This window comes from Vibrio sp. (genome assembly GCF_047973365.1).
Taxonomy (GTDB): domain Bacteria; phylum Pseudomonadota; class Gammaproteobacteria; order Enterobacterales; family Vibrionaceae; genus Vibrio.
This window is the reverse complement of record NZ_JBKEBW010000078.1, coordinates 1-57,671: the sequence shown is the minus strand read 5'-3', so window position 1 is coordinate 57,671 and position 57,671 is coordinate 1. Positions and strand designations below refer to the sequence as shown.

General features: G+C 42.7%; 52 protein-coding genes (1 of these 52 running past the window's edge). 15 read left to right on the top strand and 37 right to left on the bottom strand.

Going from position 1 to position 57,671, the window contains the following annotated elements; genetic code table 11:
• From brnA to ACK5MF_RS10235, 6 genes are all read right to left on the bottom strand, one after another.
• Positions 1–21, bottom strand: partial view of a type II toxin-antitoxin system BrnA family antitoxin gene (gene brnA / locus ACK5MF_RS10260; RefSeq protein WP_416921879.1) — the 5' end (the start) only. It extends 222 nt beyond the left edge of the window; only the first 21 of its 243 coding nucleotides appear in the window; it begins with the start codon at positions 19–21; the stop codon falls past the left edge of the window.
• A complete protein-coding gene (locus tag ACK5MF_RS10255) occupies positions 8–274 on the bottom strand; it encodes a BrnT family toxin (protein ID WP_416921876.1) in 267 nt (88 codons plus the stop codon). The genes brnA and ACK5MF_RS10255 overlap by 14 nt, the downstream gene beginning before the upstream one ends.
• Positions 275–481: 207 nt before the next feature.
• Entirely contained in the window at positions 482–751 is a 270-nt protein-coding gene (locus ACK5MF_RS10250; protein ID WP_416921874.1) for a Txe/YoeB family addiction module toxin, read from the bottom strand.
• Positions 744–998 carry a type II toxin-antitoxin system Phd/YefM family antitoxin gene (locus tag ACK5MF_RS10245; protein ID WP_416921872.1) on the bottom strand — a complete coding sequence of 85 codons (255 nt, stop codon included), beginning with the start codon at positions 996–998 and terminating at the stop codon, positions 744–746. The genes ACK5MF_RS10250 and ACK5MF_RS10245 overlap by 8 nt, the downstream gene beginning before the upstream one ends.
• Positions 999–1,218: 220 nt before the next feature.
• Entirely contained in the window at positions 1,219–1,506 is a 288-nt protein-coding gene (locus tag ACK5MF_RS10240; RefSeq protein ID WP_416921870.1) for a type II toxin-antitoxin system RelE/ParE family toxin, read from the bottom strand.
• Complete coding sequence (locus ACK5MF_RS10235) at positions 1,503–1,784, bottom strand: type II toxin-antitoxin system Phd/YefM family antitoxin (RefSeq protein WP_416921867.1); 282 nt, start codon at positions 1,782–1,784, stop codon at positions 1,503–1,505. Before ACK5MF_RS10235 ends, ACK5MF_RS10240 begins: the two co-directional genes overlap by 4 nt.
• Positions 1,785–2,073: 289 nt before the next feature.
• Between ACK5MF_RS10235 and ACK5MF_RS10230 the strand changes: the two genes are divergently transcribed.
• A complete protein-coding gene (locus tag ACK5MF_RS10230; protein WP_416921865.1) occupies positions 2,074–3,042 on the top strand; it encodes an integron integrase in 969 nt (322 codons plus the stop codon).
• Between the two features lie 57 nt (positions 3,043–3,099).
• On the opposite strand, the gene ACK5MF_RS10225 is transcribed toward ACK5MF_RS10230, so the two are convergent.
• The 7 genes from ACK5MF_RS10225 to cobU form a co-directional block, all read right to left on the bottom strand.
• The gene (locus tag ACK5MF_RS10225; RefSeq protein ID WP_416921863.1) at positions 3,100–4,185 is read right to left on the bottom strand and encodes an ABC transporter ATP-binding protein; all 1,086 of its coding nucleotides are present in this window, start codon (positions 4,183–4,185) and stop codon (positions 3,100–3,102) included.
• Between the two features lie 96 nt (positions 4,186–4,281).
• On the bottom strand, positions 4,282–7,371 hold the full coding sequence (locus ACK5MF_RS10220; protein ID WP_416921861.1) for a beta-galactosidase: 3,090 nt from the start codon (positions 7,369–7,371) through the stop codon (positions 4,282–4,284).
• A gap of 16 nt (positions 7,372–7,387) precedes the next feature.
• Complete coding sequence (locus tag ACK5MF_RS10215; RefSeq protein WP_416921859.1) at positions 7,388–8,200, bottom strand: carbohydrate ABC transporter permease; 813 nt, start codon at positions 8,198–8,200, stop codon at positions 7,388–7,390.
• Positions 8,201–8,202: 2 nt separating this feature from the next.
• Positions 8,203–9,117, bottom strand: a complete 915-nt coding sequence (locus ACK5MF_RS10210) for a carbohydrate ABC transporter permease (protein WP_416921857.1) — start codon at positions 9,115–9,117, stop codon at positions 8,203–8,205.
• A 69-nt stretch (positions 9,118–9,186) separates the two neighbouring features.
• Positions 9,187–10,437: an extracellular solute-binding protein gene (locus ACK5MF_RS10205; RefSeq protein ID WP_416921855.1), complete on the bottom strand. Its 1,251-nt coding sequence runs from the start codon at positions 10,435–10,437 to the stop codon at positions 9,187–9,189.
• A 465-nt stretch (positions 10,438–10,902) separates the two neighbouring features.
• Entirely contained in the window at positions 10,903–11,505 is a 603-nt protein-coding gene (cobC, locus tag ACK5MF_RS10200) for an alpha-ribazole phosphatase family protein (protein WP_416921853.1), read from the bottom strand.
• A gap of 18 nt (positions 11,506–11,523) precedes the next feature.
• Positions 11,524–12,081, bottom strand: a complete 558-nt coding sequence (gene cobU, locus ACK5MF_RS10195; protein WP_416921851.1) for a bifunctional adenosylcobinamide kinase/adenosylcobinamide-phosphate guanylyltransferase — start codon at positions 12,079–12,081, stop codon at positions 11,524–11,526.
• Positions 12,082–12,260: 179 nt separating this feature from the next.
• Here cobU and ACK5MF_RS10190 point away from each other — a divergent pair, with 179 nt between their 5' ends.
• Positions 12,261–12,617, top strand: a complete 357-nt coding sequence (locus tag ACK5MF_RS10190; RefSeq protein WP_416921849.1) for a diacylglycerol kinase — start codon at positions 12,261–12,263, stop codon at positions 12,615–12,617.
• Between the two features lie 4 nt (positions 12,618–12,621).
• The gene (locus ACK5MF_RS10185) at positions 12,622–14,259 is read left to right on the top strand and encodes a phosphoethanolamine transferase (protein WP_416921847.1); all 1,638 of its coding nucleotides are present in this window, start codon (positions 12,622–12,624) and stop codon (positions 14,257–14,259) included.
• 114 nt (positions 14,260–14,373) lie between these two features.
• Here the strand turns inward: ACK5MF_RS10185 and mglC are convergent, their stop codons facing one another.
• The 15 genes from mglC to ACK5MF_RS10110 form a co-directional block, all read right to left on the bottom strand.
• Positions 14,374–15,381, bottom strand: a complete 1,008-nt coding sequence (gene mglC, locus ACK5MF_RS10180; RefSeq protein WP_416921845.1) for a galactose/methyl galactoside ABC transporter permease MglC — start codon at positions 15,379–15,381, stop codon at positions 14,374–14,376.
• 10 nt (positions 15,382–15,391) lie between these two features.
• Entirely contained in the window at positions 15,392–16,900 is a 1,509-nt protein-coding gene (gene mglA / locus ACK5MF_RS10175; RefSeq protein WP_416921843.1) for a galactose/methyl galactoside ABC transporter ATP-binding protein MglA, read from the bottom strand.
• A gap of 139 nt (positions 16,901–17,039) precedes the next feature.
• Entirely contained in the window at positions 17,040–18,014 is a 975-nt protein-coding gene (gene mglB, locus ACK5MF_RS10170; RefSeq protein ID WP_416921842.1) for a galactose/glucose ABC transporter substrate-binding protein MglB, read from the bottom strand.
• Positions 18,015–18,460: 446 nt separating this feature from the next.
• Positions 18,461–20,899: an ATP-binding protein gene (locus ACK5MF_RS10165; protein WP_416921840.1), complete on the bottom strand. Its 2,439-nt coding sequence runs from the start codon at positions 20,897–20,899 to the stop codon at positions 18,461–18,463.
• Positions 20,900–20,905: 6 nt separating this feature from the next.
• Positions 20,906–22,015 (bottom strand): response regulator, encoded by a 1,110-nt coding sequence (locus ACK5MF_RS10160; protein ID WP_416921838.1) that lies wholly within the window; start codon positions 22,013–22,015, stop codon positions 20,906–20,908.
• 317 nt (positions 22,016–22,332) lie between these two features.
• Positions 22,333–22,806 carry a response regulator gene (locus ACK5MF_RS10155; protein ID WP_416921836.1) on the bottom strand — a complete coding sequence of 158 codons (474 nt, stop codon included), beginning with the start codon at positions 22,804–22,806 and terminating at the stop codon, positions 22,333–22,335.
• The gene (locus ACK5MF_RS10150) at positions 22,793–24,127 is read right to left on the bottom strand and encodes an ATP-binding protein (RefSeq protein ID WP_416921834.1); all 1,335 of its coding nucleotides are present in this window, start codon (positions 24,125–24,127) and stop codon (positions 22,793–22,795) included. The genes ACK5MF_RS10155 and ACK5MF_RS10150 overlap by 14 nt, the downstream gene beginning before the upstream one ends.
• Before the next feature lie 63 nt (positions 24,128–24,190).
• The gene (locus tag ACK5MF_RS10145) at positions 24,191–25,609 is read right to left on the bottom strand and encodes an SLC13 family permease (protein WP_416922021.1); all 1,419 of its coding nucleotides are present in this window, start codon (positions 25,607–25,609) and stop codon (positions 24,191–24,193) included.
• Between the two features lie 264 nt (positions 25,610–25,873).
• Entirely contained in the window at positions 25,874–26,347 is a 474-nt protein-coding gene (locus ACK5MF_RS10140) for a DUF2947 domain-containing protein (RefSeq protein WP_416921832.1), read from the bottom strand.
• A 1-nt stretch (position 26,348) separates the two neighbouring features.
• Positions 26,349–26,927, bottom strand: coding sequence for a GNAT family N-acetyltransferase (locus ACK5MF_RS10135; RefSeq protein WP_416922020.1), 579 nt, complete (start codon positions 26,925–26,927; stop codon positions 26,349–26,351).
• Positions 26,927–28,471 (bottom strand): transcriptional regulator TyrR, encoded by a 1,545-nt coding sequence (gene tyrR / locus ACK5MF_RS10130; protein ID WP_416921830.1) that lies wholly within the window; start codon positions 28,469–28,471, stop codon positions 26,927–26,929. The genes ACK5MF_RS10135 and tyrR overlap by 1 nt, the downstream gene beginning before the upstream one ends.
• A 102-nt stretch (positions 28,472–28,573) precedes the next feature.
• Complete coding sequence (locus ACK5MF_RS10125) at positions 28,574–29,596, bottom strand: YcjF family protein (RefSeq protein WP_416921828.1); 1,023 nt, start codon at positions 29,594–29,596, stop codon at positions 28,574–28,576.
• The gene (locus ACK5MF_RS10120) at positions 29,593–30,972 is read right to left on the bottom strand and encodes a YcjX family protein (RefSeq protein WP_416921827.1); all 1,380 of its coding nucleotides are present in this window, start codon (positions 30,970–30,972) and stop codon (positions 29,593–29,595) included. The genes ACK5MF_RS10125 and ACK5MF_RS10120 overlap by 4 nt, the downstream gene beginning before the upstream one ends.
• 111 nt (positions 30,973–31,083) lie before the next feature.
• Positions 31,084–31,269, bottom strand: coding sequence for a hypothetical protein (locus ACK5MF_RS10115; protein WP_042487601.1), 186 nt, complete (start codon positions 31,267–31,269; stop codon positions 31,084–31,086).
• A gap of 147 nt (positions 31,270–31,416) precedes the next feature.
• Entirely contained in the window at positions 31,417–32,934 is a 1,518-nt protein-coding gene (locus ACK5MF_RS10110; RefSeq protein WP_416921825.1) for a fumarate hydratase, read from the bottom strand.
• Positions 32,935–33,127: 193 nt separating this feature from the next.
• Here ACK5MF_RS10110 and pabB point away from each other — a divergent pair, with 193 nt between their 5' ends.
• The 6 genes from pabB (at position 33,128) to ACK5MF_RS10080 (ending at position 41,575) form a co-directional block, all read left to right on the top strand.
• Entirely contained in the window at positions 33,128–34,501 is a 1,374-nt protein-coding gene (pabB, locus tag ACK5MF_RS10105) for an aminodeoxychorismate synthase component 1 (protein WP_416921823.1), read from the top strand.
• A gap of 87 nt (positions 34,502–34,588) precedes the next feature.
• The gene (locus ACK5MF_RS10100; protein WP_416921821.1) at positions 34,589–35,203 is read left to right on the top strand and encodes a CoA pyrophosphatase; all 615 of its coding nucleotides are present in this window, start codon (positions 34,589–34,591) and stop codon (positions 35,201–35,203) included.
• A gap of 239 nt (positions 35,204–35,442) precedes the next feature.
• The gene (locus ACK5MF_RS10095; RefSeq protein WP_416921819.1) at positions 35,443–36,804 is read left to right on the top strand and encodes an L-serine ammonia-lyase; all 1,362 of its coding nucleotides are present in this window, start codon (positions 35,443–35,445) and stop codon (positions 36,802–36,804) included.
• Positions 36,805–36,974: 170 nt separating this feature from the next.
• On the top strand, positions 36,975–38,156 hold the full coding sequence (locus tag ACK5MF_RS10090) for an efflux RND transporter periplasmic adaptor subunit (RefSeq protein ID WP_416921817.1): 1,182 nt from the start codon (positions 36,975–36,977) through the stop codon (positions 38,154–38,156).
• Positions 38,156–40,114, top strand: a complete 1,959-nt coding sequence (locus ACK5MF_RS10085; RefSeq protein ID WP_416921815.1) for a MacB family efflux pump subunit — start codon at positions 38,156–38,158, stop codon at positions 40,112–40,114. The genes ACK5MF_RS10090 and ACK5MF_RS10085 overlap by 1 nt, the downstream gene beginning before the upstream one ends.
• 3 nt (positions 40,115–40,117) lie before the next feature.
• Positions 40,118–41,575 carry an efflux transporter outer membrane subunit gene (locus ACK5MF_RS10080; RefSeq protein ID WP_416921813.1) on the top strand — a complete coding sequence of 486 codons (1,458 nt, stop codon included), beginning with the start codon at positions 40,118–40,120 and terminating at the stop codon, positions 41,573–41,575.
• Positions 41,576–41,699: 124 nt separating this feature from the next.
• On the opposite strand, the gene queD is transcribed toward ACK5MF_RS10080, so the two are convergent.
• The gene (queD, locus tag ACK5MF_RS10075; RefSeq protein ID WP_416921811.1) at positions 41,700–42,065 is read right to left on the bottom strand and encodes a 6-carboxytetrahydropterin synthase QueD; all 366 of its coding nucleotides are present in this window, start codon (positions 42,063–42,065) and stop codon (positions 41,700–41,702) included.
• Positions 42,066–42,437: 372 nt separating this feature from the next.
• Between queD and asnS the strand changes: the two genes are divergently transcribed.
• The 3 genes from asnS to ACK5MF_RS10060 all read left to right on the top strand — a co-directional run bounded on the left by asnS (position 42,438) and on the right by ACK5MF_RS10060 (position 45,913).
• Positions 42,438–43,838: an asparagine--tRNA ligase gene (gene asnS / locus ACK5MF_RS10070; RefSeq protein ID WP_416921809.1), complete on the top strand. Its 1,401-nt coding sequence runs from the start codon at positions 42,438–42,440 to the stop codon at positions 43,836–43,838.
• A 220-nt stretch (positions 43,839–44,058) separates the two neighbouring features.
• Positions 44,059–44,430 (top strand): hypothetical protein, encoded by a 372-nt coding sequence (locus tag ACK5MF_RS10065; RefSeq protein ID WP_416921807.1) that lies wholly within the window; start codon positions 44,059–44,061, stop codon positions 44,428–44,430.
• Between the two features lie 283 nt (positions 44,431–44,713).
• Positions 44,714–45,913 (top strand): amino acid aminotransferase, encoded by a 1,200-nt coding sequence (locus ACK5MF_RS10060; RefSeq protein ID WP_416921805.1) that lies wholly within the window; start codon positions 44,714–44,716, stop codon positions 45,911–45,913.
• A gap of 65 nt (positions 45,914–45,978) precedes the next feature.
• On the opposite strand, the gene ACK5MF_RS10055 is transcribed toward ACK5MF_RS10060, so the two are convergent.
• On the bottom strand, positions 45,979–46,587 hold the full coding sequence (locus ACK5MF_RS10055) for an Ail and OmpX (RefSeq protein WP_416921804.1): 609 nt from the start codon (positions 46,585–46,587) through the stop codon (positions 45,979–45,981).
• 180 nt (positions 46,588–46,767) lie between these two features.
• Here ACK5MF_RS10055 and ACK5MF_RS10050 point away from each other — a divergent pair, with 180 nt between their 5' ends.
• Both ACK5MF_RS10050 and ACK5MF_RS10045 read left to right on the top strand, forming a co-directional pair.
• Entirely contained in the window at positions 46,768–48,657 is a 1,890-nt protein-coding gene (locus ACK5MF_RS10050) for a DUF294 nucleotidyltransferase-like domain-containing protein (RefSeq protein WP_416921802.1), read from the top strand.
• Positions 48,658–48,665: 8 nt separating this feature from the next.
• A complete protein-coding gene (locus ACK5MF_RS10045; protein ID WP_416921800.1) occupies positions 48,666–49,382 on the top strand; it encodes a 3'-5' exonuclease in 717 nt (238 codons plus the stop codon).
• 66 nt (positions 49,383–49,448) lie between these two features.
• Here the strand turns inward: ACK5MF_RS10045 and ACK5MF_RS10040 are convergent, their stop codons facing one another.
• Positions 49,449–51,026, bottom strand: coding sequence for a BCCT family transporter (locus ACK5MF_RS10040; RefSeq protein WP_416921798.1), 1,578 nt, complete (start codon positions 51,024–51,026; stop codon positions 49,449–49,451).
• A gap of 383 nt (positions 51,027–51,409) precedes the next feature.
• Here ACK5MF_RS10040 and ACK5MF_RS10035 point away from each other — a divergent pair, with 383 nt between their 5' ends.
• A complete protein-coding gene (locus ACK5MF_RS10035) occupies positions 51,410–51,889 on the top strand; it encodes a MarR family winged helix-turn-helix transcriptional regulator (RefSeq protein WP_416921796.1) in 480 nt (159 codons plus the stop codon).
• Positions 51,890–51,959: 70 nt separating this feature from the next.
• Here the strand turns inward: ACK5MF_RS10035 and ACK5MF_RS10030 are convergent, their stop codons facing one another.
• From ACK5MF_RS10030 to ACK5MF_RS10005, 6 genes are all read right to left on the bottom strand, one after another.
• Complete coding sequence (locus ACK5MF_RS10030) at positions 51,960–52,598, bottom strand: response regulator (RefSeq protein ID WP_416921794.1); 639 nt, start codon at positions 52,596–52,598, stop codon at positions 51,960–51,962.
• Positions 52,599–52,747: 149 nt separating this feature from the next.
• The gene (locus tag ACK5MF_RS10025; RefSeq protein WP_416921792.1) at positions 52,748–53,143 is read right to left on the bottom strand and encodes a MarR family transcriptional regulator; all 396 of its coding nucleotides are present in this window, start codon (positions 53,141–53,143) and stop codon (positions 52,748–52,750) included.
• A gap of 205 nt (positions 53,144–53,348) precedes the next feature.
• Positions 53,349–54,005 carry an MBL fold metallo-hydrolase gene (locus ACK5MF_RS10020; protein WP_416921790.1) on the bottom strand — a complete coding sequence of 219 codons (657 nt, stop codon included), beginning with the start codon at positions 54,003–54,005 and terminating at the stop codon, positions 53,349–53,351.
• Between the two features lie 65 nt (positions 54,006–54,070).
• Positions 54,071–54,622, bottom strand: a complete 552-nt coding sequence (locus tag ACK5MF_RS10015) for a DUF882 domain-containing protein (RefSeq protein WP_416921788.1) — start codon at positions 54,620–54,622, stop codon at positions 54,071–54,073.
• 211 nt (positions 54,623–54,833) lie between these two features.
• The gene (locus ACK5MF_RS10010; RefSeq protein ID WP_416921786.1) at positions 54,834–56,390 is read right to left on the bottom strand and encodes a L,D-transpeptidase family protein; all 1,557 of its coding nucleotides are present in this window, start codon (positions 56,388–56,390) and stop codon (positions 54,834–54,836) included.
• 335 nt (positions 56,391–56,725) lie between these two features.
• Complete coding sequence (locus ACK5MF_RS10005; protein ID WP_416921784.1) at positions 56,726–57,478, bottom strand: LexA family transcriptional regulator; 753 nt, start codon at positions 57,476–57,478, stop codon at positions 56,726–56,728.
• Positions 57,479–57,671: the final 193 nt, after the last annotated feature.

The following is a 57,671-nucleotide window of genomic DNA, read 5'->3' as shown; positions in this document are numbered from 1 at the left end:
ATCAAACTCATGCGCTTTCATATAAGTTCACCTCCGATTTTCGTGAACGTCTGACCGAAATGATCCTAATGTTTAACCCACGATATGTAATAACGCCAGACCAGTGCTTGCCATTTAACATACCGATGACTAAATACCTAGGTTCATCAGTTGTATTTGCAGGGATCTCGATAAGATCAGAATCATTCCACAAACCTTGAGCTGTATAGAAATCGATTCCATGTTTTTCAAAGTTTGACCTGCTTTTGTTTTCATCAAATTCAAATTTCAACATGAGTAAAACCTATACCCTTTTTACTCACTTTGCAACTTTAACGTTGGCTAGTGGTTGTGGAGACGGCTAACGCTAAACTAAAGGGCAAAAACCAAACCTATTCACCCAACCGAACCAGCCGGAACCTCAGAACCAAACCGAACCCAAAATGCCGCGTGTTTTTGTCCCGTTGAGTTGTTTGTTAGCTGCCGGTCGCTGAAGTTAAAGTTAGTAGTGATAACGGCATGAAATTATCGTGATAGCTTGATTATCGACTGCATAAACTAAGCGATTTGTGTCATCAATACGACGTGACCAAAAGCCCGCTAAGTTCTCTTTTAATGGCTCTGGTTTACCAATTCCTTCAAATGGTGAACGTTTTACATCATTGATGAGTTTATTAATACGTTTTAGCGTTTTTTTATCTTGGGTTTGCCAATATAGGTAATCGCCCCATGCTTCATCAGTCCAAGATAATAAACGTTGGCTACTACTCATCTATTAGCTCTCGGGCTGTTGTTTGACCAGCACGATACTGTGCAATTGAACGATTAAGGTGCTCCGCATTTTCAGGAGAGCGAAGTAGATGCACTGTTTCCATTAGGCTATTGTAATAGTCCAATGACATAACAACTGCATCTTCTGAATCTCTGCGCGTAATAACTGTTGTATCGGCATCATTAACAACACCGTCTAATACTGCTTTTAAGCTATTTCTAGCTTCTGTAAAAGATACGATTCTCATAGAACCTCCACATGTACATTTTATAGAACAAGTATAGTTCCCACAATTACACTTGTACAGTTAATTGAACGTATAGGTCACTAGAGCAGCTAACGCCCGCTTAAGTGGTGAGCAACACTACCACAAAACTTAATTATTACACCGTAAACACAAAAGCCGAATCAAACCAAAACCGCCGAGCGTTGCGAATCCGTCTTAAAACGCTTGTTATAACAAATATTTACACGTCATCTTCTGTCAACATCTGACGACAATTACGAACAGTTAAAACCCTAATTTCGACTGATAAGCTATAAATAATGCGATAGTGACCAAAAATGATTTCACGATAATTAGTATTTGGTAATTCAGGAACAAAGCGTCCCATTTCTGGCATACTTCCAAGTAAGTGGGTTTTATCGAAAACTTCATTTACCCATTTCTCAGCCGCTACAGAATTGTCCAAAGAAATAAACTCTGCTGCATCACCAAGCTTTTGAAGAGCTAAAGGAGACCAAACTACTTTCATTTCTTTATGCGCCCTATTACTCGAGCACGAGCATCTTCATTAGAAACACCAAGACCTGAAGCTAATTGAGCTTCAGCTGTACGCATTTCTTCCAATAGTTCGATTTTTTCCTGCATTGCTTCATACTCAGCAACATCAAGAACAACAGCTACACCTTTGCCACGCTGCGTAATAACCAATGGACGACGAGTCTCGTTAATCTGTTTGATGTAAGAAGCGACACCTGCGCGAAACTCAGATAAAGGCTGGATATCTTGATCGAAATGAATACGGCTCATATTGAACTCCAATTAGTACAAAATTACGTACAAATAATAGTTCAATTAAGTGTTTTGAGCAAGGTGCTGATTCTGTGTTATAACAGTTCTTATACGGAACTATTCCACAAACCATGTTCCATATAACTTTCTATGCGTCATAACATATAATCAATTAACTTAATCAAAAACAATGAGTTTTGCATTATTTTAATCACATCACATCGCAAAATGAGGTGTTACTCCTGTTAATTTCCCCGCATGCTAGTTTACATATCAAATAATACTGCTCAACTTCTAAGGCACCAGAATGAAGTCACCATTTTTAAATGAGTTAACTCAATTTATGCTTGCTCGCCATTATGCAAAAACCACTGTACAAACATACCGTTACTGGGTTGTTCAATTTATTCGCTTTAATAGTAACCAGCACCCAAATTTGCTAGGTAAAGATGACGTTGAAGCATTCTTAACTCATCTGGTTGTCCAACTTAATGTTTCCGTCGCTACACAAGCTCTTGCATTAAACGCACTTGTCTTTCTATATCGAGATTTTCTGGCAAAACCACTTGATTTGGACATGCGATTTCAAAAATCGACGAAAAACAAAAAACTACCGGTTGTATTAACGCAACGAGAAGTAGTACAACTGTTGAGACTGATCCCCGTACAATCACGCCTACCTTTTCAATTAATGTATGGATCAGGGTTACGTTTAATGGAGACAGTCCGCCTTAGAGTCAAAGATATAGATTTCGATTATGGTGCCATACGCATTTGGCAAAGCAAAGGAGGGAAAAATAGAGTCGTCACCCTGGCTGAAGAACTTCATAGCTCTTTATATAACCAAATAGCTAAAGTACGCTTGATTCATCAACAAGACTCAAATACACCGGAGTATTCAGGTACGAGCCTCCCCTTCCGTCTTGCAGAAAAATACCCAAACGCCCCCAAAAGCCTAGATTGGCAGTTTTTATTTCCTTCGTTACACCTTAGCCAATTTGGTGCAGATAATAACTGGTATCGACACCATCTTCATGAGAGTTCATTACAAAAAATCATTAGGCAGGCATCCAGAAAAATGGATACTCATAAGACAATAACTTGCCATACATTAAGACACTCATTTGCAACTCACTTGCTTGAGTCTGGTAGTGATATTCGCACGGTACAAGAACAACTTGGGCACTCTGACGTAAAAACAACCCAAATATACACTCACGTCATTAATCGTGGTGCTGGCGGGGTCAAAAGCCCTTTATCCAATCTCGGGCTATGAAAATGGCGGAACGTTTAACCGCATCCGCCACTGAATTTAGCGATTGAAGGTTAACGACTAAAGATTAGAGATACACACTGTATCTTTGAACACGTGACAATTTGCTTTGTTAAAAGTGAGTTCGATTTCTTCACCACGTTTTACTGCTACATCGCCTGACAAGTGAACCTTGTAGTTTTCGTAACCACCAACCACGCCGAACAAATAAGTACTGTTGCCAAGTCGCTCTACTGCGTCTGTTTTGAAATGAAGGTTATAGTCACCTTCCCCACCGACAGATAAATGCTCAGGACGAAGACCGAATGTCAGTTTATCGCCTAGTGTTATTTTAGATAGGTCGATATTAAGAGTGATCGATTGACCGTCAGGCAGTTTAAGTATTGCACCTGCTTCACCAATATGCGTCACTTTTGCAGGTAGCATATTCATTTTTGGTGAACCTATAAAGCCCGCCACAAACTCGTTTGCTGGGCGGTTATAAAGCTCAAGCGGAGAGCCGACTTGTTCGATACGTCCATCTCTTAACACTACGATTTTGTCTGCCAACGTCATCGCTTCAACCTGATCGTGAGTGACATAAATCATAGTTGTTGCAAGTTCGCGGTGAAGACTGGAGATCTGCAAACGCATGTCTACACGCAGTTCTGCATCAAGGTTGGATAATGGTTCATCAAACAGAAACACTTTAGGGTTACGTACAATCGCCCGACCAATCGCAACACGTTGGCGTTGCCCACCGGACATGTCTTTCGGTTTACGATCCATCAAATGGTCAAGTTGCAACGCCTTTGCGGCTGCATTCACTCGTTGTTTAATTTCCGCTTTGGGAAAGCCGTTCATTTTCATGCCAAAGCCCATGTTTTCTTCCACCGTTAGGTGTGGATAAAGCGCATACGACTGAAACACCATCGCAATGCCACGCTCTGCTGGGTCGACATGGTTCACCACTTCATCATCTATACATAACACACCGTCGGTGATATCTTCCAAGCCTGCAATTAGGCGTAATAATGTCGATTTGCCACAGCCAGATGGACCAACAAACACAACGAATTCACCGTGTTTAATCTCAAGATCAACACCATGAATCACCGTATGTTCGCCATAGCGTTTAACAACATTGGAAAGATTAATATTTGCCATCTTTACATCCTTAAATCTGCTTCTCTAGAGAGCGATGAAATCGCTCTCTACCGATAATGTGCTGGCGACCCAATTGCCAGCACAGACGGCATCTGATTAAAACTTCAATTCAACTTGGTAACGGTAACGTTCGCGGTCGAGTTTAAACTCGTCGTGTACGCTTGGTGTCCATGAATCATCACCACCAACACCCATGTGGAATCCATCAATTCGCACAAACAGGTTGCCACTGTCTTTCAGTTCGTTGGTGTGTCTCGCTTGAGCTACATTCTCTTGAGCAAAACGGCTAACGGATAAATGGAAGTCACCTTGTACACTAAGCTCTCCAATTTGCGCATCTTTCACATCGCAACGTAATCCGCTGTCTGATGGGAAGATGTATCCTGTGTGCATCTCATCTTGGTTAGCAGTGTAGCGACCAATATGTGCTGAATCCAAACGGTCTGGGTAGTTCTCATGTGGACCGCGGCCAAACCACTCTACCGATTGTTGTTTCTGCGGTAATGTCAGTTCCATCCCTACACGAGCCAACGGTGGTGCGCTTTTCGCGACGCGAGCGTCGACATCAATCGATACCATTCCGTCGGCGTATATGTGGTAATTCCAAGCCGTTGCCATCAATACACCTTGCGCATTTTTGTGCACAAACTGAGTGACGACTTCGACTGTATTCGGTTTATCAAACAGTTGTAACTCAACACATTCCACATCAAGCTGATGAATGCCTGCTGCATCCCAACGCGCAGACCAAGCATTAGGGTCAACACGGTCAATTTCACTGACACCGATATCGTTATCCAACGGTGCGCGATAAAAGTTATCTTTTGGTCCAGAAACTAACTTCTCTTCACCACCCACAATCCAGCTATCAATCACACCAGTTTCTTTGTTGAAACGTATAGAAAAGTTTTCACCGCTTATCATTCCGTTATCCGCAAACATTGATGAAGTCAAAACACCTCTTGGTTTTGCTTTCTTTAATGCCAGTGATGATGCAGACGGCAATTCAAATTGATGAGTAGCCGTAGTATGACCCGCCTGTGCCCACGCTGTATCACCGATCAAACTAACCTGTAGATTCAAATGGTATAACTTATCGATCTTAGCTTCTGGTAACGCCTTAGTAAGTTGCAACTGAATAGACTGCTCAGCATCAACAACCAGCGGCATTTCACCACTTTCAATGACTACGCCGTTTTCTGTGATCGTCCACGATAGCTGTTCATTCTCAGAACAGGTAAAGAGGTTTTCGCTGGTCACTTTAATGATTAATGGCTCAGTACCTAGCAGTTTAAATTGGTAGAACTGTTGTGCGTGTTTCGCTTCTAAAACAGTTGGATGCACAGTGCGGTCAGGAAAAATCAAACCATTAATACAGAATTGACGGTCGTTGATCTCATCGCCAAAATCGCCACCGTATGCCCAGTATTTAGTGCCGTTTTCATCGGTTTTCGTAATGCCTTGGTCAACCCAGTCCCAAATGAAACCACCTTGCAGACGCGGATAATCACGGAAAGCTTGCCAGTATTTGTTGAAACTACCCAAGCTGTTACCCATAGCATGTGCATATTCACACAGGATCAGTGGGCGATGTTCACCCGGTAAGCCTAACCATTTTTTCAATGCGTATTTCGGTGTTACCGTTGGGTCGATGCGATGTAATTGGTCCTTATCGACACGAGAATACATAGGCACAATGATATCGGTCGCTGCTGTATTTGAACCGCCACCTTCGTACTGAATCGGCCGTGAAGGATCACGAAGTTTTGTCCACTGATACATAGCATGGTGGTTGCCACCAATACCCGATTCGTTTCCTAGTGACCAAATGATCACCGACGGATGGTTTTTATCACGTTCAACCAAGCGGGTAATACGGCGCATGTACGCATTTAGCCAAGTGGTGTCATCAGAAAGGCGACACATCGGGAACTGACCGTGTGTTTCAATATTCGCTTCATCAACCAGGTACAAACCGTATTCGTCACATAGCTCATGCCATAACGGATCATTCGGATAATGAGCGGTACGAACTGCGTTAAAATTATGCTGCTTAAGCAATTTGATATCTTGCAGCATAGTTTCGCGGCTCATGGTATGACCGGTTTCTGGATGATGTTCATGGCGGTTAGCACCTCGAACCAGAATCGCTTTTCCGTTCACTTTAAGTAGACCATCGGTAATTTCTACACTGCGGAAACCCACATTATAAGCTTCGCAATCAAGTTGCTCGTCACCATTAAATAAAGTGACAACGCAGCGATATAAGTACGGTGACTCAGCGCTCCACTTATGGGGATTCTCAACGTAGATATTGTGCTCTGCTCGCTCTAGCCAAGGCCCTTTTTCGTCAATGATGCGTTGCCCACAGTTTGCAGATTTCACGCCAAACACTGAGTTGCCTTGTGCATCAAAAAGCTCAACTTCAACACGGTTCGCTGCATTTTTCTCGCTAATGCTGGTTGTTACATTCAGCCAACCATCGCGATAACACGCATCTAGCGGAGTTAAAATTTGCACATCTTGAATGGAGATCTGCGGTTTAGCTAATAGCGTGACATTACGGAAAATACCGCTTAACCACCACATGTCTTGGTCTTCTAAATAAGAACCGTCAGACCAACGAATCACCATTGCTGAAAGTTGGTTCTCACCTTCCACTAAGAAATCCGTCAAATCGAATTCAGCAGCAAGGCGGCTATCTTGCGAGAACCCTACCCACTTGCCGTTACACCAAAGATGGAATGCAGAGTTAACACCATCAAACGTAATGGTTTGACGCTTACCTGCGAAGTGTTTTGGCACGTTAAAGTTTAGGCGATACAAACCCGTTGGGTTTTCCTCTGGTACATAAGGAGGTGTATCAGCAAACGGATACTTCACATTGGTGTAAATGGGTTTATCGTAACCTTGTAGCTGCCAGTTGCTTGGAACAGTAATGTTGTCCCAGCTTGAATCATCAAACTCAGCTTCAACCGACATGGCTAAAACGTTTTCAGGGCGGTCAAAAAGCTTGAATTTCCACTCACCGTTCAGTGATAGCTGATTCTCAGAATCTTGTTTTGTTAATGCGGCTTCTTTATTTGCGTAAGCTTTAAGCGGCGCATGAGCAGCAAGCACATTGTGATGTGTTACATGCTGATTTTCCCATTCGCGAGCACTAATAATTTGTTCAAATGTTCTCATTTTTATTATTCCAGACTTATTTCACCGAACCTGTCATACCTGCAACGAATTGCTTCTGCATTGCGAAAAACACAGCCAAAGTCGGAAGCGTCGCAATAACGGTTCCTACCATGATGATTCCGAAATCAGGGAAATAGGCAGACGATAAAGATGATAAAACGAGGTTAATTGTTTTTAATTCGGCAGATTGCAGCACGATCAACGGCCACAAGAACGCATTCCAAGATGCCATGAATACGATAATAAACGCTGCGGCATAAGTGGTTTTCATCACTGGGATATAAACAAACAGGTAGATTTTCCAATCTTTTACGCCGTCGACTCGGGCTGCATCAATCAGCTCATGCGGAAAGGCTTTTGTACATTGACGGAAGTAGAAAACGATGAAGACCGATGCAATCGTTGGCAACATCACGGCAGCATGGGTATCCAACAGTTGTGCTTTCGCCATGAGTGTAAATAGCGGAATCATTAACGCTGCAAACGGGATCATCATGGTCAGCAACAATGCGCCGTAAACACGGTCACGCAACTTACTTTTGTACACTTCAAAACCATACCCTGCCATTGAAGAGATCAGTAAGGTAACAATAGTACTGATAATGGCAATTTTGCTGGTGTTCCAGAAAATAAGCCCCAGATCTACCTGTTCACTTAAGCGCGTAATATTGGCAAGCAACTGATCACCAAAGGTAAATTTGCCCTTATTGATCTCGGTTGTGGTGTTTGTGCTCGATACCACCATCCAATAAAAAGGAAACAGTGAAATAAACGAAAATGCCGTGAGAAACAGGTACATGAAAGCGCGGTTAATTTGACTCTTACTCATCGTTATTTATCCTTAGCAATCTTGAATTGCATAATCGCAAGTACTGCTGCAAAGAATACGATGACGTATGACACCGTCGCCGCATAGCCGAAGTTTGGTACGAACTTGAACGACAAGTTATAGATGTACATAGAAAGCGTCATGGTTTCGTTTGCTGGACCACCCGCAGTGATGTTGACCACTTCATCGAACAGTTGCAGCGTACCGATTGTCGACATCACGGTAGTAAACAAAATCACTGGTTTCAGCAAAGGCACGGTAATAAAGAAGAATTGTTTGGCTGGGCTAACCCCTTCCATGCGCGCAGCTTCGTAAATCGACTTATCAATGTTTTGCATTGCAGACAAAAAGAAAATCATGTTGTATCCCGTCCAGCGCCAAGTGATCGCAATGATGATGGTCACTTTTGCCCAGAACGGATCGGATAACCATGGAATCGGTTCACCAATTATGTGTGCCCACATCAAAAAGGAGTTAATGATCCCTTCGTACGCAAACATACTCTTAAACAAGATTGAATACGCAACAAGTGATGTGACACAAGGTAAGAAAATAGCGAGTCGGAATAAGCTGCGGAATTTCAAATTCGGTGCATTAAGACATGAAGAGAGGATTAGCGAGAGCAAAATCATCACTGGCACCTGAATAACGAGGAAAATGAAGGTGTTTTTCAGTGATTTTAAGAAGAATGAGTCGTTAAATAGACGTAATACGTTATCAAAACCAACGAACTGCATCATGACGCCTCGCCCAGAGTGCATCGACATCCAGAGCGAGTTCACAATGGGATAAATCATAAAAAGGCTGACGAGAACGACAGCAGGAAGAACAAATGACCAACCGTTAATATCATAAAAGCGGTGAAAGCTTTTTTTGCTCTTTTTCTGTTTTTTACTGATGGCAGTAGAAGTATCCATAAGACAAACCAAGAAAGCAATGTAAAACAAGGCACTTAAGCACCCTTGAGGGCGCCTAAGGAAGACAAATTAACGTAGTTGGAACTCAAGCTGTTGTTGAACATCGCCCAACACTTGCTCGATTGGAGCACCTTGAACAATCGCAGGTAACATTGAGCTTAAGGCTGCATCGACTTCATAGGTGTAGATGCCATAGTTCACTTCTGGGATCTTACCTAACCAATCTGAAAAGTTAGCGTAGATTTTTTGACCGCCGAAGAATTCATTGCTGAATTGGTAAGCGGCTGATTGACCTGAGGGCATGTAAGAGCCTACTGCACCACGCTCTTTAAGAATGGTTTCGTAAAATGAAACGTTTGAACCAAAGGTTTCATTCAGGAACTTGATCGCCTCTTGCTTCTCTTTTGAAGAGTCAAGCACGTACCAACTTGAACCACCAAGGTTAGAGCTGTTTACTGCCCCTGCTTTTTGTAGGCGTGGTGTTGCGGCTACTGCCCACTTACCCGCTTGGTCTTTGCCTGCTTCAACAGACGGTGTAATCCAAACACCGGTAACGATAGAAGCAACTTGACCACGGTTTAATGTACCTACCCACTCAGACCAACCGATAGTTGGGCGCGACACATCAGGGCTCATCAAATCTTTAAATACTTTTAGAGCTTCTTTTAGTGATTCGTTGGTAGTGATATTGAGCGAACCATCTTTGTTGAAGTACCACTCACCGCCAGATTGCATCATGATACGCACTAAGCCTAGGTCATCTGGATTCATGCCCAACATGGCTACGCCTGTTTTCGCTTTTACTTGTTTACCAATGTCAATGAAACGGTCCCAGGTAATGTTTTCTAGGTCTTTCGCTGTAAAACCTGCTTTTTCCAGCAAGTCGGTACGGTAGTACATACCCGTTACGCCCGTATCGAACGGCAGACCATAAACCTCACCGCTTAGCGTCATCAAGCTTTCTTTATAAGGAGCGAAGTTTTTGTAATCGACAGCGTTGGTCATTGGTGCAAAGGCACCTGGGTATGACTGAAGGTATTTTTGAGCGTTGTAATCTTCAATAAGAACCACGTCAGGAAGTGATGACGTAACACCAGAGGCAAGCATAGTGTGTAGCTTTTGCTCAAGGTCTGCTTTTGCGAAGTCCACGACTTTAATCGTCGTTTCTGGGTGGTCACTGCTATAAACCTTCGCTGCCTCTTCCATAATCGCAACGTTAAAGTTTGGATCCCAAGTCCATACTGTAATTTCATCAGCAAGTGCAGCATTACTGAAACACGCTAAACCAATCGAGGTTGCAAGCATATTCTTATTCATCATCACATTCTCTTTTTTATGAGTAGGGTGCCACATCACCTTAGCCAACCACTGATTTGCACAATGAAAACATTCCGTGTTCATCAATCATCAAAGCAATATGGAAACGTTTACAATTCAGGTTAACATTCACCATCAAAGATAAGTAAGACCTAGTACTCAATTTCGTGATCCTCTAAACAATAAATTTTTTATTAACGTTCTCAGTATCACTAGAGTTTCTAGTCTTTCTTTTTCAAAGACTGATATAAAAACGAAGGAAAATGAACATAACTTGCTGTATTAATGCAATTAAAAATAAATAACAGGATTCGAGAATGGCGCATTTTAGAAAAATACCAGTGTTATTTAACAGCTAAAAAGGAAATGGATGTAAAGCAACCTGAGGTGAAACATGATGAAGAGAACAAAACTTACACACTGTAAACGCATCCAATTTAAAATGGATTATTGGAGACAAAAGTCTTATTAAAGCAGTGGAATACCAATGCCTTTGACCGAGTAATACACATTGCCTTCAAACTTGTTAATTTGAATATGTGTGATGCTCTGGTTTTCGATTGCCAAGGAGGTGTAAAGCTGTGGATTTTGCCAATCCAAACCTAATACGTGTGCGAGTATGTAACGGATAGGTCCGCCGTGAGCGACAATTAAGGTGTCTTGTTCACAGTGTTGAGTAATTTGCTGCCATGCTTCAACCACTCTTTCATACCCTTGTTGCAAAGGCTCGGCGTTAGGTAAGTGATTCTGTGCAGGATTCGCCCAGAATTGCTCTAGCCTCTTCCATTCGTGTGCGAGTTCGTCAAAGGGTACACCATCGAAGTCTCCAAAGTTTTGCTCTTTCAAACGTGGTTCAATCACCAGCTTTAATGCGGGTTTAAGCTCGGCAACCAATTCAGCCACTCTTTGGCACCGAATCAGTGGCGATGAATAGATTTTGTGGAAGGAATAGTGCTTCAAAAGCGCATGAGCAATCGAGTATTGAATAGACTCATCGACCGCCACATCAATATGACCATTTAATGCCGGTTTACCTTGGGTTTTACCATGCCTTAATAAGTAAAGGTTCATCGTCTATATCCTGTTGCCTTATTGACCGCCTTTGAGATTCATTGCTAACCCTGCCACAACAAAATCGACTTGATCTGCGACTTTCGCGACAGCTTGGTTCATCCATCCGGAATGGTCAACGTATAGCCGGGTGAGCGCATTCATCGGCACAATACCAAGCCCTACTTCGTTAGAAACACACAACACCGTAGCTTGAGTTCGGGCAAGAGCATCTGCTAATTCATTAAGTTTTAGTTTGATTTGCGCACTGTCTGCGTTATCACCCAAATAATGAATCACGTTGTTTAGCCAAACCGTCAAGCAATCCACCAGCACCACATCATACTGGTTAAATTCCAGTAGCGCTTTTGGCAGTTCTACCGGGCATTCATGATTAATCCACTGCTCATCACGACGAGCTTGATGGTGTGAAATACGCTCTTTCATTTCATCATCAAATGGCTCTGCAGTTGCAACATAGTGGAGGCGTGTTTGAGGGTGAATGCACTTGCCTTCTTCTAACAATCTCAATGCTTGCTGCTCTGCATAAGTCGACTTTCCACTACGAGCACCGCCCAGATACAACTTTGCTGCCATATTGTGTTCTCCACTGTTTCCAACTCCATGAATTAAGCCACACATTTGCTATTAAGCACAGTGAGTTATCGCACTTTCTACTCAATTGTTCTTTAGTGATGAATTTCTGTCGACATAAATTTCACACTAGCTCTCGTAGTATCACCTGCATAGAAACACATTCTCTGGAGGTATTTACTGTGAAACCAGGCAGAACAGGTATTCAGCGCATTATTTTCGCCACAGGCTATTCCATGAAAGGCTTGCAAGCCGCATGGATTAACGAAGCAGCATTCCGCCAGGAGTTAGTTGCTTCTGCCATTCTCACTATCAGTCTTTTTTTCCTCCCGGTCACTAGTCTCGAGCGCATCGCTATGGTGGGCTCGTTAACACTAGTTTTACTCGCAGAATTACTTAACTCAGCTATTGAAGCTGTAGTGGACAGAATTGGTAGCGAAAAACACGAACTCAGTGGACGAGCAAAAGACATTGGCTCAGCTGCGGTGTTTGTTGCTCTGGCATTTGCTGCTTTTACTTGGCTAACTATTTTGGTGTAACACTATGAAATTAATTAAAGCAAATTTCTCACTCTCTTATGCTGGCATTACTCTCGTACTGGCTACGTTTTTCGCGTTAGTGCTGAATTTACCGATATACTCCTCCTTAACTGACATTTTCGCTAAACTTGATAACGTAAAAATCGGCTTCATTATTTCGTTGCCATTCTTTTTTGCTGCTGCCTTGAACTTGCTTTTTAATCTCTTTAGTTGGCCGTACATCACCAAACCTATTTTTATCGTTTTGATTATTGCTTCCAGCTTTGTTAGCTATGCCAGTTTTAATTATGGAACCTTGTTTGATACTGAGATGATCAACAACATTATTGAAACAGATTCCAGCGAAGCAGGTTCCTACTTAAGCTTTTACTCAATCGGTTGGATTGTGGTATTTGGTCTGATTCCTGCGACAATTCTCGCTGTTACTAAAATTCAAAAACCCAGTTCATGGATTAACTTCACTTTACGAAAGATAGGTTCAATGACGGCATCTCTTGTCGTGATTGGCATAATCGCAATATTGTACTATCAAGATTACTCATCCGTTGGTCGCAACAATAGTTATTTGAAAAAGCTGATCATCCCAACGGAGTTTGTTTACAGTACAAGCAAATTTATTAAACAAAAATATTTCGCTACGCCTATCGTCTATAAAGAAATTGGCCTGGATGCAAAGCAGTCAGCAAAAGCGCTGGTTACGGCACAAACCAAACCGACACTATTTGTATTCTTGTTGGGAGAGACAGCTCGTTCGCATAACTATGAGTTAAATGGTTATGAACGCCCTACCAACCCTTATACTCGCGACTTAAACGTCATTTCATTTAAGGACGTAAGTTCTTGCGGTACTGCAACCGCCGTTTCTGTTCCCTGCATGTTTTCTGCCTTGGATAAAAGTAACTTCAATCGTGAAGTTGCCGACAATCGAGACAACGTGCTTGATATACTCAGCCATGCGGGCGTTGATGTTGCCTGGCAAGAAAACGATGGTGGCGACAAGAATGTGGCCAAACGCATCAAGAAAACCGTCATTAATCGTAATCGCATTGATAATATGTGTAACGGAGAGACCTGTTATGACATGGCAATGCTGGAAGATTTCGAACAAAAAGTGAATGAGCTAAAAGGCAACCGCATGATGGTGATGCACCTTATTGGTAGCCACGGTCCAACCTATTTCCAACGCTATCCAAAAGAGATGGGGGCATTCCAGCCAGATTGCCCACGCAGTGACATTGAAAATTGCAGCGTAGAGCAAATCGTCAACAGCTATGATAATACTATTGCTTACACTGATTATGTTGTGGCACAGACCATTGATAAACTGAAAGCGCTACAAGACAAATACAACACAGCTTTAGTTTATATTTCTGACCACGGTGAATCTTTGGGCGAGAACGGAATGTTCTTGCATGGTATGCCTTATGGACTGGCTCCTGACTATCAAACACATGTACCACTTATTGTTTGGCTGTCAGACGGTTTCAAACAAGAAAAGCAAATAAAAGCGGGATGTCTGGAAAATCACTCTAGCAGACAGTATTCACAAGATAACCTATTTCACTCATTACTGGGTATCATGGATGTGAGCACCAATACCTACAACCCAAATATGGATCTATTTGCGAGTTGCCGCTCTTAATCGTTATTTGATGTTTTCGTTATTCTCTGCCTGATGCTGCGCCCTAATTGGGCGCTTTTTTTAGCTGTAAAAAGCGCTGCCAAGGCAGCGCTAATCACAATTTAAAGGTAAATCTTATTTCTTGTTTGCGTATTTCATTGAGTCCAATGCTACCGCAAAGACGATGATTGAACCTTTGATGATGTACTGCCAGTAAGGGCTAACACCGATGTATGTCATACCGTAGTTGATAACGGTGAAGATAAGAACCCCCGTTACAACACCTGCGATACTACCAACACCACCGGCGAATGACACACCACCGACCACACAGGCTGCAATTGCATCAAGTTCGTATAAGAAACCTAAGTTGTTGGTTGCACTACCGATACGCCCAGCTTCTAACATACCACCGAAGGCATAGAAGACACCTGAAAGTGCGTACACTTTTAGTAGCGTCATCGGTACGTTAACACCTGATACTTTTGCCGCTTCAGGGTTACCACCTACTGCGAAGATGTTTTTGCCAAATACAGTCTTGTTCCAAAGCACCCACATAAATATAACAGCGATAATGGCGTAGAAAGTTATGTACGAGAATCGGAACCCACCCATTCGAATAAAGCCTTGAGTGAATACTGTGAAGCGCTCATCAAAGCCCGCGATTGGTGATGCACCAACTGCGTCGTAGTAAAGCGAGTTAATACCGTAAACGATGATCATCGTACCCAGTGTCGCGATGAAAGGCGTTACTTTCATGTAAGCAACGATAACACCGTTCACTAGACCGATGATTGCACCGATTAAACAGACACAAAGAATAACCGCAACAATTGGCACGTCACCAATGCTTGGAAAAACTTTGTTAACGTTTTCAATAGATTGTAGTAAGGTTGCAGAGATAACCGCAGCCAAACCTACCTGACGACCTGCAGATAAGTCAGTACCTTGTGTAACAATAAGACCCGCAACACCTAGCGCGATGATTACGCGAACTGATGACTGAGTTAAAATGTTACTTAAATTTCGTAAGCTTAAAAATGATGGTTCTTGAATAACGATAACCGCTAATAAAATAAACAGAACCGCGTAAATTGCACCTTCTTTTAAGTGCTTTAATGCAAATGACTTAACAGCATCCATAATAGTTTCCCTAGAGGTAACGAGAGGCTAGCTCTAATATTTCAGTCTGGGTGGTTTCTTTAGTATTCACGATTCCCGCTGCGCGGCCGTTACTCATTACTAAAATTCGATCGGTAGTACCTAATAACTCTGGCATTTCAGAAGAAATCATAATGATTCCTTTATTTTTCTTCGCGAGTTCCAACATTAGTTGGTAAATTTCATATTTAGCACCCACGTCGATACCACGAGTTGGTTCATCCAACATTAATATTTCCGGCTGAGTTAATAACCAACGACCGATAATAACTTTTTGTTGGTTACCACCTGAAAGTGAACCTATTTGAGTTTGATGCGTTGGTGTTTTCACACTCATCGAATCAATTACCCACTGAGTATCACTCTTCATTTTTTTATTACTTAATAAACCAGATTTCGTTTTATACTCATCAACGTTAACAACTAATGAGTTAAAAGTAATATCAAGGTTACCGTAAATACCAGTTGAACGACGCTCTTCAGTAACGAGAGCAAAACCATTACCAATGGCTTCATGTGCATCGCGGTTTTTCATTTCGCGGCCATGAAGAACAATGTGCCCTTCACTTCTTTCGCGAATACCGAAAATTGTTTCAACGATATCGGTACGACGCGAACCAACAAGACCAGCTATACCTAGAATTTCACCCGCTCTAAGTTCGAATGAAACGTCTTGAATCGAAGGCTGGTTCAACGCTGTGAGATTTTTAACTTCTAAGATGACTTCTTTAGGTACGTTAGTCTTCTCTGGGAAACGGTGAGTTAATTCTCGACCAACCATCATCGCGATGATCTTATCCATATCTAGGCCTTTCAATGGACGTGTATCAACCCATTGACCATCACGTAGAATGGTGATTTCATCACAGATAGCAAATATCTCTTCCATTTTGTGAGAGATATATACCACACCACAGCCTTTATCCTTCAGCTTATTGATAATGGTAAATAAGTGATTAACTTCTTTTTCAGTTAGAGAAGAAGTTGGCTCGTCCATGATCACTATTTTTGCATCGTAAGAGAATGCTTTGGCAATTTCCAACATCTGCATTTGAGAGACAGATAAAGTCGCGACTTTAACTCGTGGATCAATATTAATATCTAGCTCTTCGAAAATCGCTTTTGTATCACGATACATTTTTTCGTGGTCAACAAATAAGCCTTTCTTTGGATAGCGTCCAAGCCAAATATTATCCATTACGGAACATTGTTTAACCTGGTTTAATTCTTGGTGAACCATGGAAACGCCAGATTCCAATGCTTCTTTAGAAGAGGAGAAGTTAATATGCTTTCCTAAGAAAATAATATCGCCTTCATCTTTTTCGTAAATTCCAAATAGACATTTTAATAGCGTCGATTTGCCCGCTCCATTTTCACCCATTAATGCGTGAATAGAGTGAGGTCGAACTCTTAAATTAACTTTATCTAATGCCTTTACACCTGGAAATGATTTACTCACTCCTGTCATTTCTAACAGGAATTCATGTATTTGATCTACCATGGCATCACTTAATTATTTTTAATTTGAAACCAATAAATATCAATTAATAAATATTAATAAATAACCATCAATTAATAGATACTAATTAAGATATTAACGGGTAAATATAGGAGGCTAAACGCCCCCTATATAACGTCTGTTACTCAAGCGTTGATTTATCAACACCTACGTAAGGAACGCGAACAACTTTGTCCTGAATTTCCCACTGAGTACCTTCTGTTGGTGCTTTACCTTCAGCTAGGTTACGTGCTAGTTCGAATGTCGCTTTAGCTTGTGAAGTTGCGTCGTTTAGTACAGTACCAGCCATATCGCCAGACTTAACTAGAGCTAGAGCCTCAGCTAGAGCATCAACACCGAATACTGGGATTTTTTGACCTGCGCCACGTAGTGCTTCGATTGCACCCATTGCCATACCGTCGTTGTTTGCGATAACAACTTCGATTTTGCTACCGTTAGGACCAGATAACCATGCATCCATTTTATCTTTCGCCATTGCGGTATCCCACATGCCAGTATCCATGTGAAGTTCTTCAGTTTTAATGCCGTTCTCGTTGATTTGCTTAACAGAGTAAGTTGTACGAGCTTCCGCATCTGGGTGGCCTGGTTCACCTTTTAGCATTACGTATTGAAGTACGCCATCGCCGTTTTTGTCCCAAGATGAATTAGCTTTCCAGTGTTGTGCAATTAAATCACCTTGGATTACGCCAGACTCTTTAGAGTCAGTACCTACATAGTAAGCTTTATCATAGCTTGCTAGTGCTGCTGCACTTGGTTCTTTGTTGTAGAAAACAATTGGAACATCATCAATTTTCGCTTTGCTGATAATAGAAGGTGCTGCTGCTGGGTCTACAAGGTTGATAGCAAGCGCTTGAACGCCACGAGCTAACATAACGTCAACTTGGTCGTTTTGCATTGATTGGCTGTTTTGAGAGTCGTTCATTAGAAGACGAACATCTTTATCGCCAGAAGCTTCTTTTTCGATAGCTTGGCGAACAACAGACATAAAGTTGTCATCGTATTTGTAGATAGTGAAACCCAAAGTGGTATCAGCAAGAGTTTGTGTTGCGAAACCCATACCAGCAGTAAGCATAGCAAGTGCAGTTAGCTTTCTCATGTAAGTGTCCTATTTGTCTTTATTAATATACGTGTAGGGAAACGTTTACCATTCCAATGAAAACGTTTACCCGTTGAAGTATATTGATTAGCAGAACGAAATATGTGAGCCAGATAGGATTTTGTTAGCGCTAATTTACAATTGTAACTTTTTGTTTAAATTGTTTGAGGTCACATGCAAAAACAAACTTCGTACGTAACATAGTGTAACTACGAGAGCCATTTCTCGTTTTCATGCTTATACAGATCACATTTTTCTGGCGTTTTGTTTATATATAAATTTCAAAATCCATATATAAATAGAATGATTATTGAAGAGTCATTTCGAATGGATATACCGTCTAGGTCTCTGTTATACAGGTAAATGAGCAAAAATAGAACACTAAATTTGTGTTTAAAAACGATTAAACGTTACACAATCGGCTTGAAATGAATCGATACGCCTAACTATTTACATTCCGAGCCTGACAGGCCTAAAGATTGCTCGATCTTATGGGTAACATTCAAAGCGTTGGCATAGTCACAACGTTCAATAAACTCAGCCAATTGAAGGCTGCAATTAGGCGCAACCTTATCGAAGTAAGCTTTATGTTCAGAATAGTAATCTTCAGCGGCTAAATTGCTCTCCTTTAGCAACTGATTAAGATAACTCAATTTTTCAATAACCATATTTGAATCAATGTGTTGTGAAACATCAATTTGGGTTTCTAGAAACATTTTCTGGCGCTGTTCATTGCTGAGTTGCATTGCACTATTATGCTCAACAGTCTCAATATTCGTGTTAACTTGCAACGCGACTTCGAACCAGAATGTACTTCCCTCTCCTTTGCAACTCTCAACGCCAATCTCACCGCCCATTAATTGAGCAATACTGCGAGAAATGGTTAATCCTAAGCCTGTGCCACCATATTTGCGCGTGGTCGAAGCATCTGCTTGTTGAAAGCTTTCGAAGATTGGCAGTTGCTCTTCACTCGTCAAACCAATACCGGTATCGTTTACTTCAATCCGAAGTTTCATTACGTTCGGCAGTGTCGGCCGCATAGTGATGTTGACCGTAATCTCGCCACGACTAGTGAACTTAACCGCATTGCTAACAAAATTAAGCAACACTTGCTTAATTCTAAGCGGGTCGCCAATCAAAGATGGAATGTTTTCTTCTACATTAACGTCAAAGCCTAGTCGCTTTGCCGAGACTTTGGTTTCAAATAGCTCATAGACATCTTGAGCGATGGCGTAAATAGTGAATGGAATCCACTCGATTTGTAGTCGACCGGATTCAATTTTTGATAGATCAAGAACATCATTAATCACCAATAGTAAATGTTCTCCCGATTTTTTAATTCTGGTTAGCGAATCTTTCTGATCACTATTGCTCGTTTTTGCCAACAACATGTCTGAAAGAGCCAGAATAGAGTTCATTGGTGTTCTTATTTCATGACTGATATTAGAGATAAATTGGCTTTTGGCAATGTTAGCCTCTTCAGCTTCAACCTTGGCAGTCTTAAGTTCATTGGTCAGCTTGCCCAACTTGTGACCCATTCGGATCGTGGCATTCGCTGTGTCATCTAACTCTTTTAGATCAAATTTCTCATGGGAAATATCAAAATTTCCTGTACTCATTTTGTAGAACATATTACGAATTTGAGAAAGTGGTGCGGCGATGACTTCACTCATCCGCTTAGAGACCAACCAAGTAAACGCAAGGAACAGAATGTAAAAGCTGATCAAACCGAGAATCATAATGTAGCCAATACTCTGGTACTTATCCTTTAATGCCATCGACTTTTGATACATTTCATTTTCATCAACCACAAACAGAACTTTCCAGTTGGTTTCAGGAATAGTTCCCCAAGAGATCAACTTGTTTTCATTGTTGAGAACCAGCTTAGTCAGGCCTTGATTTTGTCCTTTGAATTGTCGTTGTAATGACGCGGTATCAACTCTCTTAAACAAATTAAAATCTTCAGGCTTGAATACCTCTTGAGTCACCGCGCCTTCATACACATGGTGTCTCAACTCTTTGATATTGAGATCCTTCTCGCCCTTCGGCGGCAAAGCCATAATACTGCCTTCACTGCTGATCAAAATAGCGTATCCATTCCAAGGAACAGTTAAGTTTTGAATGTTGGTTACTATAGTATCAACGGTAATATCTAACCCAATAACACCTTCTAGCTTATCTCCGTTGTATACAGGTGCAATTGCAGAAGCCATCCAACCTTGACCGGCAGGATCAATATAAACATCCGTCCATACCACTTTTCGTTCTGGGTTATATTTGTCTGTCGCCAAATAATAAAAATTGTATTGTGGTATATTCATATCCGCCGGATATTGATCAATAGTTTGAAACCATGGATAAATATGATTGTAAGAATCCCAACTATTAAAATAGACAGCGGCAATAAAAGGGTCACTGCTTTTTATTTGCTTCATTAAAGGATCTAGTTTTGCGAGCTTGAATATTTTATCGACATCTTTTTGTTTGTTTGCGGTATAGGCGGAGTAAAACGATGCCGAACCACCTTTATCTTCTTTAGTATGTAACACACCATTGTCGCTGAAGGCCAAATTCGACATATCAATATTGTCAGCATCGATATCTTCAGCAAGCACTCGTTGTGTTTCATTTCGATAGATTTCGGCCAAGCGAGAAATAGAGTTTATCCGCTCTCGAACGACATCACTTTCCATTGCCGTGGCAAAATCGAGCTCGTTATCGACCTGTGAACGAATATAGCTCATGTTATCAGAACTAATAAAATGGTTACTTATCAAATAAATAGCAACCAATACCAGTTCAACTAAAACCAAAGGTATGATTCCCGTTTTTACCATAGAACGCCATACCCAAGATTGGACACTTATTTGATTATCTTTCGTCATAACAAATCACACATAGCGCAAAGCAATAGCATTGAACTCATCAGACACTTCTAGGAAAGCGTCAATAATATTGGGGTCAAAGTGAGAACCTTTCCCTTTTGTTATCACGGTCATCGCCTCTGCATGAGTAAACGGAGGCTTATAAATCCGCTTACTAATTAGCGCATCGTAAACATCCACAACGGCCATTAGCCGCGCAGAAAGAGGAATATTATCACCCGCTAATTGTTGTGGATAACCTGAACCATCCCATTTCTCATGGTGGGAATGTGCAATTTCTTTCGCAACACGTAAAAAACTCATCGGCTTACCATTGATCTCTTCCGCTTTATTAATCGCTTCGAAACCAATAGTTGTATGAGTTTTCATTATTTCAAACTCTTCTACGGTCAGCTTGCCTCTTTTAAGCAAAATATGGTCTGGAATACCAATTTTACCTATATCATGTAACGGCGCTGACTTGTAAAGTAAGTTGATGGTATTACTATCTAGTTGATTTGTATAAAGCGGATTTAAACTCAGACGTTCAGCAAGCAACTTGATATAGAGTTGCGTACGTCGAATATGATTGCCTGTTTCGTTATCACGAGTTTCAGCAAGCGACACCATAGCATTGAAAGCAACATCCTGAATTGCATGTAGTTCTTCAATTTGCTTAATGCTTTCCTGTGCTCTTCTTTGTACTTCTTTTTCTAAAGACTCGTTTTCTCCTTTGAGCAGATCGACTGCCATTTTCAACGATACATGAGTATTGACGCGAGCTTTGACGATTTCAGGAACAATCGGCTTAGTGATGTAATCAACCGCGCCGAGTTCAAGCCCTTTTCTTTCATCCACACTTTCAGTTTTGGCGGTTAAAAAAATAACCGGAATATCTTTAGTTAAAGGGTTATCCTTCAAACGCTCACAGACTTCAAAGCCATCCATATTAGGCATCATGACATCAAGTAGGATGAGATCGGGGCTATCATTTAACGCAATAGCTATACCTTTATCTCCGCTGTTAGCACCTTTAACTTTGTAGTCATCTTTCAATAACTTATACATTAAGCTAAGGTTTTCAGGGATATCGTCTATTACAAGCAATGTCGGAGTGTACGACGAAGAATGGTACATCTCTATTCCTTATCTTATTGATTATAAATCATATTGCCGCTCGACGAACTGAATTTATTTTTATTCTGATAATCAATATTAACAAGCAATCTTTTAAATTAGAGACTACTTATTCATGATATATATCTTTTCTTTTGTTAAGACGCTGTGACAGAAATCAGATTATTTAAACCAACAAAACAAAGAACTCGCTGTCGTTCATTAGAAACCGATGCTAATGAAGATATCACTGTAGAACAGACGATGGTCAAACGTTGTTGACCATCGTACAGTTGAAAAACCTATATACCCTTCCTACTTGAAGCTACAGCACTTGATTAGTGAAGACGACCTAACAGAACTTTCTGATCCAATTCATTTTGCCATTGTGAATAGTCGAGTCCACTTTCGAAGATATATTCCGTCACTAACGTTCGCACACACTCTATTAGCTCACTCGTACCCCAAGGTTTTTCCAAATAGCGATTAATGCCGGCACTATTAATTGCGTTAATCGTATCGGAATGGGTTGCCTGCCCGGTGAGCAACACTTTCTTGGTATAAGTAAAGCGTGGGTCCGCGCTAATTTCGGTAAGGAATTCAACGCCTGTTTTTTCAGGCATAACATGGTCTGAAATCACCAGAGCAATGTATTCTCCGTTAGAATCCAATTCATCCATAAGATCCAGTGCTTCTGAGGCTGACTCGCAGTCTTCAATATTTAACCACAAGCAAAGAGGCTCAAGATCTTGCAACACCGCGCTTAGTACTTCTCTCTGGTCATCCACGCATATGATATTAAGTTTCTCCATGGTCATCCTCTACTGGTAATTTTATTCTGAAAATGGTCGCACTTTGGTCGCTCTTCACTGCAACACTGCCACCATAACCTGACACAATTCGCTTCACTATCGACAAACCCAACCCTAATCCAAACGACAAGCCATCTTTTTTGGTGGTAAAGCTAGGCTGGAAAATTTTTCTTCTAGTCACTTCATCTATCTCCGGACCGCTATTGGTCACAGTCACGAGCAGACGATGTTTACTAAATTTAGTTTGAATATCTAATTTCGGCTCCGAGGTCGCCATCATTGCGTCACACGCATTTTTAATGATATTAACCCATACTTGCACCCATTTCGTTTGTGAACCTTTTAACATGGGTAACTTGCCGGGTCTCATGCGTACCGAAACTCGACGTAAATCGCTTTGCAAAAGGGTGAGTGCGCGATTGATGGTGTCGTTAACATCTAACACCTCATCCATATTAACTTCGCTTCTCGCAAGCTGTTTTACCGATTTCACAATACCGACCGTATGGTTTGCGGCGATACGTAAATCATGCAGGTCACGCCCCATTTGCCAGTAGCGAATGGCGAGATGTGGTTTGTCCAACCAATGTAAAGAGAGCTGATCTTCTGGCACTGCCCTAGCCAGTTCTCTGGCCACATTCTTAGGTAACTGATATTTTTGTTCTAAAACAATGCCTCGTCGCCTTGCTTCGCTCGAAGAAACTTTTTGTCCATGCATCAATCCATAATCAAAAAACTGACTCGCCTCAGGGTGGACCTCTTCGAGCAATTCCATAAACAAGCTTTCTAAACGCTCACTCTTACTACTCACGACTCCGATTGCGTTATTCAGTTCATGAGAGATACCCGCTGCGAGTTGGGCCAGTGTTGTCATTTGTTCTGCTGTATGCAGTTTTTCTAAAGCTTTTTCTTTAGCCACAGCCTCCTGATGAGCGCGTCGTTGGCGTCGATTCAGTTCAGACACAATGACGGGCATAAACTGGGTACTAAGAGGACCGTACTTTTCTTGTTCCACAGCATCACAATATCTATCAATCCAACTCAGAGTGACATCCGTTTGAGCAATAACTGTAGATGAAGCCGTCCAGGTTCCAGAAAAAAAACTATGAACACCAATAAACGCCCCTTTTGACGCCGAGAACACTTTGACATGGCGACCTTCATACTCTTCAAAATCTCCGGCCAAATCGCCAGAATGCACATAATAAAGTCTGTCGTTGTAGCCATCTTGCTGAAGGGCTTTGCTACCCGCAGGCAATGTTACGGTTCGGTCACCTTCTCTGAAATAACGCTCAACCAGTGTCCGTTCTTGCTCATTCATACCATTGCTCGTTCATATCATCGTTCGTTCATATCATCGCTTGTTCATACCGATGCTCGTCAACTAGCCAATGAACCCAACCATATGAAGTGCTGCGACCATCACAAAACTCAACAGCACACCAACCAACCCCAGCACAACACCAACTTTCGCCATCTGATTACTTTGCACATACCCTGTAGCGTGAGCCAACGCATTCGGCGGCGTACTGATTGGAAGAGACATCCCCAAAGATGCCGCAAAAGTAACAACTAAAATCAGGGTCACTTCCCCACCAAGCGCATTGAGCGAAGTCATTGAAGCACCTAGAGCCGCCATTATCGGCATAAGTAGGTTCGCGGTGGCGGTATGAGACATAAAGTTCGCCATCAACAGGCATAAGAATGCTGCACCAAACAGTACAACATAAGGAGAAAACTCACCAAACGGGATGCTATGAACAACCAGCTCCGCTAACCCTGTCTTATCCAGAGCGAGTCCCAGAGCAATACCACCAGACACCAACCACAGCACATCCCAGGATATCTTTTTCAAATCTTCTTTATTGATGATACCAGTAACGGAAAACACAGCGACCGGGATCAGAGCCACGGTATAAGAGTTCATACCATGCAGATCGCCAACCAACCAAAGTAGTATCGTAGTAGCAAAAGTGACATACACGACTAACGCTTTCGGTGTTTTAAGGAATTTTCCTTTGATCGTGAGTTCAATTTTTTGTTGATCTGCTTTGTACAAGAAGCAAATCAAAAACCATGACAGCGCCATCATTACAACCACAAACGGAACACCAAATACCATCCACTCACCAAAGGTGATCAGGTTGTCCCCTACGAGATATTTAAGTGCGATAGCATTGGGTGGTGTTCCAATTGGTGTACCGATACCGCCAATATTAGCCGCCACAGGAATGCATAAAGCAAACGCTATTCGCCCCGGGTCTTTCGGGCCGAAAACGGCAATGACAGGTGCCAAAATCGACAACATCATTGCCGTAGTGGCAGTGTTTGACATAAACATCGAAAATACACCAGTAATCAGCATTAAACCTAACATGACGTATTTGGGATTCTGGCCAAAAGGCTTGAGCAGTACTCGAGCTAAGTTAACATCCAAACGATACTTAGTTGCTGCCATCGCTAAGAAAAATCCACCTAAGAACAGCATGATAATTGGGCTTGCGAACGTTGCCATGATGTCGCTGTATTTAAGCAAATGCCCAAACTCGGGTTGCGATTCATTTAAACGAAACAATATCAGTCCTTTATCGGAAAGCATTAGCAATTCGAGAACAATGATGACGACCGATGTCGCGTAGATTGGAATTGGCTCAAATACCCAAAGCAAAGCTGCCAGTAAAAAAATCGCTATAACGCGTTGCTGAATCAATGTTAGCCCATCAAATGGGAACGCTGACAACGGCAGAATTAAGATGAGTAAAGGAATTGCAATTGGAATAATGAATTTTAAGTAAGGGCGCATCATGAACACTCTTCCTAGCAGCAGGTTAATCCAATTTCAAACACTAGAGTTTGGACTCCAGAATTCAAATCAATGGCTACATTATGGAAGAGCAAAAACAAAAAATTAGGCTTGAGATCAACGATCCGACATTCCTTGAAAATAACATGTCAAAAATGAGGGCTTAGACACACTAGAGGCTAATTGCGTACAGATAATCCAAAGGAGAAAAAGATAAATCCGACCACAGTTGATAAGCCGGATTTATGATTGATTAATTAAAAATTACTCATGCATGCCGAGTTTTACTTTGCCATTGGTTTTAAACCACAGAGCCTCTTTACGGCGACGACCAAGGAGAATTGGTCCGTCATCATAAAATAAAAAATTCTTCCAATGACGTTTAAACACAGACCATTTAGTTTCTATCACGTTGTATTTTTCGTAACAGAAATAGACAGTAACATCATCCTGCCAGTCTATGTGTTCTAGTACTGCTTGTGGTAACGATTGATCATCGCTCTCCCATTCTGCCATCCAGTCGATTTCATTACACCAACTACCTGCTTTGCTCGGCCAGTCTTGAGAGCTGAAACGCTCTGCATCTGGGCTCTGCGAGCTTAAGTTTTCTTTCCAATACTGAGCAGCACGAGTTTGCGACATTGGTTTTATTTGCACCAAGTCCTCTTCTGCAACGGGCATAGATTGATGGGTAAAAATCCATTTTCTTTGGTAATGTTCCAAAGGAATATACGACATTTTATTCTTCTTTCCAAAATGAGTTTATAAGCGACATTAGGTTATGGTCTTCCCATTTTCCGTCTATCAGAATGTAATCTTTGGCATGACCTTCATGCAAGAAACCCACTCGCTCTAATACACTTTCGCTGCGTTTATTGCGTGGAATATAAGCAGCCATAATTCGATGCATATTTTGAACAGTAAACATGTAATCGCATGCTATCTGTAATGCACGGGTCATAATTCCCTTTCCTTGTGCGCTATAAGCCAAGGAATAACCAACATTACAAGTATGAATCGGAAAACGGTTTATGTTACTAAAGGAAATCGTACCGAGCATTTTATCCGACTCAGTATCAATAATGAGTAAGTAAAAACCCAAACTCAACTTGTGTACTTCTGAAAGTTTCAGCAATCTTTGCTGCCAGCCTTCAGTAGTAAAAAAAGCCTCTTCGCGTGCGGGATCCCACGGTTTTAAGTGATCTCGATTTTCTCTGAAGTATTGGACAATGCGCTCAGCATCACTGAACTGAGCGGTAACCAATAATATATCACCATCGTTTTCATAAACTGACGATAGTGTGCTGTTTGATTCAATCAACGTTTTTTAATTCCATAATCTCGGAGCTTATTGGCGACCGATGTGTGTGATACGTCTAAGCGCTTCGCTAATTTGCGGCTAGAAGGGAAAGACTGATACAAACGGTCAAGCACCTGCGCCTCATACTCTTTCATTATGTCATCCAACGAGCCATCAAGATTGATATTAGTAGCACCAGTATTGCTGGTTTCTAACTGTGGCAGATGGAACAGATCCACTGTTAGCACATCGCCTTGTAGTTCCGTTAGTGCACGTAACACCATGTTATCAAGTTGACGCATGTTACCCGGCCAGTGGTACACCGAGAGCTGATCAATCAACTCTTCTTCAAGTTTGGGTTTCACCATAGCCAACTTGGCTGAGTGTTTAGCGACAAACAGTTCCAATAATGCTTGAACATCACTAGGACGCTCACGCAGTGGTGGAATGCTCAGAGTGAGTACGTTTAAACGATAGAAGAGATCTTCACGGAATTTGCCCGATTCAGCAAGATCAGACAATTTGTAACGAGTCGATGCAATAACACGGACATCAACATGAATTTCATGTTCTTCACCCACTCGGCGGAAGGTTCCGTCCTGCAAGAAACGTAGTAGTTTGATTTGCAAATGTGGGCTCATTTCACCGATTTCATCAAGCAATACGGTACCGCCATTAGCTTGCTCGAAAATACCTTTATGCCCCTGTTGGTGGTTAAAGGAACCGGGAGCGTGACCAAACAACTCGGTTTCAGCAACATCATCAGGCATTGAAGCACAGCTCAGCACCAAAAACGGATTATCAGCGCGGTCAGAGCGATTGTGGCATGCACGAGCCAACATTTCTTTACCTGTACCGGTATCACCTTCTATTAGCAGTGGCTGGTCGAGCATCGCAAGTTTCTTTGCTTGTGTAATAAGCGTTTTATGCCTATTGGATACACCAACAAAATGTTCAAAACCCAAGTTATTGTGCAAAGAGAGCTGAGTTTCCGTCGCAACACCGATGACACGTGGACGAATGATCATCATTGCACTGGCAAAGGTCGACTCTTTGGATTCACCGGTGATATACACAGGCATCATTTCCATTACGTAGTCCAAGCCATCGAGAACGATCTCTTTACGTAAACGAGACTTGCTCCCTTCAATCCAACGTTGGAAATTGAAACTGGGTAATAGTGTCGAAATGTGTACACCATTTACATCTTCACTCTCTTTATTAAACAGAGACAAAGCCGAATGGTTCGCCATATCCACCGAACCTTTTAGATCAATAGATAAAACAGCATCAGGAAGGTTGTTCAGTAAGGATATAAGCTCCGTGTTGTGCCTTTCCATCGGCATGAACTGAATTCTGCGCACATCTTTAACACCAGAAATTCTGCGAATTTCAGCCATCAACTCACTGAACGTTTCAAAATCAATGTCTGGGCAGTTTAAGTAAATGATTCCGGAAATGTCGATTTCGATACCACGTAAATCGATATTTTTACAAGCGAGTATGTCGAGTAATTCTCGAGTCAAACCAAGTCTGTCTTCGCAAAATACTTCAAGGCGCACTGAATAATTTCCCAATAAGAAAGTGTCACGAAAAGTTGACAGTAGTTTCTATCAAGGTCTCGAATGCGTCAAGCAATCTGTTCATTTACAGTATGCTTTCGCCTATTTCACGGTCAGCGCAGTGACTTTCGTAACAATTTGCTTACGTATCGCGCTTAATTTTACAGTACGATCTTTATGCCATGGTAAGGGGCGTAACAAAGCCATCGCTTTTAAACCCAAACGAGCGGTTAAAATACCCACACCAATCCCTTGCCCTGCACGTGCCGAGACTTTACCCGCCAAATCCATAGACAGCAGATCCATACTAGCGTCGATCACTAACTCACTTGCACCGGCAACGGCCAAATTAACCAGAACAGATTTAAACAGTTTCAAGCGGGACCAGTATCCAAGCTCCACACCGTAAAGCTGAGCAAGCCGATCAATCATAGTGAAGTTACGCCATGCCACCAGCAACATGTCGGCAATAGCCAATGGGCTGATTGCCACTAACGCTGCCGCTTCGGTTGAGAACTTAGACACAAGCTGAGCGGCTTTTTTATCTTGTTCACATACCACCATGGCGTCATACATATCGATAATTTCTGCATCACTGTGACTATCACTAACGCTGTTTTTCCAACGTTCATAGGCAGGCGACGTAGGCATCTCCCCGCCCTGTTTTGCCAACGACTCGCAAAACGCTTTACCCTGACCCACGACGTCTTTGGTCATTAACGCTTCCGCTTTTTCCTGAGTTGAAAAATGATTTCTCAACTTGCGGAGCTTCCAGAGCTCTCGAGCTATCGCTCCAAGCCCTAGCGATGCGAGCGTAGCGATAAATGCCGTCCAACCAAGGCTTAACCAATCTGACGTTTGAATAGCCTGAATCACAGCGTCTAACGCTTGCCATGTAACAAGACCACCAAAGCCTACTAATAAGCCTGAAGCCAACCAGCGCCGACCACGTTTAGGTCGGATAATTTGTTCTAGTTGCGTTTCAATATTGCTTTCTTCAATCTCAGCGACCGAAGGGACGAACTTCTCTTGTTCGGAAAACTGTTTTTGCGCAGTAAGTTCGACTTTGTCATTTTCTTTGTCTAACGACTGAGTGAAGATTTGTTTGGCTTTTAAATCGCTCATTGCAGCTTATCTCCAATCAAAGTATCTAACGCTTTGTCTACGCGAATATGCTGGCAAGGCTCGTCATGATTCATGCTCGCAGGTCGGAACGAAGTGAAATCGAAACAGCTCTTTTGCCAAAAATCAGGATTTGGCAATTTGTTAGGCACTTCTCCCGGATACAAGGTGAGCGACTCTCCCGTTTCACTCATGCCCTGAATAGCCGGAACTCTGCCTTCACTGCTATCAATATGACCTGACTTGGTCGCGCGAACCGATGCCATACTAATGCAGCTCATCTCAATGTTCTCATAAGCGGCTGATTGCCACGCAGGATGAATCATCTGCTGAAGCAGTGAGACCAAATGTCCATATTGATCAGGCGTTATATGATCCGCTTTAGTGGCGGCAAATAGAACTTTGTCGATGTTAGGCGAAAAAATACGCTTTAAGAGACCATTTCTGCCATATCGAAAGCTATGCATAATTTGCTCAAGCGCGCTGCGCATATCCATAAAGGATTCATGCCCAGCATTGAGAGGTGAGAGACAATCAACCAAGACGATTTGACGGTCAAAAGTAGAAAAATGGTGCTTGTAGAAAGCTTTGACCACTTTATTCTGATATTCCTCATAACGTCTTTTCAGCAGCGCTAATACACTGTGCTTGTCTGCTTTCGTTTCGCCATCAAGATTTCGACATGGGAAAAATTGCAGAACTGGCGCGCCTTCCAATTCCCCAGGTAATACAAATCGCCCAGGCTGAACCCAATGCAGACCAGCCGCATTACATTTATGGAGATAGTCCGTATAAAGAGCAGCAATATGAGCCAATGTTTTCTCATTCGCCTCAGCGGCGAGATCAATGTTATCAAGTTCTTCTAACCAAGGTTTCGCCAATTCAGCTCGAATGCCGTGCATCGCATTAAATTGTTGTGCAGACCAAGTAGCAAAGTCGAGCTCAAGCATTGGCAAATCTAACAACCACTCGCCTGGATAATCAATAATATCCAGATACAGAGTTGAAGTGCTACTTATTAGCTTTTTAGTACGCTTTTTGCTTTTGTACTTGATGGCGAGCCGAATCTCGCTGACATCGCGAGTCGGTATTGGCCACTCTGGTGGCGAGGATTGCAATTGAGCCATCGCTTCGTCATAAGCAAAACGTGGCACCATCAGGTTGGTTTGCGGAACTCGTTTAGCACCGATGATTCTTTTGTCACGTGCAGCAGCAAACAAAGGCAAGTTGTCATGGGTGGAGGTATGAAGCAGTTGATTCACCAAAGACGTAATAAATGCTGTTTTCCCTGCACGAGAAAGCCCCGTCACGGCTAATCTCACATGGGCATCTAAACCACGATTAATTAAGTCATTCACTTCTTGGCGAATTCGTTTCATGTACAGTCTCCCAGAAATTCTTTAACCCATAATGACGTTGCTAATCTTAATACGAGATGAATAAAAAAGCCCCTGAATAAAATCAGAGGCTTACTACAAGTTTTACTAAAACTAGTCTTCTTCAATCAGTTTGTAGATAACAAACAGTGCGATTTCCAACATCACAAACAGTACACAGGTGATGGTGACATACTTATCATCAAAGATGCTGATCCCATGAAGGATAAGGTCGTAGCCAACAAATGCACCGATAACCACGGCTATGAGAATTTGAAGAATTTTTATAAAGCGAGGCATGATGCTCTCCTTACGTTTCAATAAGTTAGATATTATTCAATTATTATATAGACAAAAAGTGCCGCTTTCGCCGCACTTTTTGTGATTTATTGGTCAATCTTACTTTTGTGAAGAATGACTTGGGTGGAGAGTTACTTGAATGAAAAATTACTTGGCAGCTTCTGCTATTTTTACGCGCCAGGTATCAGGCCCCATTTGGTGAGCATTCGCACCAGTTGAATCGACGGCAACCGTCACTGGCATGTCTTCAACTTCAAACTCGTAAATCGCTTCCATACCTAAGTCTTCGAACGCCACTACACGCGCCTTCTTGATTGCTTTAGCAACAAGATACGCTGCACCACCCACCGCCATGAGATACACAGCTTTGTGTTTCTTAATTGACTCAACCGTTGCTGCGCCACGTTCCGCTTTACCGATCATGCCCATAATGCCCACCTCTTCTAGCATCATGTCGGTAAACTTATCCATACGTGTCGATGTCGTAGGGCCTGCAGGGCCAACCGCTTCATCGCCAACCGCATCAACAGGACCTACGTAGTAGATAAACTTATCTTTCAGATCAACACCTTCAGGGAGCTTTTCACCATTTTGCAACATGGTTTGGATGCGTTTATGCGCTGCATCACGCCCCGTCAGGATCTTACCTGAAAGCAGTACCGTTTCACCGGTTTTCCAAGACTGAACCTCTTCCGCTGTCACTGTATCTAAGTTAACTCGGCGAGTATTCGAACCCGCTTCCCAGGTAATTTGTGGCCAATCTTCCAGTTTCGGTGGCGTAAGTTCTGCTGGACCTGAACCATCAAGAGTGAAGTGAACGTGACGAGTTGCGGCACAGTTTGGAATCAAACAAACAGGTTTAGAAGCTGCGTGCGTTGGGGCTGTTTTGATTTTAACGTCAACCACGGTTGTTAAACCGCCCAGACCTTGCGCACCAATACCCAATCGGTTTACCCGGTTGAAGATATCAATGCGAAGCTCTTCTTCCGCATTTTGCGGACCACGAGCAATCAGCTCTTGGATATCGATGTGTTCCATCAACGATTCTTTGGCCAGAACTGCTGCTTTTTCAGCCGTACCGCCGATACCTATACCCAACATACCTGGTGGACACCAACCTGCACCCATGGTCGGTAAAGTTTTTTCTACCCACTCCGCAATATCGTCAGACGGGTTTAGCATTACCATCTTCGTTTTGTTTTCACTACCGCCGCCCTTAGCCGCGATTTGAATTTCAACGTTGCTACCCGGAACCATATTGATATGCACAACGGCTGGCGTGTTGTCTTTGGTGTTAATACGTTTGCCAGCAGGATCCATCAGTACTGACGCACGTAATGGGTTGTCAGGATTGGTATATGCCTGACGAACACCTTCGTCCACCATCTGTTGAACTGTCATATCAGTAGAGTCCCACTGAACTGCCATACCGATATTCACAAAACAGGTAACGATACCTGTGTCTTGACAGATAGGACGATGCCCTTCAGCCGACATGCGAGAGTTGATCAAGATTTGTGCGATAGCGTCTTTAGCCGCTTGGCTCTCTTCTTTGTTGTAGGCTTCTTCCAGGGCTTTGACAAAATCTAATGGGTGATAGTAGGAAATGTATTGCAGCGCATCAGCTACACTACTGATTACGTCTTGTTGTCGAATTACCGTCATTGCGTGCCTCTTTTATTGTTATGCTTCCTTGAGCTTTTAAAGAGCTTACCTTCAAATCAGAAAATTGCATGGAATTGGTGAGCTCATCAAGTGGCTTTATGATACTCTTGCTTTTCTCAACGCGCCATTCGATGAACAGTCTCTTTGTCACAATTTACTAAAATGACAACTTACTAAAATGACCATTTATTAAATGAATAACAACCAACAAAAAAGCATTCAGTCAAAAGCACTTAGCTATCACTCGGATATTGCAAATCAGTTATTTTCTATGGTGGAAAACCAACCTTGGGCGATGCTATTACGTTCAGCTTCACAGACTCATAGTGACAGTCGCTATGACATATTGGTGGCGAGCCCAATAGTCACTCTGACCACTTTTGGTGATGAAACCATGGTCAGCGAGCCTTCAGGTGTCACTTGCTCGTTAGAAGATCCCTTTTCATTGCTTGCTAAACTGCAAACACAATACCTTCCAGATCAAAGCTATAGTGAATCGCTACCATTTGTTGGCGGTGCTGTCGGCTATTTTTCTTACGATTTAGGACGTCGCGTCGAGAAACTTCCCGTTATTGCTGAGAACGATATCAAGATGCCGGATATGGCCGTCGGTCTTTATCAATGGGCAATTGTAGTGGATCACCATAACAAAACGGCTCGATGGGTTGGTATTAATTTAGAACAGGCCGAACAATGGTTGGAATTACAGAGTAAACGAACTCAGGACAAGCAAGAATTTGCCTTAACTACAGCCTGGCAGTCCAACATGACTCAGGAAAGTTACGCGAGTAAGTTCGCTCAGGTTCAGGAGTATTTAACATCGGGTGATTGCTATCAAATCAATCTGGCGCAACGTTTTGCAGCACAATATCAGGGATCGGAGTGGCGTGCTTATCAAAAGTTAGAACGCTATAACCAAACGCCATTTTCAGCCTTCATCCGTACCGAGGAAGGCGCAATTCTCAGTGTTTCACCAGAGCGTTTCTTGCGGCTAAATGGAACTGAGATAGAAACAAAGCCAATCAAGGGCACGCGTCCAAGAAGTGAAGATAAGAAACTAGATGAAGCTTATGCTGTTGAATTGGCGAATGCGGAGAAGGATCAGGCAGAAAACCTGATGATAGTGGATTTGCTGCGTAACGATATCGGTCGTGTTGCCGCTCCTGGCTCTGTTCATGTGCCTAAACTGTTTGATATCGAAAGTTTTCCCGCGGTGCATCACCTTGTCAGTACCATTCGCGCACAATTAGACAGCCAATATTCTGCCTGCGACTTACTCAAAGCGGGGTTTCCCGGTGGTTCGATTACTGGCGCGCCTAAAGTACGTGCGATGGAAATCATTGAAAAGCTCGAACCGCACCGTCGCAGCGCTTACTGTGGCTCCATTGGTTATATCAGCCGCCATGGTCAAATGGACACCAGTATCACTATTCGTACACTGGTCGCACATCAAAACAAAATCTATGCTTGGGCTGGCGGCGGCGTTGTGGCAGATAGTCAATGCCAAGCAGAATTTCAGGAAACATTAGACAAACTGAGCAGAATTTTGCCTATATTAGAAAGATAAGATGAACAGCAGATAAGTAGCTTCGTCACGCAAATACTTATCTGGTTACCTTTACTAATGTCATAGAAATAAAACTATTGGGCCAGTATGAAAGTAACAACACCGCTCACTAAAACGGAGCTAATACAACGATTCCAACTTCACCAACCCGTTGATTATCATTTTGAATCAACGCGTCGTTTTGACAAGATCCCGAAAGATTCGCTACGTAAGGCTTCAGTATTAATTGGCTTTGTTCAACGAGAGCATGGGCTAAATATTGTTTTAACCAAACGCGCAGAACATCTTAAACATCATCCCGGTCAAATCAGTTTTCCGGGTGGCAAATACGAAGAAGACGATCAAACTTTATATCAAACTGCGGTCCGAGAAGCAGAAGAAGAAATCGGCATTGCCGCTGCCGATATTGAGACTTTTGGACAACTGCCTGAAATCATCACTATCAGTAAGTTTTCAGTGACGCCTATTATGGCTTTTATCAATCCGGACTATCAGGCAAAAATTGATCCGAATGAAGTTGAAGAAGTATTCGAAGTTCCCGCCGAGCACTTGCTCGACAAAAACAAACTCTATACCGGCGTTTTCCTAGTCAAAAGCCAACCACATAGAATATTTGCCATCCCCTACCAGCGGCATTTTATTTGGGGTATGACGGCACAAATTATTCAAGCGTTACAACGACATATTTTTCATTGGCATTAACAACATTACTATACTTAGTGTTTTATATTTAGCTATTCATATAAATACACAAAATAATCTAATATTTTAGTTCTACAAGCACAACTATCTGTGGTTTTAAAACGATTACTTAGGTAATCTACGCCCTCTCAACGCGGGTGATTGATTAATCAATAGTGCCTCGATGGTGGAAGACAAAACATAACAATTATAAATGAGCCTCTACTATAATTTAGAGACTCACTTTTGAGGTAATCACTATGATTAGTGTGTTTGATATCTATAAAATTGGCATCGGTCCTTCGAGCTCACATACAGTTGGACCAATGAAAGCCGGTAAACAATTTATTGATGACTTAAGCGCAATGGATAAGCTGCAAGAGATCACTAAAATTACCGTTGACGTTTATGGATCATTATCGCTGACAGGGAAAGGTCACCATACAGATATTGCTATCATCATGGGTCTTGCGGGTAATACCCCTGAGCATGTTGATATCGACAGTATTCCTGGTTTTATTGCCAACGTTCAGCAAACTGAACGACTTCCTGTTGGTATGCACAATCATACTGTTGCTTTTCCACGTGAAGACGGAATGGTATTCCATAAAAGCTTTTTGTCATTACACGAGAACGGCATGTCAATTCATGCATGGATCGGTGATGATGTTGCTTACAGCAAAACCTACTACTCTATCGGTGGTGGCTTCATCGTCGATGAAGAACATTTCGGTCAGAAAGAGCCAGCTAAAGTTGCGGTGCCTTATCCGTTTAACACAGCTGAAGAGATGGTTAACCAGTGTAAAGAGAGCGGGCTTTCCATCAGCACACTGGTTATGGAAAACGAAAAAGCGCTTCACTCGGATGTTGAAGTTAAAGAGTACTTCGCGAATGTCTGGCGCACCATGCAAGAGTGTATGGAGCGAGGCATGAATACCGAAGGTATTCTTCCTGGCCCACTACGTGTACCTCGTCGCGCGGCAGCACTCCGCCAACAGTTGCTAACATCGGAAAAAATTACCAACGATCCGATGGCGGTTGTCGACTGGGTAAACATGTACGCATTCGCCGTGAATGAAGAAAATGCCGCAGGTGGACGTGTGGTTACCGCACCGACTAACGGCGCATGTGGCATCATCCCTGCGGTACTTGCTTACTATGACAAGTTCATCCAAACGGTCACGGAAAAAGATTACACTCGTTATTTCGCAGCATCTGGTGCGATCGGCGGTTTGTACAAACAAAACGCTTCTATCTCTGGCGCTGAAGTTGGTTGCCAGGGTGAAGTAGGCGTCGCTTGTTCAATGGCTGCTGGTGGTCTAGCGGCTCTGTTGGGTGGCAGTCCAGAACAAGTGTGCATGGCAGCGGAAATTGCTATGGAACACAACTTAGGTCTGACATGTGACCCGGTTGCAGGTCAAGTGCAAGTACCCTGTATTGAACGTAACGGTATTGCCGCGGTTAAAGCGATCAACTCCACTCGCATGGCTATGCGCCGCTCTTCGGCTCCACGAGTTTCTCTCGATAAAGTAATTGAGACCATGCTCGAAACAGGTAAAGACATGAACGCAAAATACCGTGAAACTTCACAAGGCGGCTTAGCGGTGAAAGTTATCTGCTGATCGTTCATTTTGCTAATAAAATGCTAGAGCCTGATGATCCATCAGGCTTTTTTTTGCCTTATTGACTTAACTTTACTTAGTTTTACTTTTTGAACGCTTGTTAAAATAAACGATTCGCTTAAAAATGGGGCTCATTACCGCAGTTCATAATTTGGAATTATTTCATCCACATGGCTATACGTATCACAACTAAAAAAGTCTTCGCCGTGCTTGCTGTTATCGCTGGCATCAGTGGCGTTGGTTACTACTTTTATCCCAAAGAAGCACCGCCAAGTTTCGCCACAGAAACCGTCCATAGAGGCAATATTGAAAACACTGTTCTTGCCACAGGTATGCTACAAGCCTCTAAATTGGTGGCCGTCGGTGCTCAGGTTTCCGGTCAGATTGAAAAGCTTGGTGTTAAGCTCGGTGATGAAATAAAACAAGGCGACTTAGTGGCGCAAATTGATAGCCTTACACAGCAAAACAGCTTAAAGGAAGCTAACGCCTCACTCAGTAGTCTCAATGCGCAAATCAGTGCAAAACAAGCGCAAATTCGTCAGGCTCAATCAGAATATACGCGTCAAAAATCAATGCTTGCAGATAAAGCGAGTTCGCAAGCTGACTATGAGTCTGCTGAAGCAAACTTAGCCATCTACAAAGCCGAGCTTGAACAGTTAAAAGCAGAATTGGAACAAGCGAAAATCAGTGTTGACAGCGCACAAGTCGACCTCGGTTACACCACGATCAGCGCCCCAATGGATGGTACTGTGGTTTATAGTGCGGTAGAAGAAGGTCAAACGGTAAACGCCAACCAAACTACCCCTACCATTATCGAACTGGCACAGCTTGATCGTATGACAGTAAAAGCTCAGATTTCAGAAGCCGATGTGGTGAACGTTAAATCGGGTCTGCCTGTTTACTTCACTATTTTGGGTAAGCCAAACCATCAATACCATGCGACATTGAGAGCTATCGAACCGGGTCCAACGCTGATGGATGGTGATGATAGTGACCTCGCCGTCAGTAACGATGAAGCCATCTATTACCATGGTCTGTTTGAAGTAGATAATCCAGACAGAGCACTGCGTATCGGTATGACAGCACAAGTATCGATTGTATTGAATAAAGCTGAAAACACGCTATTAGTGCCAGCTCAAGTCATCATCAAACAACCAGGCAAAACACCACGTTATCAAATTCCGGTATTGGTCAATGGTCAGCAAGAAATGCGTGATGTGACCATTGGTATCAACAATAAAATATTTACCGAAGTCACTAGCGGGCTAGAAGAAGGAGATCAAGTCATTGTTGGAACACCAAGTGCCGGTGGCACGCGTTCCAGCCGTATGGGTCCACCGAGGATGTTTTAATGTCTCGTCCACTACTTGAAATATCCCATATCTATCGCAGCTTTGCCGCAGGTGATGAAGAGTTAACGGTACTCAAAGACGTCAACCTCACCATCGAACGTGGTGAGATGGTTGCCATCGTCGGAACATCCGGCTCGGGCAAGTCAACACTGATGAACATCCTTGGCTGTCTTGACCAGCCAAGCAGTGGCGATTACTGGATTAACGGTCGAAATACGTCACAACTTAACTCAGATCAACTGGCTGAACTGCGTCGTGAACATTTTGGTTTTATCTTCCAACGCTACCATCTACTTGGTGATTTAACCGCAGTGGGTAACGTTGAGATCCCCGCTATTTATGCTGGCAACGATAAGAAAGCGCGTCAGGAACGTGCGCAGAAACTGCTCACTCGTCTTGGTCTTGCTGACCGTTTGGATCATAAACCGAACCAATTAAGTGGTGGTCAACAGCAACGTGTTTCTGTTGCCCGCGCCTTGGTGAATGGTGGCGATGTCATACTGGCTGACGAACCAACGGGTGCATTGGATAGTAAAAGCGGCGAAGAGATGATGGTTCTGTTACAAGAGCTTCACCAACTTGGTCACACTATCATCATAGTTACCCACGATTTGAAAGTCGCCCAGCACGCAGATCGAATCATTGAAATTAAAGACGGCGAAATTCTTAGTGACAACGTCACAAACAAAGAGCTAATTTCAGTCAATCGTGATAGCGTAAAACCATCCGCTGCAAGAGATGTAATAAAGAAAGGTCGCAACCTGATCGACAACTTCTGGGAAGCGCTAAAGATGGCATTAGTGGCGATGTCCAACCACAGGCTTAGAACTTTCCTAACCATGCTGGGGATTATTATTGGCATCGCTTCGGTCGTTTCGGTTGTGGCTCTGGGTAATGGTTCGCAAAAATCGATTCTTGAAAACATCTCAGCGATGGGAACAAACACCATTGATATTATGCCGGGGACTGGATTTGGTGACCGACGTTCAGGACGAGTGAGAACCTTAACCGCAGCAGATGCTGAAGCACTAAAGAACTTACAGTTTGTTGATAGCGTAACACCAACGCTGAGCACTTCTGTAACCTTGAAATACGGTAACCAAGCTGTGACTGCTTCTGTACAAGGTGTGGGGCCGGACTATTTCCGGGTGCGAGGTTATGAACTGGCCGATGGACAGTATTGGGATGAAGCCAGTGTGTCATCCATGGCTCAGGAAGCGGTGATTGATAACAATACCCTCAAATCATTGTTTCCTGATCAAAATCCGATTGGCGAGGTAATTTTTGCCGGCAATCTGCCCGTTCGAATCATAGGCACTACCAAGGCGAAAGAGAGCGCATTTGGTAATAGTGACTCGCTTAACATTTGGGTTCCTTACACCACAGTAAGTGCACGTATGGTTGGACAGAACTATCTTAACCGTATTTCGGTACGCGTCGATGACGACACACCGAGTGAAGCCGCTGAACAAGCGATTATTCAGCTGTTAAAAATGCGCCATGGCACTGAAGATTTCTTTACTATCAACACAGATACTATCCAACAGAACATTACCAAAACGACGGCAACGATGACTTTACTGATCTCTGCTATAGCAGTGATTTCTCTAGTCGTTGGCGGTATTGGTGTCATGAACATCATGCTAGTTTCTGTTACCGAGCGTACTCGTGAAATTGGCGTTCGTATGGCTGTTGGTGCAAGGCAAAGTGACATTCTTCGTCAGTTTCTAATTGAAGCAGTATTAGTTTGCTTGTGTGGCGGCACCATTGGTATTGGTATGGCTTATTTAATTGGCGTCGCGTTCGCCGTCTTTGGCAGTAGTTTTACTATGATTTATTCAACAACATCGATTGTTTCAGCATTCTTGTGCTCCACCCTTATTGGTGTACTGTTTGGCTATCTTCCAGCGAAGAATGCCGCCCAGTTAAACCCAATTGACGCGTTATCCCGGGAGTAAACCATGTTACGTCGATACAAATACTCTACTCTTGCTCTCTGTGTCGTACTGGCAACAGGCTGTGTAACCCGCTCGGAATTTCCTGAGCCGGAACTGCAAGTCCCTCAAACTTGGCAGTCTTCACCGCAAACGGCGAATGAGCTGTCTTCTTCTGATTCTGAGCAGTCTCCTTCTGAACAGTCTTCGGATGAAAATGCAGCGCCTGTCATCAGTCATTGGTGGACAAGTTTTAACGATGCTCAGCTCAACCAATTGGTTGAGAAAGTTCTCGCCACTAACAGCGATTTAGCGATTGCTACACTGACACTAAAACAAGCACGTTTAGAAGCAAACTTAGCAGGAAGAGACCTCTACCCTGACCTATCCGGCAGCATCTCTGCTGATGGCTCTCGCTACTTAGATAGTGGCGTTTCAGGTGAAAGCTACCAAACCGGACTGTCGGTCAGCTACGAAGTTGACTTGTGGGGTAAACTTTCAGCCGCAGCAGATGAGAGCGAATGGGCTGCCCTTGCAAGCTTAGAGGAACGTGAAGCCACTGCTCAGAGTTTAGTCGCAACCACAGCACAATTGTATTGGCAAATTGGTTATCTGAATCAACGAATTGAACTCAGTAACAGCGATATTGCTGATGCGACCGATACGTTGAAGCAAGCACAAAGTCAATTCAGCCATGGTTCAGTGACGCGACTTAATGTGTTGGAAGCAGAGCGCGCGCTTGCCGCTTTGGAAGCGACGCATCGAGATTACTTGCAGCAACTAACAGAGGCGCAAAATGCTTTCGCCATTTTGTTTGACCAAGCGCCACAGCAAATGGTGAAAGAGATTAAAGCACTGCCAGAGGGTCCGTTGCCAGAAATTGCATCAGGTGTGCCTGCCGACGTATTAAGCCGTCGTCCCGATATCAAACAAGCGCTATATGAACTCAAAGCAACATTTGCCGCCAAAGATTCTGCCGATGCCGCTTACTTTCCAACGCTAACCTTAACCGGAGCGCTAGGCGGTTCTTCAGAGCAACTTCGCCACTTACTGAGCGATCCATTGGGGTCAATTGGCGCTGATCTAACGATGCCATTTCTCAATTGGAATACCATGCAGATCAACCAAGATATCGCGCAAGTAAAATACGAATCTGCAATCATTTCATACCGCAAAGCGCTCTATACTGCATTTCAGGATGTGGACAATGCCTTATCTGCTCGTGAGAACTATCAGTATCAGGAAGAGAAACTACAGAAGCAGTACGACAGCGCAGCAGAAGCCGCCCGTATTTACTCTAGCCAATATAAGTATGGTGCAATCGACATCACAACCTTACTTGATGCTCAAGACAATGAGCGCAGCGCAAAGGCGTCACTGTTGGAAAACCGTTACAATCAGCTAGTCAATCTCACCACTATTTATCAAAGTCTGGGTGGGGAAGATTTAGTTCCGCTAGAAGCATCTGAAAATACAAAGCCATAACGGATCGGTTATTAATAAACAGATCGGTTATGAATGAACAGGTCGGTTATCTTTATACAAAAAAAGAGAAACGTGCAATGTAGTCGTTTCTCTTTTTTGTTAGCGGCTAAGCCTTAAAAGCATATTAAGCTTCGCCAGTATAAATGCAGCCAGCCGTACACGTTTCTTTGATTTCAACTTTGCTAAGTAAAGGCAGAGAAGGTTTTAGCTGTTGCCAAATCCACTTAGCGAGTACTTCGCTGGTCGGGTTTTCTAACCCTTCAATATCATTCAGATAGTAGTGATCCAATCTGTTGTAGATTGGTTTGAATGCAGCTTTGATTTCTGCAAAATCCACCAGCCAACCTGTATGAGGATCAACCTCGCCAGCGACATATAAACGAACCAAAAACGAGTGTCCATGTAAGCGACCACACTTATGTCCTTCTGGCACATGCGGTAAGTGGTGGGCGGCTTCGAACATGAACTCTTTGTATATTTCGGTCTTCATATATGATCTGTCTATCAATCTAGCTAGTAAAATAAGGCGCAATAGTAGTGAATCTGACACGAGTAAACAAGCGCGGGATCACACGACATGCGTTAGTCCCCTCTCATTCAGCAACAGAAACACGTAAAATTAGCTTAAATCGACAACAATTGTCACCACAACTGCAGCCTTTGCTCAATCAATTTGCTCTTTCGCGTAAGAATTAACCAGCAAACTGAGATTAAAGGTTGAAGCTGACGAATTGACAGGTAATATGTCCCGTTGAATTAATAAGAATTCTATCCAGCCCAATGGTTCGTCTATTTAATCAACAATAATGACGAAAATCAGACATTGGGTTGAATGTTTACCTCAATGGAGACTATATCAAACATGACTTACGCGCCTGTAACAGACGTACTTGGCGGCAAGCTAGCAGTTGACAGTGAAGTTACTGTTCGCGGCTGGATCCGTTCACGTCGTGATTCCAAAGCTGGAATCTCTTTCCTTGCCATTTATGACGGCTCTTGTTTCGACCCGATTCAGGCCGTGGTCCCAAATAATCTTAATAATTACGACAGCGAAGTACTAAAGCTAACCACTGGTTGCTCGGTTGAAGTAACAGGTAAGATTGTTGAGTCTCCAGCGTCTGGTCAAGATTTCGAACTCGCGGCAACGGCAGTGAAAGTCGTTGGCTGGGTTGAAGATGCTGATACATACCCAATGGCGAAAACTCGTCACTCTATCGAGTACCTTCGTGAAGTTGCACACCTTCGCCCACGCACTAACGTCATTGGTGCGGTTGCTCGTGTACGTAACTCTCTTTCTCAAGCGATCCACCGCTTCTACCATGAGCAAGGCTACTTCTGGATGTCTGCTCCACTGATCACTGCTTCAGATGCAGAAGGTGCTGGTGAGATGTTCCGTGTATCGACGCTTGATATGGCGAACCTACCGCGAGATGACAAAGGCAATGTGGACTACAACGAAGATTTCTTCGGCAAAGAAACATTCCTAACCGTATCTGGTCAGCTAAACGCAGAAGCTTACGCTTGTGCATTAAGTAAAGTGTACACTTTCGGCCCAACTTTCCGTGCTGAAAACTCAAACACTAGCCGCCACTTAGCGGAATTCTGGATGGTTGAACCTGAAGTTGCATTTGCAGAACTCGATGACGTAGCGAAACTGGCAGAAGACATGCTGAAGTATGTATTTAAAGCGGTACTTGCAGAGCGTCGTGACGACTTAGAATTCTTCGCTTCTCGTATCGATAAAGATGCAGTTACTCGTCTGGAGCAGTTCGTACAATCTGACTTTGCACAAGTGGATTACACTGATGCGATTCAGATCCTTCTCGAATCTGGTCGCGAGTTCGAGTTCCCAGTTGAATGGGGTATCGACATGTCTTCTGAACATGAGCGTTACCTAGCTGAAGAACACTTCAAAGCGCCTGTTATCGTTAAGAACTACCCGAAAGACATCAAAGCTTTCTACATGCGTCTCAATAATGACGGTAAGACAGTAGCAGCGATGGACGTACTAGCACCGGGCATCGGTGAAATCATCGGTGGTTCTCAGCGTGAAGAACGTTTAGATGTTCTTGATGCACGTATGATTGAGATGGGTATCGATCCTGAGCACATGAGCTGGTACCGCGACCTGCGTCGTTACGGCACCGTACCTCACGCTGGTTTTGGTCTAGGTTTCGAACGTCTAGTGTCTTACGTAACAGGTATGGGTAACGTACGTGACGTGATTCCATTCCCACGGACGCCACGTAGCGCAAACTTCTAATCAAAATTTCTAATCAAAGTAGAACTGTTTAAAAACCTCCGTTTTACGGAGGTTTTTTTATGCCTTGAATCTGGATTCATCGCCCAATTTTCCAAAAAGAAAACACTTTTCTTCAGTATTTTTCTGTTTCTTAAGTTTTCCTTAAGTTACTGCCGGCAGAATCTCTTGCAGAAAAACACAATTGTCTCCTATCAACTAACTGTATGAATCGGTGAGCACTATGACAAAACTTGCTATTGCCTCTTTTGTTGGATTACTTTCATTTCATGCTACAACTTTTGCATTTACAAATGACCAGTTCGCTAATAATGACATGGCTCTGAATGAGCAAGCCAAGGTAGAGTACAACCATTTCAGCGAACAAAAGACAAGCGGACTTGATATTTCATCAGTGGCAGCATCAGCACTGGTAGGTTACCTTGACGAAAGCAGCGACAGCGACTTTTTGCCGAATGCGGCGGCTGCGATTGCAATATCAGCCGGTTTGCAGTACACCGTCGATACTCAACTAGACTCAATTTCCGATATGAAAATTGCCCCCTACTTTAATGGTAGCGAAACCGGCATTACTCTCTCATTTACTTTCCAATAAAAACCATCGATATTGCTGTTTATAAATCCAAAAAATTCTTTTCGTATTTTCAATCGTCACCCCGTAGTACAAACACACAAATAAGTAACATTTTCTTCATTAATTCCTACAAGTAACGGTATATTTTCCATGAGAAAAGCGACCTTTGAACATTAATTATCAAGCAAGTTAAATTATTTTAAGATTTTCTATTTGTCACTGTTGTCAGCATTGGTACAGAAAGGTATAAATACGGTAAATTTAACTGGCTTTCCCCTCCCCCTAACTTACATGGATGAGTATTATGTTTGAAAAAGTTGTCGCCGCTCCTGCTGACCCTATTCTCGGCCTAACTGAAGAGTTTAAAAAAGACCCTCGCACTGAAAAAATTAACCTCGGCGTTGGTATTTACAAAAATGAAGCAGGTCAAACTCCTGTTTTAGCCACCGTTAAAAAAGCAGAAGCAGCTCTACTTGAATCTGAAAAAACAAAATCTTATCTAACTATCGAAGGTACTGCTGAATACGGTTTAGCGGTACAAAAACTGCTTTTTGGTGCAGATTCAGAGATCGTCACCAAGCAGCTAGCGAAAACAGCTCAAGCTCCAGGTGGTACAGGTGCTCTGCGTGTAGCAGGAGAGTTCATTAAACGTCAATTAGGCAATGTAAAAGTTTGGATCAGCAATCCAACTTGGGCAAACCACAACGGCGTATTTTCAGCGGCTGGTTTAGAAGTTGCTCAATACACTTACTACAATGCTGAAGCAAAAGATAAAGACTTCGCAGCTATGGTTGCTGACCTAGAAAAAGCAGCAGTTGGTGACGTAGTACTACTACACGGATGCTGCCATAACCCAACCGGTATCGATCTGACATCGGCAGAATGGGAAACATTAGCAAAACTTGTGGCAGACAAAGGTCTTCTTCCTATGTTTGACTTCGCTTACCAGGGTTTTGCGAAAGGGGTTGAAGAAGATGCTGAAGGTCTGCGTATTTTCGCTAAATACAATAGCGAAATCCTAGTGGCTAGCTCATTCTCTAAGAACTTCGGTCTTTATAATGAGCGTGTAGGTGCATTCACGCTTGTTGCACCATCAACTGACGTTGCTGAAACTGCCTTCTCGCAAGTTAAAGCTATCATCCGTTCTATCTACTCTAACCCGCCAGCACACGGTGCCGCAGTGGTAACTTACATCCTTAACGATGCAGCACTACGTGCAGAGTGGGAAACCGAAGTGGCAGAAATGCGTGAACGTATTCAAGAGATGCGCGAACTGTTCGTAACAACACTCAAAGATCAAGGTGTGACTGCTGACTTTAGCTTTATCGAACGTCAAAACGGTATGTTCTCTTTCTCAGGGCTGAACAAAGAACAAGTTGCTCGTCTAAAAGAAGAGCTAGGTATCTACATCGTAGGTTCTGGACGCATCAGTGTAGCAGGCATGACAAAGTCAAATATGCTTCCTCTTTGCCAAGGCATTAAGCGGTTCTTTAATCCTTTATAAATTCCAAGCCGACTTCAGTGTCGGCTTTTTTGTTGGTATCGCTTGTCTTTTTTTAAATGAGTGAGCTAATAAGAAAATTTAGCCAGTATTCCTGCCTCTCTGATTGAAGAACCTCGTTCGCCATCTCGATAAGAGACAAAACCACCTAACGCAAATTTAGGGTACAAATAGTAGTCGCCGCTAAATGTATAATTATTTTCATCCAACCATTTATTTCTTAATGCTTCTGCAAATAATGAAGTTTCGAATTTTTCAGTCACGGCATAACGTAATCCAAGATCAACGCTGTAAACAAAATCCGTTTCTTTGTCTCCCGCATCGATTCTCAACGCTCCTACTTTACCGTTAGTCACTAAATCTAACTTGCCGGCTAATGACCAACGATAGCCCAAACCCACGCGAAAAAGATAGTGGTCAATCGTCAGATCATTGGGATGAACAAACCGGGAACCATAATCAGCACTCCATAGCAGATCGCCGTCAGCAAATTTGTGGTTGATGCCAACAATAACCGAGCTTGCATTATCTCCGTCGGTCGAGGAAGAACGATAACTCCCGGAACTGACACTGCCGTAAATATAATCATACCGAAGCGGAGTCACTTGGGTTAGCTCGTGTGAAAAGACCGATGAAGATAGCAAAACCAATGTTATAAACACTGCCCAGATTTTCATCAACAACTCCTTGAATTTTCTGCTGCAATTAATTCAGCTTAGTCGAATCTGACCAAACGTTTTGAGATATGAGCGGTGAATCTGCGTTGTAAGGAAAAGTCGTGTACAATTTACATTTTCCCGTATTGACAGACTCTTATGTTAATCACGTCCGCATAACGCATACCTCAAGGAGCCTATATGGAAGCCGAGCTATTAGAAATCAAAAATTTCCTTAGCCAACATCTCCCTTTTTCTGAGTTACCAGAAGAAACTCTCGAACATGTCGCGCACCATATAGAAATTGCTTACTGCAGACAGGACACGCCGATCATTCATCTTGGGGACCATATTCAAGATCTCTATATGATTCGTAGTGGCACCGTTGAGGTTTATCGACGTAAGGGTGAACTTTATAATCGCTTAACGGAAGGCGGCATTTTCGGTCAAATGGGACTACTGACCAATAACAAAGTGCGTTTTCCTGTTACTGCGATTGAAGACACTCTGGTTTATTGCATTCCAGAATCTGTTTTCCAATCGCTATACGAAGTACATGACGTTTTCGCCGATTATGTTGAAGTGGAAGATAATGCACGTCTACGCCAAGCTGTTTCGAATCGCTCTGAACAAAACGACCTCACCACATCAAAAGTCAAACGTATTTTGACAGGTGAAGCACCTTATGTTTTTAAAGACGCCACTATTCAGCAAGCGGCAATCAAAATGGCAGATGAAAATTACTCGTCTCTGTTGATTATTGATCCCAACATTCTCGAAGATAACGAAGATGACCAAAGCCCCGTTATTGGCATAGTGACAGAAAAAGACCTCTGTCATCGGGTGTTAGCAACCGGTATCGATCATCAAGCTCCTCTGACGGATGTCATGACCTCAGAAGTGATGTTCTTAGACCATAACGCTTATGTTTATGAAGCCATGCTGATGATGCTACGTTACAACGTCCACCATCTGCCAGTTTTAAAAGATAAAAAGCCAATTGGCATTTTAAACATCACAGACATCATCCGATACGAATCGCAAAACTCTTTGTTGTTGGTCAGTAGTATCTTTCAGCAAAACAGCATCACCGATTTGGCAACCCTATCAAAACAGGTTAAAGACGCCTTTGTTCGCCTTGTTAATGAAGATGCAAACTCGCATATGGTGGGCACGGCGATGTCGACCATCGGACGTAGTTTCAAACAACGGATTCTTGAACTGGCAGAAGAAACCTTTGGTCCACCTCCTATCCCTTACTGTTTTCTCGCTCTCGGATCAATGGGACGTGATGAGCAACTTGTCGTTACCGATCAAGATAACGCCATCATTTTGGACGATAGCTATAACGAACAACAACATGGCGAGTATTTCGCGAGCTTAGCGAAATTTGTTTGTGATGCTTTAGATCAATGTGGTTATAGCTACTGCACTGGCGAAATCATGGCGACCAACCCGATGTGGCGGATGACTCGTCAAGAATGGGAAGCCTGCTTTGCTGACTGGATCGATGACCCTAATCCTAAAGCGCTATTGAATGCCTCTATTTTCTTCGATTTGGACGGAGTATACGGTCGCTTAAAGTGGGCTGAAATGCTTAATGGTTTTATTGTACGTCGTGCTCGTAAAAATAACCGCTTTCTGGCATGCCTTGCTCGCAATGCGCTTAATCGCACCCCTCCTCTTGGTTTTTTCAAAAGTTTTGTGATGGAGAAAGATGGCCGCCACAACAACTCAATTAACTTAAAACGTCGCGGCACAGCTCCGTTAGCGGATTTGATTCGTGTACATGCGTTAGCCGTTGGTTCACGTGCGAAGAACTCATTTGAACGGTTGGATAACATTATAGATGCGGGAATTCTGCCCAAAGGCAGAGGCGAAGACTTACGCGATGCACTGGAATTTATCTCTATGGTTCGTATTCGTCATCAGGCTTTAGATGTTGAAAATAATATTGAAGCCGATAACAACATCGAGCCAGAAAATCTCTCTGAATTTGAAAGACGTAACTTAAAAGATGCTTTCCAGATCTTAAGTAACGCGCAGAATTTCTTAAAATTCCGCTATCAGGCCAGCAACAGTTTTAAATAAGGGACACGATGAAACGTCTATTTCAGGCGCCAAGCATTGACTGGCCCTACAAATATCAAAGTAAGAGAAACAAAGTTACCCATCCTTTGTTGAAGAATTTTTATCAACCTGAAATGGTGAACGGCAATACACCGATTGGTGACATCGAATTTGTTGCCATGGATTTTGAAACCACCGGGCTCGATTCAGAGAAAGACGACATCATCACTATCGGTATCGTGCCATTTACCTTAAATCGCATCTATCTTAATCGTGCTAAACACTGGACAGTACGCCCCAGACAAAAACTGGATGAACAGTCTGTCGTGATCCATGGCATCACCCACAGCGACATTATCGATGCGCCAGATCTGTCAGAGATTATGCATGAGGTGTTAAGTGAACTGTCAGGCAAAATCATGGTGGTGCATTACCAGAAAATCGAACGCGAGTTTCTTGATAAAGCGTTAAAGCACAGAATTGGCGAAGGTATTGAGTTCCCTGTTGTGGATACGATGGAAATTGAATCTATGATTCAGAAGAAATCCACCAACGGCTTGTGGAATAAACTGCGAGGTAAGAAGCCAGAGTCCGTGCGATTAGGCCAATCCAGATTACGCTACGGTCTTCCAGCCTACACTCCACATCATGCTCTTACCGATGCCATCGCAACAGCTGAACTGTTACAGGCGCAGATAGCACATCATTACACCCAACAGTTATGTATCCGAACCTTGTGGCGTTAAGAGCTATCGCCACCGCAAAAACACAAAAGCCGGCATAGCCGGCTTTTCATCATCAGTAATGATAGTTTAGCGCTTAAAGGTTTCAGTACGTAACCCCATCACTAGACTCACACACATCAGCAGTAAAACGATGGTAAATGGTAACGCAGTTGAAATAGCACCCGCTTGCAGCGCTTGTACGGCTTCTGTACCGCCAATCCACAACAGAGCAATGGCGATTAGACCTTCCATCAACGCCCAAAACACTCGTTGAGTGACAGGTGAATCGAGCTTACCACCTGCGGTAATACTGTCGATAACCAGAGAGCCAGAATCAGAGGAGGTAATAAAAAACACCAGTACAAGAACAACAGCAATCACTGACAATACCTGACCGTATGGTAGGCTATCAAACATCTGAAACATTGCCAAAGAGATGTCGGTTAAACCATTTGTACCTAGTTCACCAATCTTATCGACTACCTGTTCAACCGCCAAACCACCAAACACAGACATCCAGATAAGAGTAACCACTGTTGGCACAATCAATACAGCGATAATAAACTCGCGAATGGTTCTACCTCGTGATACGCGAGCGATAAACATACCGACAAACGGTGACCATGAAATCCACCAAGCCCAGTAGAATACTGTCCAGCCTTGGAACCAGGCTTCATCAGCACGACCATGAGGATTACTTAATGGGATGATGTTTTCAATATACGACATCAAGGTTGTTGGAATGGCTGAAAAGGTGACTGCATAACCGATTAGAGCGACCAAAATAAGCAATAAGAACGCGACAATCATGTTGATGTTCGAGATAACTTTTACACCACCATCAATACCGCGAATAACCGAAATAGTTGCCAATAAAGTCACCACAACAATGACTGTAATTTGCAGACCAATACCTGCATCAATACCAAATACGTGGTGGATACCGCTTGCCGCTTGTTGCGCGCCTAAACCTAATGACGTTGCCAGACCAAACAAGGTGGCGATAACGGCAAGAATATCGACGATGTGTCCAGCCCATCCCCAAGCTCGATCGCCCAAAATGGGATAAAAAATAGAGCGAATCGATAGAGGTAATCCTTTGTTATAGCAGAAAAATGCCAGTGAAAGAGCAACCACACCGTAAATCGCCCATGGGTGTAAACCCCAATGAAACATAGTCGCGCCAAGTGCTAGCTTTGCCGCTTCCGGAGTGTATGCTGTTACACCTAGAGGTGTTTCATACCATCCGGTGAAATAGGCAACCGGTTCTGCGACACTCCAAAACATCAGACCTATCCCCATACCCGCAGCAAACAGCATGGAAAGCCAGGAAATGAATGAGTGATCAGCAATAGCATCATCGCCACCTAAACGAATTTTTCCGTAAGGTGAGATGACTAACGCTAAGCAAAAAAGGATGAATAAATTGCCTGACCAAATAAATAGCCAGTCAAATGAACCAATGATTTGTAGCTTTATTCCATCAAGTACATTCTTAGCTGTATCAGCATCAACCACCAATATCGTCACTAAAAAAAGTAAAACTACCCCTGCGCTAATACCAAACACCGAGTTATGGACATCAAATCCCCATTTCTGAACGTTGTCTTGACCTACCGTATAGTCGGTACTGTCAATACTGTATTTATCAATACCTTTTGTCATTTGTCCTCTCTTTGAATCAATCTAAATTGAACTCAAATAACTATGAGTAAGAAGTAAGTTCTGACATAAGCCACAAAAATTACTTTGTACTCATAACTATTAATTAAATGGTTAGAGGGCCACATTGTACACATAGCGACTTCTATATCCACAAATAGCTCAAAATAAGCACAATATTTCACTCTTTTAACGTTCAAGCGAACAATTACTAACCACAAATAACCTAAAACATAATTCGTACACGAAACATTTATACGTTTTACAGCAAATTGAGTTCATCCATTTATTAAGATAAAAAAGTATGACGTCTATGCTTTTCAACCGCAAACAACTGCGGTATTGTCGCGCTAGAAAATCTCACCGCTTTTACTGGACAGCAAACCGTGGAAAAACATGAAGAAGTTCTAGTGGCAATCCGCCAAATTATCAGAGCCATCGATCTACACTCTAAGAAGCTTAGCAAAGATGCAGGCTTAACGGGTCCACAACTTATTCTTATGCGTGCGATTCAAGAGTTAGGCAAAGTGACGATCAGAGAACTCTCCAAACACACCAACATGAGCCAAGCTACTGCCACCACTATTCTCGATCGGTTAGAGAGAAATGGCTATGTGCAGCGCATCCGTAGTGTTGAAGATAAGCGCAAGGTTCACGCTCATCTTACTGAAACCGGCAAAGTCTTATTAGAGCAAGCTCCAGCACCACTTCAAGAAAGTTTTGTTCAACGTTTTCAAACGCTCGCAGAATGGGAGCAAAGTCTGCTGCTATCCTCGGTCCAAAGGCTCTCGGCAATGATGAATGCTGAAAATATTAATGTAGCTCCACTACTGGAAATTGGCAGCATCACTAAAACAGAAGAATAGAATATTTCATAACAAAATGTTGGGATATCCCAATATTTTTTATTTTTTAGTTACAGATGGTTAAAGCTCTTTATTCCAATAAACCATGCTGCATTGCGTATTTGGCGAGCTCTGCCGTTGAGTTGATATCCAGTTTATGTTTGATATTTTGTCTGTGCGTTTCAACGGTGCGATAGCTAATATTCAGTAGCGAAGCTATTTTCTTGCTGCTACAACCTTGCGCGACCAGTTTTAGTACCGCCTCTTCACGACGACTCAACGGATTTAATTTATTTGCAGCAGGCGTGATCTCACTTGTAGCTAGGGTTCGAATCACTGACTCACAAAAATAGCTCGCTCCCTGATTAACCGTTTTGATGGCTTGCACCACCTTGGATGCTGAAATATCTTTTAGCATGTATCCGACTGCGCCAGCTTGCATCGCTTGCATAATGTATTCGCGGTTGTCATGCATAGTTAGCATAAGTACCTTGGCATCAGGAACTTCTTGTTTGATCAATCGAGTCGCATCAATACCATTCATTATCGGCATGCTGACATCCATCAGAATCACATCCGGTTGATATTGCTTAACGACATCAACCGCCTGTAAACCATTACTGGCGGTAGCGACAACTTGAATTTCGGGCTCCAATTCAAAACGAGCCATAAACCCCTCTAGCACGACCTGATGATCATCGGCTATGACAACTCTAATGGGCTGTTCCATACACTAATCCATTCACCAACAATAACTCGAAAACTATACTCAAATGGCTTGCCCTTACTGATTTGGCTATACCCCATTCGACAAAAAGAGTAGATATGAAAAGCCTCGGAAATAACCGAGGCCCTTTATTTATGATCTGAAAAAATAAACTACATCGCTTTGTAGATTACTTTGTTACCCGCCAATTGCTCTTTCACTACAAGGTTTTCTTCTAGTAGCTTTTTAAGTGCCCCGGTTGCCCAAGAAGCCGCTTTTGCTTCTTCTTGACCAGCTTCTAGGCCAATCGACTTAGGATTAATGCCTTGTACATTTTTAGCAACAATCTCAAGAACCTGTTGTTGCTTAGGCGTTAATTCTACGTCCACTTTAGCCGCCACTACTTGAGCAACAGCTTTCTCAACCGCTGGTTTTACTACTTTGTTATCTACAACTTTCTTTCCAGCTGCAGGTTTCGCAGTTTTCGTTGCTGAAGATAGGTTCGCTACAGTCGCTTTAATACGCTTTTGCAATTTTGTTTGCACTTTGCGTTTATGAGCAAGTCTCATCGAGTATGTCTCCATTTCACTGCTTTTATCACAGTGGTGAAAATTTGAAGCGCGTTTTATACCAAAATTCTGTTGAAATTTATAGGGTTGAGGTCAAGTTCTCCGGCAAAAATGATGTTATTTGGCGTTAATGACTACAATTCGAGGGCATTTGGCTAGATCTGGCTCGACGCTATCTTGTCGCGGCTGAGCCAGAGTATAAAGATCAGTAAAGCGGCATCTCATCCGCGACATAATGATTGTGTAATCTTTCATGACCAAATGTGGATTTTGGTCCATGCCCCGGAATGAAAGTAACATCATTGCCCAAAGGCCACAGTTTGGTTTTGATGGATTTCAATAAATCGCCATGATTGCCTTGAGGGAAATCGGTTCGACCAATGCTGCCATGGAACAATACATCACCAACGAAAGCCAAACGCATTTGTTCGCTAAACAAAACCACATGACCCGGTGTATGGCCCGGAGTGTGAATTACCTGAAGAGTCTGCTTACCGAAAGTAACCGTGTCACCTTCATCCAACCATCGATTTGGCTCAAAAGCTTCAGTGAGCGGAAAACCAAACATTTGGCTTTGCCCTTCTAATCCTTGTAGCCAGAAATTATCGGCTTTATGCGGCCCAACAATATCGACATTGGCTAGTTGCTCAGCCAACGCTTTGGTGCCACCCACATGATCTAGATGACCATGCGTAAGCACGATATGAACCACTTTCACTCCTAGCTCATCAATCATAGCTTTCAATTGTTTGACGTCACCACCCGGATCGACAACAACACCTTCCATGGTTTCATCACACCAAACAATTGAACAGTTTTGCGCAAAGTGAGTCACTGGGACAACTTGATATTGTAAAGACATAAAACAAACCTTATTCGATATTCGAAATTGTTCGAACTATGCCATTAGCGCATTAGTTTGACAAGTTACGAGCCCTGCCAGCGACGAACAGGACCTGTATCGATATGTACAAAGTCACTGCGTGGGTAATAACCGACACCACCCGCCTGCAAACTCAAAGCCGCTTCATGAACGTGTTTTAACGAAACGCCATCCAAACGAAAATCAAACGCTTTACCAAGCATGTGGTAGCTTTTCTGGGCAACACCACCATTCGAGTTTTGGCGAAGCATTTCGTTAGTTGCTGGAGAGCGATAACCTGAAATGATTTGTACCTCTGCCTCAGAACCTAGTAAGGATTGAATGCGAGTCAACTGATCAAACAGCCCTTTATCCATAGGATGTACTTCATTGCGACGAAAATCCCGGCAGATATGATTGAGCCGTTTAAGCTCAGAGCGAACATATCGATGACCGTTGAAATAGCAGCTCTCGATCGTTTCTCCGGTATGGAGGTTGTTCAAGGCTAAAACACGTGGCTCGTCAGGGAGAGATGCCTGAGAAATGCGCGGAGCACACGCTGCAACCAACAAACCACTGCCAGCAAACTTCAAAAATTCACGTCGAGATACAATCAAACCTACACCTTACTACTGGTTAAATTTCAAACAGAGCGCAAAATTTAACTAACTCACGGATGAAGGTCAAATGCATAATTTGTGCACGAAATCATTTAAACCGCATATATGAGCGATTACTTATTGAACGCAAAGAGAAAAATTACTGTGTAAAATTTGAGTAAAGATCACAAAAATACAGCAATTTGGCTCTGCGACCAATATTTGCCACTTAGCCTCGGGTTTGAGCATCGAAGCGGTAAATATCGTCCCTGTATTGCAGAGTCCCACCTTCATACCACACCGTTTGATAGATGATGTGCACAGGAATTCGCTGCTTCAAAGCGACCGATTTATTACTCAAGGTTGCATTTTTTCTCAATGTCTCCTCATCAATGCCCTGTGTTTCAAAAATTTTTGAAGCAAATACGGAAGCATCCTGAACTCGAATACAACCGGAACTTAATGCTCGTGACGCATTGTTAAATAGATGCTTGCTCGGCGTATCATGCAGATAAATAGCTCGAGAATTTGGCGTATTAAACTTGTATAACCCTAGTGCATTTTGACGCCCCGACTGCTGGCGCATTCGATATGGGAAAGTTTCAGGCTTTACTGTGGTCCAGTCGATTTCTTTAGGATCCAGCGCTTGGTTTGAGCTCCAATTTTTGATGATATCAATGTGATGACGCTTAAAGTAATCGGCATCTCGCTTTGCAAGAGGAAGAATATCCTCAACCATGATTTTTCTCGGCACATTCCACGTTGGGTTAAAAATGACTGAATCCAGTTTAATCGACATTAATGGTGTTGGGCGTTTTACGCTACCCACGACCACTTTTGATGAAAAGACAGGCTTGCCGGAATACCAGTACTTCATATCGAATCCTGGAATGTTGACAACAATAACGGTATCTTCGTCCTGCTCCCACAACCGACTACGCTCGGCATTCAACGCCAACAATGTCAGACGAGATTTAACTGGTAGGTTTAACCATTTTAAAGTTTCAGGGCCAAGAATTCCGTCCGACTTTAAGCCATGCATCCGTTGGAAACGCTTCACCACTGTGACTAGGCTGTTATCATACCAACTAGCATTCTCATTGAGCTGACTCATATCTATGCCGACTAAAGATAATCTCTTTATAAGTAGCTCTCTATCTTCGAGCTTATCTCCAGGTTTAACCAACAGCCCTTTTTGCGGATAAGTCGGAATAAAGACAGACTCTAACGGTAGAAGATTTTGATAAGCCGCCATTAAAGGACGATAAGAAACACTAGTAGGTGTATAAGATTGAATTAACGCTTCGATACCTTGAGTACTAACTGCAACCTGAAGAGATATCAAAGCATTTTCGCTTGGTAAAGGTAGACGGTTATTGAGCTTTTGACCTTCGAAAAACCATTTCTGGCCAACTTTTTCGGCTTGCTCTGCATAACTCAAATACATAACCAAGGTATCTGTTGCGAAAAGATCATAGTCAAACCATGCTTTATTCTCACGGTAAATTCTTAGTTGATTTAAGCGGGCTGTGAACATGGGGCTAAATCCGGCTCTACGAATCACATCTAGCTGACTCTCAAATCGCTCCATAGTTGGCAGATCCAACCAAATGAGTTGATTGTCATTTTCTCTGTAGAGGGATTTTATTTGTGCGGCGTATTCAAGGTTAGCAATGTTTTTTGCACTCACTTCAAGCCAATTGCTGCTAGAAATATTCCTTTCTTCTGCAGCAATAGGAAGACTACACAAAACCAATAAGACTGCAAAAAAACGAATATTCTTCATGGGTCCTTACTCTGCTCTACTTCACTTATCATCATCAGAGTATGGCAAATATTTCGTTATTTGTAATAGCAGTTTGATGTTCATCGCAACAAATTAGTGTAAGAGGGCGTATGACTTGAGAAAACACAGGACTATGGATTAAACCGGATTTATGTGGATTAATCCGGATAGACATCAATTGTTATAAGGGATTGGAGGTGGTCATCAAATTTGAGCTTTAAAATTCGACTGGCGCGACACTTGAGAATAAAAATTAAAATAACCATGTTAAAGGCGCGAAACTTGAGAATAAAAAGATATACTACTACGCCTTCAACATGAGCTTATTATACACGTTAATGGCTTTGCGTCATACTTCTAGACGGTTTCCCCATAACCAACACGACCTCACCAATTACTCGTAAGCTTTTGAGCTCACTTCTACTAATAAACTCTTCTGAATAGGCAGCATTGTCGCTTATCACTTTATAACCATCACGAGAAACACTGTACTCAAGTCTTTTGACTCGCAATTTACCATCAAAATCAATAACGTATATGCCTTCAAAAGGCTTATCACTTTCTGTTTTGATAAGCTTTAATAACAGGTCATCACCGCTCTCTATCGTTGGCTCCATGCTGTCGCCATGCGCCTCAATAATACACAGTTCCGCATGTAACAAGCGATGTCGCTTTAAATAGTTATGGCTGAATGGATAGTACTCAATAGGAACTTCGGTATCAATGAAAGCCCCTCCGCCAGCGGATGCTGCAACATTGTATTTAGGCATTTCATAGATGCGTTCGTTTGTTATAGGGCAAATTGTCGGTTCGGTTTCTTTACATTCATCTTGTCCCGTAGCCAACCAGAGTAGACTTACACCTTCGTTGTTCGCAATTGTTAACGCTCTGTCTAAAGATGGCATTCCGCCTTTCTTTGTGTATAGACTAACCGTTGCTGTTGACAGCTCCCATATACGAGCTGTTTCGCGAATAGTTCTATTACCTGCTAAGGCAATTAATCGTTCCGTTATCGATCCTTTTATCGAACCGACAAAAGGATCGGTTATGTCATTTGCTCGTCCTTGATCCGATTCTCTGCAACTCATTGATTTACCTAAACTCCCTTACGAACTTGAATAAAAAACAACCAAACGAGAAAAGGATCGCAATTCATCCCTGCTTTGTAATAAATTGCGATCAATACTTAGTTCTGTCATTAAGTAACACGGTTAAATGTTGCTTGTTAGTAGTGCTACTAAACAGTGTAGCTAAGTTTTCTCAGGAGATCACTATGTCTAT

What these genes read in the sequence shown, in the direction of transcription:
- ACK5MF_RS10255 (WP_416921876.1), bottom strand. Translation starts at nt 274, where the DNA reads ATGTTGAAATTTGAATTTGATGAAAACAAAAGCAGGTCAAACTTTGAA.
- ACK5MF_RS10250 (WP_416921874.1), bottom strand. Translation starts at nt 751, where the DNA reads ATGAGTAGTAGCCAACGTTTATTATCTTGGACTGATGAAGCATGGGGC.
- ACK5MF_RS10245 (WP_416921872.1), bottom strand. Translation starts at nt 998, where the DNA reads ATGAGAATCGTATCTTTTACAGAAGCTAGAAATAGCTTAAAAGCAGTA.
- ACK5MF_RS10240 (WP_416921870.1), bottom strand. Translation starts at nt 1,506, where the DNA reads ATGAAAGTAGTTTGGTCTCCTTTAGCTCTTCAAAAGCTTGGTGATGCA.
- ACK5MF_RS10235 (WP_416921867.1), bottom strand. Translation starts at nt 1,784, where the DNA reads ATGAGCCGTATTCATTTCGATCAAGATATCCAGCCTTTATCTGAGTTT.
- ACK5MF_RS10230 (WP_416921865.1), top strand. Translation starts at nt 2,074, where the DNA reads ATGAAGTCACCATTTTTAAATGAGTTAACTCAATTTATGCTTGCTCGC.
- ACK5MF_RS10225 (WP_416921863.1), bottom strand. Translation starts at nt 4,185, where the DNA reads ATGGCAAATATTAATCTTTCCAATGTTGTTAAACGCTATGGCGAACAT.
- ACK5MF_RS10220 (WP_416921861.1), bottom strand. Translation starts at nt 7,371, where the DNA reads ATGAGAACATTTGAACAAATTATTAGTGCTCGCGAATGGGAAAATCAG.
- ACK5MF_RS10215 (WP_416921859.1), bottom strand. Translation starts at nt 8,200, where the DNA reads ATGAGTAAGAGTCAAATTAACCGCGCTTTCATGTACCTGTTTCTCACG.
- ACK5MF_RS10210 (WP_416921857.1), bottom strand. Translation starts at nt 9,117, where the DNA reads ATGGATACTTCTACTGCCATCAGTAAAAAACAGAAAAAGAGCAAAAAA.
- ACK5MF_RS10205 (WP_416921855.1), bottom strand. Translation starts at nt 10,437, where the DNA reads ATGATGAATAAGAATATGCTTGCAACCTCGATTGGTTTAGCGTGTTTC.
- cobC (WP_416921853.1), bottom strand. Translation starts at nt 11,505, where the DNA reads ATGAACCTTTACTTATTAAGGCATGGTAAAACCCAAGGTAAACCGGCA.
- cobU (WP_416921851.1), bottom strand. Translation starts at nt 12,081, where the DNA reads ATGGCAGCAAAGTTGTATCTGGGCGGTGCTCGTAGTGGAAAGTCGACT.
- ACK5MF_RS10185 (WP_416921847.1), top strand. Translation starts at nt 12,622, where the DNA reads ATGAAATTAATTAAAGCAAATTTCTCACTCTCTTATGCTGGCATTACT.
- mglC (WP_416921845.1), bottom strand. Translation starts at nt 15,381, where the DNA reads ATGGATGCTGTTAAGTCATTTGCATTAAAGCACTTAAAAGAAGGTGCA.
- mglA (WP_416921843.1), bottom strand. Translation starts at nt 16,900, where the DNA reads ATGGTAGATCAAATACATGAATTCCTGTTAGAAATGACAGGAGTGAGT.
- mglB (WP_416921842.1), bottom strand. Translation starts at nt 18,014, where the DNA reads ATGAGAAAGCTAACTGCACTTGCTATGCTTACTGCTGGTATGGGTTTC.
- ACK5MF_RS10165 (WP_416921840.1), bottom strand. Translation starts at nt 20,899, where the DNA reads ATGACGAAAGATAATCAAATAAGTGTCCAATCTTGGGTATGGCGTTCT.
- ACK5MF_RS10160 (WP_416921838.1), bottom strand. Translation starts at nt 22,015, where the DNA reads ATGTACCATTCTTCGTCGTACACTCCGACATTGCTTGTAATAGACGAT.
- ACK5MF_RS10155 (WP_416921836.1), bottom strand. Translation starts at nt 22,806, where the DNA reads ATGGAGAAACTTAATATCATATGCGTGGATGACCAGAGAGAAGTACTA.
- ACK5MF_RS10150 (WP_416921834.1), bottom strand. Translation starts at nt 24,127, where the DNA reads ATGAATGAGCAAGAACGGACACTGGTTGAGCGTTATTTCAGAGAAGGT.
- ACK5MF_RS10145 (WP_416922021.1), bottom strand. Translation starts at nt 25,609, where the DNA reads ATGCGCCCTTACTTAAAATTCATTATTCCAATTGCAATTCCTTTACTC.
- ACK5MF_RS10140 (WP_416921832.1), bottom strand. Translation starts at nt 26,347, where the DNA reads ATGTCGTATATTCCTTTGGAACATTACCAAAGAAAATGGATTTTTACC.
- ACK5MF_RS10125 (WP_416921828.1), bottom strand. Translation starts at nt 29,596, where the DNA reads ATGAGCGATTTAAAAGCCAAACAAATCTTCACTCAGTCGTTAGACAAA.
- ACK5MF_RS10120 (WP_416921827.1), bottom strand. Translation starts at nt 30,972, where the DNA reads ATGAAACGAATTCGCCAAGAAGTGAATGACTTAATTAATCGTGGTTTA.
- ACK5MF_RS10115 (WP_042487601.1), bottom strand. Translation starts at nt 31,269, where the DNA reads ATGCCTCGCTTTATAAAAATTCTTCAAATTCTCATAGCCGTGGTTATC.
- ACK5MF_RS10110 (WP_416921825.1), bottom strand. Translation starts at nt 32,934, where the DNA reads ATGACGGTAATTCGACAACAAGACGTAATCAGTAGTGTAGCTGATGCG.
- pabB (WP_416921823.1), top strand. Translation starts at nt 33,128, where the DNA reads ATGAATAACAACCAACAAAAAAGCATTCAGTCAAAAGCACTTAGCTAT.
- ACK5MF_RS10100 (WP_416921821.1), top strand. Translation starts at nt 34,589, where the DNA reads ATGAAAGTAACAACACCGCTCACTAAAACGGAGCTAATACAACGATTC.
- ACK5MF_RS10095 (WP_416921819.1), top strand. Translation starts at nt 35,443, where the DNA reads ATGATTAGTGTGTTTGATATCTATAAAATTGGCATCGGTCCTTCGAGC.
- ACK5MF_RS10090 (WP_416921817.1), top strand. Translation starts at nt 36,975, where the DNA reads ATGGCTATACGTATCACAACTAAAAAAGTCTTCGCCGTGCTTGCTGTT.
- ACK5MF_RS10085 (WP_416921815.1), top strand. Translation starts at nt 38,156, where the DNA reads ATGTCTCGTCCACTACTTGAAATATCCCATATCTATCGCAGCTTTGCC.
- ACK5MF_RS10080 (WP_416921813.1), top strand. Translation starts at nt 40,118, where the DNA reads ATGTTACGTCGATACAAATACTCTACTCTTGCTCTCTGTGTCGTACTG.
- queD (WP_416921811.1), bottom strand. Translation starts at nt 42,065, where the DNA reads ATGAAGACCGAAATATACAAAGAGTTCATGTTCGAAGCCGCCCACCAC.
- asnS (WP_416921809.1), top strand. Translation starts at nt 42,438, where the DNA reads ATGACTTACGCGCCTGTAACAGACGTACTTGGCGGCAAGCTAGCAGTT.
- ACK5MF_RS10065 (WP_416921807.1), top strand. Translation starts at nt 44,059, where the DNA reads ATGACAAAACTTGCTATTGCCTCTTTTGTTGGATTACTTTCATTTCAT.
- ACK5MF_RS10060 (WP_416921805.1), top strand. Translation starts at nt 44,714, where the DNA reads ATGTTTGAAAAAGTTGTCGCCGCTCCTGCTGACCCTATTCTCGGCCTA.
- ACK5MF_RS10055 (WP_416921804.1), bottom strand. Translation starts at nt 46,587, where the DNA reads ATGAAAATCTGGGCAGTGTTTATAACATTGGTTTTGCTATCTTCATCG.
- ACK5MF_RS10050 (WP_416921802.1), top strand. Translation starts at nt 46,768, where the DNA reads ATGGAAGCCGAGCTATTAGAAATCAAAAATTTCCTTAGCCAACATCTC.
- ACK5MF_RS10045 (WP_416921800.1), top strand. Translation starts at nt 48,666, where the DNA reads ATGAAACGTCTATTTCAGGCGCCAAGCATTGACTGGCCCTACAAATAT.
- ACK5MF_RS10040 (WP_416921798.1), bottom strand. Translation starts at nt 51,026, where the DNA reads ATGACAAAAGGTATTGATAAATACAGTATTGACAGTACCGACTATACG.
- ACK5MF_RS10030 (WP_416921794.1), bottom strand. Translation starts at nt 52,598, where the DNA reads ATGGAACAGCCCATTAGAGTTGTCATAGCCGATGATCATCAGGTCGTG.
- ACK5MF_RS10025 (WP_416921792.1), bottom strand. Translation starts at nt 53,143, where the DNA reads ATGAGACTTGCTCATAAACGCAAAGTGCAAACAAAATTGCAAAAGCGT.
- ACK5MF_RS10020 (WP_416921790.1), bottom strand. Translation starts at nt 54,005, where the DNA reads ATGTCTTTACAATATCAAGTTGTCCCAGTGACTCACTTTGCGCAAAAC.
- ACK5MF_RS10010 (WP_416921786.1), bottom strand. Translation starts at nt 56,390, where the DNA reads ATGAAGAATATTCGTTTTTTTGCAGTCTTATTGGTTTTGTGTAGTCTT.
- ACK5MF_RS10005 (WP_416921784.1), bottom strand. Translation starts at nt 57,478, where the DNA reads ATGAGTTGCAGAGAATCGGATCAAGGACGAGCAAATGACATAACCGAT.